The sequence below is a fragment of the Geobacillus sp. CCR genome (assembly GCF_052906625.1).
On sequence record NZ_JBREBQ010000007.1, the window covers coordinates 57,672 to 111,432 of the forward strand.

The 53,761-nt window shown below is 54.2% G+C and carries 55 protein-coding genes, 1 riboswitch and 3 other annotated features (1 of these 59 running past the window's edge); of the genes, 51 read left to right on the forward strand and 4 right to left on the reverse strand.

The features are described 5' to 3' along the window. From mutM to ACVBDQ_RS05550, 16 genes are all read left to right on the forward strand, one after another. Positions 1 to 806, forward strand: the 3' portion of a protein-coding gene (mutM, locus tag ACVBDQ_RS05475; RefSeq protein ID WP_025039134.1) for a DNA-formamidopyrimidine glycosylase. Its footprint begins 19 nt before the window's first position; 806 of the gene's 825 nt are visible here — the last part of the coding sequence; the start codon falls outside the window, past its left edge; its stop codon occupies positions 804 to 806. 27 nt (positions 807 to 833) lie between these two features. Then, positions 834 to 1,439, forward strand: coding sequence for a dephospho-CoA kinase (gene coaE, locus ACVBDQ_RS05480; protein ID WP_014196518.1), 606 nt, complete (start codon positions 834 to 836; stop codon positions 1,437 to 1,439). Between the two features lie 116 nt (positions 1,440 to 1,555). Then, on the forward strand, positions 1,556 to 2,584 hold the full coding sequence (locus tag ACVBDQ_RS05485) for a glyceraldehyde-3-phosphate dehydrogenase (protein WP_021322135.1): 1,029 nt from the start codon (positions 1,556 to 1,558) through the stop codon (positions 2,582 to 2,584). A gap of 314 nt (positions 2,585 to 2,898) precedes the next feature. Next, complete coding sequence (gene speD / locus ACVBDQ_RS05490) at positions 2,899 to 3,273, forward strand: adenosylmethionine decarboxylase (RefSeq protein WP_011232199.1); 375 nt, start codon at positions 2,899 to 2,901, stop codon at positions 3,271 to 3,273. 123 nt (positions 3,274 to 3,396) lie between these two features. Continuing rightward, positions 3,397 to 3,795, forward strand: a complete 399-nt coding sequence (locus tag ACVBDQ_RS05495; RefSeq protein WP_014196515.1) for a hypothetical protein — start codon at positions 3,397 to 3,399, stop codon at positions 3,793 to 3,795. A gap of 67 nt (positions 3,796 to 3,862) precedes the next feature. Continuing rightward, the gene (gene nrdR, locus ACVBDQ_RS05500) at positions 3,863 to 4,324 is read left to right on the forward strand and encodes a transcriptional regulator NrdR (RefSeq protein WP_013144522.1); all 462 of its coding nucleotides are present in this window, start codon (positions 3,863 to 3,865) and stop codon (positions 4,322 to 4,324) included. Positions 4,325 to 4,428: 104 nt separating this feature from the next. Then, the gene (locus tag ACVBDQ_RS05505; RefSeq protein ID WP_025039135.1) at positions 4,429 to 5,814 is read left to right on the forward strand and encodes a replication initiation and membrane attachment family protein; all 1,386 of its coding nucleotides are present in this window, start codon (positions 4,429 to 4,431) and stop codon (positions 5,812 to 5,814) included. Positions 5,815 to 5,825: 11 nt separating this feature from the next. Then, positions 5,826 to 6,767 (forward strand): primosomal protein DnaI, encoded by a 942-nt coding sequence (gene dnaI, locus ACVBDQ_RS05510; RefSeq protein ID WP_013144524.1) that lies wholly within the window; start codon positions 5,826 to 5,828, stop codon positions 6,765 to 6,767. A gap of 333 nt (positions 6,768 to 7,100) precedes the next feature. After that, positions 7,101 to 7,976 (forward strand): putative sporulation protein YtxC, encoded by an 876-nt coding sequence (ytxC, locus tag ACVBDQ_RS05515; RefSeq protein ID WP_014196512.1) that lies wholly within the window; start codon positions 7,101 to 7,103, stop codon positions 7,974 to 7,976. A gap of 45 nt (positions 7,977 to 8,021) precedes the next feature. Continuing rightward, positions 8,022 to 8,252, forward strand: a binding site (T-box leader). Between the two features lie 59 nt (positions 8,253 to 8,311). After that, positions 8,312 to 10,270 carry a threonine--tRNA ligase gene (thrS, locus tag ACVBDQ_RS05520; RefSeq protein ID WP_033025971.1) on the forward strand — a complete coding sequence of 653 codons (1,959 nt, stop codon included), beginning with the start codon at positions 8,312 to 8,314 and terminating at the stop codon, positions 10,268 to 10,270. A 226-nt stretch (positions 10,271 to 10,496) separates the two neighbouring features. Next, positions 10,497 to 10,630: a sequence feature (ribosomal protein L20 leader region), on the forward strand. Then, positions 10,625 to 11,209: a translation initiation factor IF-3 gene (gene infC, locus ACVBDQ_RS05525; RefSeq protein WP_075261478.1), complete on the forward strand. Its 585-nt coding sequence runs from the start codon at positions 10,625 to 10,627 to the stop codon at positions 11,207 to 11,209. It overlaps the preceding feature by 6 nt. Positions 11,210 to 11,222: 13 nt before the next feature. Then, the gene (gene rpmI / locus ACVBDQ_RS05530; RefSeq protein ID WP_011232191.1) at positions 11,223 to 11,423 is read left to right on the forward strand and encodes a 50S ribosomal protein L35; all 201 of its coding nucleotides are present in this window, start codon (positions 11,223 to 11,225) and stop codon (positions 11,421 to 11,423) included. A gap of 25 nt (positions 11,424 to 11,448) precedes the next feature. Then, on the forward strand, positions 11,449 to 11,808 hold the full coding sequence (gene rplT, locus ACVBDQ_RS05535; protein ID WP_011232190.1) for a 50S ribosomal protein L20: 360 nt from the start codon (positions 11,449 to 11,451) through the stop codon (positions 11,806 to 11,808). A gap of 57 nt (positions 11,809 to 11,865) precedes the next feature. After that, complete coding sequence (locus ACVBDQ_RS05540) at positions 11,866 to 12,117, forward strand: DUF1294 domain-containing protein (RefSeq protein ID WP_021322138.1); 252 nt, start codon at positions 11,866 to 11,868, stop codon at positions 12,115 to 12,117. A gap of 15 nt (positions 12,118 to 12,132) precedes the next feature. Beyond that, positions 12,133 to 12,618 (forward strand): dUTP diphosphatase, encoded by a 486-nt coding sequence (locus tag ACVBDQ_RS05545; protein ID WP_011232188.1) that lies wholly within the window; start codon positions 12,133 to 12,135, stop codon positions 12,616 to 12,618. A gap of 93 nt (positions 12,619 to 12,711) precedes the next feature. After that, positions 12,712 to 13,800, forward strand: coding sequence for a M42 family metallopeptidase (locus tag ACVBDQ_RS05550; protein WP_011232187.1), 1,089 nt, complete (start codon positions 12,712 to 12,714; stop codon positions 13,798 to 13,800). 28 nt (positions 13,801 to 13,828) lie between these two features. Here the strand turns inward: ACVBDQ_RS05550 and sspI are convergent, their stop codons facing one another. After that, positions 13,829 to 14,038, reverse strand: a complete 210-nt coding sequence (gene sspI / locus ACVBDQ_RS05555) for a small acid-soluble spore protein SspI (protein WP_013524294.1) — start codon at positions 14,036 to 14,038, stop codon at positions 13,829 to 13,831. A gap of 127 nt (positions 14,039 to 14,165) precedes the next feature. On the opposite strand from sspI, the gene ACVBDQ_RS05560 reads away from it, so the two are divergent. The 6 genes from ACVBDQ_RS05560 (at position 14,166) to pheT (ending at position 20,566) form a co-directional block, all read left to right on the forward strand. Beyond that, positions 14,166 to 14,909, forward strand: a complete 744-nt coding sequence (locus ACVBDQ_RS05560) for an HI0074 family nucleotidyltransferase substrate-binding subunit (protein WP_033025996.1) — start codon at positions 14,166 to 14,168, stop codon at positions 14,907 to 14,909. 128 nt (positions 14,910 to 15,037) lie between these two features. After that, the gene (gene msrA, locus ACVBDQ_RS05565; protein WP_013144533.1) at positions 15,038 to 15,562 is read left to right on the forward strand and encodes a peptide-methionine (S)-S-oxide reductase MsrA; all 525 of its coding nucleotides are present in this window, start codon (positions 15,038 to 15,040) and stop codon (positions 15,560 to 15,562) included. Next, entirely contained in the window at positions 15,559 to 16,314 is a 756-nt protein-coding gene (locus ACVBDQ_RS05570; RefSeq protein ID WP_138187801.1) for a TrmH family RNA methyltransferase, read from the forward strand. The genes msrA and ACVBDQ_RS05570 overlap by 4 nt, the downstream gene beginning before the upstream one ends. A gap of 40 nt (positions 16,315 to 16,354) precedes the next feature. Continuing rightward, positions 16,355 to 16,705 carry a hypothetical protein gene (locus ACVBDQ_RS05575; protein WP_033025969.1) on the forward strand — a complete coding sequence of 117 codons (351 nt, stop codon included), beginning with the start codon at positions 16,355 to 16,357 and terminating at the stop codon, positions 16,703 to 16,705. 55 nt (positions 16,706 to 16,760) lie between these two features. After that, positions 16,761 to 16,996 (forward strand) — a binding site (T-box leader). A gap of 99 nt (positions 16,997 to 17,095) precedes the next feature. Next, entirely contained in the window at positions 17,096 to 18,130 is a 1,035-nt protein-coding gene (gene pheS / locus ACVBDQ_RS05580) for a phenylalanine--tRNA ligase subunit alpha (protein ID WP_013144536.1), read from the forward strand. 21 nt (positions 18,131 to 18,151) lie between these two features. Next, entirely contained in the window at positions 18,152 to 20,566 is a 2,415-nt protein-coding gene (pheT, locus tag ACVBDQ_RS05585; protein ID WP_025039321.1) for a phenylalanine--tRNA ligase subunit beta, read from the forward strand. 303 nt (positions 20,567 to 20,869) lie between these two features. Here the strand turns inward: pheT and ACVBDQ_RS05590 are convergent, their stop codons facing one another. Then, on the reverse strand, positions 20,870 to 21,793 hold the full coding sequence (locus ACVBDQ_RS05590; RefSeq protein ID WP_025039322.1) for a helix-turn-helix transcriptional regulator: 924 nt from the start codon (positions 21,791 to 21,793) through the stop codon (positions 20,870 to 20,872). Between the two features lie 136 nt (positions 21,794 to 21,929). Between ACVBDQ_RS05590 and modA the strand changes: the two genes are divergently transcribed. The 3 genes from modA (at position 21,930) to crcB (ACVBDQ_RS05605) (ending at position 23,617) form a co-directional block, all read left to right on the forward strand. Further along, on the forward strand, positions 21,930 to 22,721 hold the full coding sequence (gene modA / locus ACVBDQ_RS05595) for a molybdate ABC transporter substrate-binding protein (RefSeq protein ID WP_033025967.1): 792 nt from the start codon (positions 21,930 to 21,932) through the stop codon (positions 22,719 to 22,721). A gap of 48 nt (positions 22,722 to 22,769) precedes the next feature. Beyond that, positions 22,770 to 22,832, forward strand: a riboswitch (Fluoride riboswitch). A gap of 45 nt (positions 22,833 to 22,877) precedes the next feature. Continuing rightward, positions 22,878 to 23,267: a fluoride efflux transporter CrcB gene (crcB, locus tag ACVBDQ_RS05600; RefSeq protein WP_011232177.1), complete on the forward strand. Its 390-nt coding sequence runs from the start codon at positions 22,878 to 22,880 to the stop codon at positions 23,265 to 23,267. Continuing rightward, the gene (crcB, locus tag ACVBDQ_RS05605) at positions 23,267 to 23,617 is read left to right on the forward strand and encodes a fluoride efflux transporter CrcB (RefSeq protein ID WP_047758139.1); all 351 of its coding nucleotides are present in this window, start codon (positions 23,267 to 23,269) and stop codon (positions 23,615 to 23,617) included. The genes crcB (ACVBDQ_RS05600) and crcB (ACVBDQ_RS05605) overlap by 1 nt, the downstream gene beginning before the upstream one ends. A gap of 311 nt (positions 23,618 to 23,928) precedes the next feature. Here the strand turns inward: crcB (ACVBDQ_RS05605) and ACVBDQ_RS05610 are convergent, their stop codons facing one another. Next, a complete protein-coding gene (locus ACVBDQ_RS05610) occupies positions 23,929 to 25,209 on the reverse strand; it encodes an alkaline phosphatase (RefSeq protein WP_446663072.1) in 1,281 nt (426 codons plus the stop codon). 277 nt (positions 25,210 to 25,486) lie between these two features. On the opposite strand from ACVBDQ_RS05610, the gene ACVBDQ_RS05615 reads away from it, so the two are divergent. From ACVBDQ_RS05615 to ACVBDQ_RS05625, 3 genes are all read left to right on the forward strand, one after another. After that, a complete protein-coding gene (locus ACVBDQ_RS05615) occupies positions 25,487 to 25,939 on the forward strand; it encodes a MarR family winged helix-turn-helix transcriptional regulator (RefSeq protein WP_011232174.1) in 453 nt (150 codons plus the stop codon). Next, positions 25,936 to 29,100 (forward strand): MMPL family transporter, encoded by a 3,165-nt coding sequence (locus ACVBDQ_RS05620; protein WP_446663073.1) that lies wholly within the window; start codon positions 25,936 to 25,938, stop codon positions 29,098 to 29,100. Before ACVBDQ_RS05615 ends, ACVBDQ_RS05620 begins: the two co-directional genes overlap by 4 nt. A gap of 245 nt (positions 29,101 to 29,345) precedes the next feature. Beyond that, a complete protein-coding gene (locus ACVBDQ_RS05625; protein WP_446663074.1) occupies positions 29,346 to 30,011 on the forward strand; it encodes a type 1 glutamine amidotransferase domain-containing protein in 666 nt (221 codons plus the stop codon). A gap of 620 nt (positions 30,012 to 30,631) precedes the next feature. Here ACVBDQ_RS05625 and rnhC read toward each other — a convergent pair. After that, on the reverse strand, positions 30,632 to 31,567 hold the full coding sequence (gene rnhC / locus ACVBDQ_RS05630; RefSeq protein ID WP_446663075.1) for a ribonuclease HIII: 936 nt from the start codon (positions 31,565 to 31,567) through the stop codon (positions 30,632 to 30,634). A 111-nt stretch (positions 31,568 to 31,678) separates the two neighbouring features. On the opposite strand from rnhC, the gene zapA reads away from it, so the two are divergent. The 23 genes from zapA (at position 31,679) to ACVBDQ_RS05745 (ending at position 53,653) form a co-directional block, all read left to right on the forward strand. Next, entirely contained in the window at positions 31,679 to 31,954 is a 276-nt protein-coding gene (gene zapA, locus ACVBDQ_RS05635; RefSeq protein ID WP_011232170.1) for a cell division protein ZapA, read from the forward strand. Further along, positions 31,947 to 32,486 carry a CvpA family protein gene (locus tag ACVBDQ_RS05640; RefSeq protein WP_011232169.1) on the forward strand — a complete coding sequence of 180 codons (540 nt, stop codon included), beginning with the start codon at positions 31,947 to 31,949 and terminating at the stop codon, positions 32,484 to 32,486. The genes zapA and ACVBDQ_RS05640 overlap by 8 nt, the downstream gene beginning before the upstream one ends. A 90-nt stretch (positions 32,487 to 32,576) precedes the next feature. Next, on the forward strand, positions 32,577 to 34,301 hold the full coding sequence (polX, locus tag ACVBDQ_RS05645; RefSeq protein WP_446663076.1) for a DNA polymerase/3'-5' exonuclease PolX: 1,725 nt from the start codon (positions 32,577 to 32,579) through the stop codon (positions 34,299 to 34,301). A 20-nt stretch (positions 34,302 to 34,321) separates the two neighbouring features. Beyond that, complete coding sequence (locus tag ACVBDQ_RS05650) at positions 34,322 to 36,676, forward strand: endonuclease MutS2 (protein WP_446663077.1); 2,355 nt, start codon at positions 34,322 to 34,324, stop codon at positions 36,674 to 36,676. 14 nt (positions 36,677 to 36,690) lie between these two features. After that, positions 36,691 to 37,098 carry a DUF350 domain-containing protein gene (locus ACVBDQ_RS05655; protein ID WP_015375560.1) on the forward strand — a complete coding sequence of 136 codons (408 nt, stop codon included), beginning with the start codon at positions 36,691 to 36,693 and terminating at the stop codon, positions 37,096 to 37,098. A 13-nt stretch (positions 37,099 to 37,111) separates the two neighbouring features. Then, complete coding sequence (locus ACVBDQ_RS05660) at positions 37,112 to 37,276, forward strand: hypothetical protein (protein ID WP_011232165.1); 165 nt, start codon at positions 37,112 to 37,114, stop codon at positions 37,274 to 37,276. 77 nt (positions 37,277 to 37,353) lie between these two features. Next, complete coding sequence (locus tag ACVBDQ_RS05665) at positions 37,354 to 39,054, forward strand: long-chain-fatty-acid--CoA ligase (protein ID WP_446663078.1); 1,701 nt, start codon at positions 37,354 to 37,356, stop codon at positions 39,052 to 39,054. A 59-nt stretch (positions 39,055 to 39,113) separates the two neighbouring features. After that, the gene (locus ACVBDQ_RS05670; protein ID WP_011232163.1) at positions 39,114 to 39,701 is read left to right on the forward strand and encodes a TetR/AcrR family transcriptional regulator; all 588 of its coding nucleotides are present in this window, start codon (positions 39,114 to 39,116) and stop codon (positions 39,699 to 39,701) included. 25 nt (positions 39,702 to 39,726) lie between these two features. Then, entirely contained in the window at positions 39,727 to 40,500 is a 774-nt protein-coding gene (locus ACVBDQ_RS05675; RefSeq protein WP_110107674.1) for an enoyl-CoA hydratase, read from the forward strand. 65 nt (positions 40,501 to 40,565) lie between these two features. Then, positions 40,566 to 41,342, forward strand: coding sequence for an electron transfer flavoprotein subunit beta/FixA family protein (locus ACVBDQ_RS05680; RefSeq protein ID WP_011232161.1), 777 nt, complete (start codon positions 40,566 to 40,568; stop codon positions 41,340 to 41,342). A gap of 65 nt (positions 41,343 to 41,407) precedes the next feature. Beyond that, entirely contained in the window at positions 41,408 to 42,385 is a 978-nt protein-coding gene (locus ACVBDQ_RS05685; RefSeq protein ID WP_011232160.1) for an electron transfer flavoprotein subunit alpha/FixB family protein, read from the forward strand. A gap of 151 nt (positions 42,386 to 42,536) precedes the next feature. Beyond that, positions 42,537 to 42,851 carry a thioredoxin gene (gene trxA / locus ACVBDQ_RS05690; RefSeq protein ID WP_014196485.1) on the forward strand — a complete coding sequence of 105 codons (315 nt, stop codon included), beginning with the start codon at positions 42,537 to 42,539 and terminating at the stop codon, positions 42,849 to 42,851. Between the two features lie 247 nt (positions 42,852 to 43,098). Next, complete coding sequence (locus tag ACVBDQ_RS05695; RefSeq protein ID WP_014196483.1) at positions 43,099 to 44,097, forward strand: sulfonate ABC transporter substrate-binding protein; 999 nt, start codon at positions 43,099 to 43,101, stop codon at positions 44,095 to 44,097. 150 nt (positions 44,098 to 44,247) lie between these two features. Continuing rightward, positions 44,248 to 45,033 carry an aliphatic sulfonate ABC transporter permease SsuC gene (ssuC, locus tag ACVBDQ_RS05700; RefSeq protein WP_014196482.1) on the forward strand — a complete coding sequence of 262 codons (786 nt, stop codon included), beginning with the start codon at positions 44,248 to 44,250 and terminating at the stop codon, positions 45,031 to 45,033. Between the two features lie 34 nt (positions 45,034 to 45,067). After that, on the forward strand, positions 45,068 to 45,850 hold the full coding sequence (locus ACVBDQ_RS05705) for an ATP-binding cassette domain-containing protein (protein ID WP_014196481.1): 783 nt from the start codon (positions 45,068 to 45,070) through the stop codon (positions 45,848 to 45,850). A 30-nt stretch (positions 45,851 to 45,880) separates the two neighbouring features. Next, complete coding sequence (locus ACVBDQ_RS05710) at positions 45,881 to 46,840, forward strand: aliphatic sulfonate ABC transporter substrate-binding protein (protein WP_223812691.1); 960 nt, start codon at positions 45,881 to 45,883, stop codon at positions 46,838 to 46,840. 157 nt (positions 46,841 to 46,997) lie between these two features. After that, on the forward strand, positions 46,998 to 47,540 hold the full coding sequence (gene ssuE / locus ACVBDQ_RS05715) for an NADPH-dependent FMN reductase (protein WP_014196479.1): 543 nt from the start codon (positions 46,998 to 47,000) through the stop codon (positions 47,538 to 47,540). Positions 47,541 to 47,552: 12 nt separating this feature from the next. Continuing rightward, positions 47,553 to 48,674: an FMNH2-dependent alkanesulfonate monooxygenase gene (ssuD, locus tag ACVBDQ_RS05720; RefSeq protein ID WP_014196478.1), complete on the forward strand. Its 1,122-nt coding sequence runs from the start codon at positions 47,553 to 47,555 to the stop codon at positions 48,672 to 48,674. Between the two features lie 142 nt (positions 48,675 to 48,816). Beyond that, positions 48,817 to 50,022, forward strand: coding sequence for a hypothetical protein (locus ACVBDQ_RS05725; RefSeq protein WP_014196476.1), 1,206 nt, complete (start codon positions 48,817 to 48,819; stop codon positions 50,020 to 50,022). 144 nt (positions 50,023 to 50,166) lie between these two features. Beyond that, entirely contained in the window at positions 50,167 to 50,289 is a 123-nt protein-coding gene (locus tag ACVBDQ_RS05730) for a hypothetical protein (RefSeq protein ID WP_014196475.1), read from the forward strand. A 40-nt stretch (positions 50,290 to 50,329) separates the two neighbouring features. Beyond that, positions 50,330 to 51,274, forward strand: coding sequence for an NAD-dependent epimerase/dehydratase family protein (locus ACVBDQ_RS05735; protein ID WP_020278121.1), 945 nt, complete (start codon positions 50,330 to 50,332; stop codon positions 51,272 to 51,274). Continuing rightward, entirely contained in the window at positions 51,264 to 52,196 is a 933-nt protein-coding gene (locus tag ACVBDQ_RS05740) for a lysylphosphatidylglycerol synthase transmembrane domain-containing protein (protein WP_021322163.1), read from the forward strand. The genes ACVBDQ_RS05735 and ACVBDQ_RS05740 overlap by 11 nt, the downstream gene beginning before the upstream one ends. Beyond that, on the forward strand, positions 52,193 to 53,653 hold the full coding sequence (locus tag ACVBDQ_RS05745) for an alkaline phosphatase family protein (protein ID WP_446663079.1): 1,461 nt from the start codon (positions 52,193 to 52,195) through the stop codon (positions 53,651 to 53,653). Before ACVBDQ_RS05740 ends, ACVBDQ_RS05745 begins: the two co-directional genes overlap by 4 nt. Positions 53,654 to 53,761 lie beyond the last annotated feature (108 nt).

Below are 53,761 nucleotides of genomic sequence, written 5' to 3' on the forward strand. Positions count from 1 at the left end.
TGGAAACGATCCGTCGTACGCTTTTGCCGCTTATTGTCGGAAAAACGATTGAGGATGTGCGCATCTTTTGGCCGAACATCATCCGACATCCGCGAGACCCCGAGGAGTTTGCGGCAAGAATGATCGGACAGACGGTGCGTGGTTTGGAACGGAGAGGGAAGTTTTTGAAATTCCTGCTCGACCGCGATGCACTCATTTCCCATTTGCGCATGGAAGGGCGCTACGCCGTTGCTTCTGCCCTCGAGCCGCTCGAACCGCATACGCACGTCGTGTTTTGCTTCACGGACGGCAGCGAACTCCGTTACCGCGACGTGCGCAAGTTCGGAACGATGCACGTTTATGCCAAAGAAGAAGCTGACCGTCGGCCGCCGCTTGCTGAGCTTGGGCCGGAGCCGCTTTCCCCGGCGTTTTCCCCAGCTGTATTGGCGGAGCGGGCGGTGAAAACGAAACGGTCGGTCAAAGCGTTGCTCCTTGATCAGACGGTCGTGGCTGGGTTTGGCAATATTTATGTCGACGAATCGCTGTTTCGCGCCGGCATTCTTCCCGGCCGGCCGGCCGCCTCTCTCTCCAGCAAAGAGATCGAGCGCCTGCATGAGGAAATGGTGGCGACGATCGGCGAGGCGGTCATGAAAGGGGGAAGCACGGTGCGCACGTATGTGAACACGCAAGGGGAAGCGGGTGCGTTTCAGCATAGCTTGTTCGTCTACGGACGCAAAGGAGAGCCATGCAAACGATGCGGCACGCCGATTGAAAAAACGGTCGTCGCCGGCCGCGGCACGCATTATTGCCCGCGCTGCCAGCGCTAGGCGGCGTGTAAAAAGGAGAGAGGTTCCATGACGTTGACGATCGGATTGACCGGCGGGATCGCCAGCGGCAAAAGCACGGTGAGCGCGATGATGCGCGAGCTCGGCCTTCCGGTCATTGATGCTGACGAAGCGGCGCGCGCCGTCGTCCGACCGGGGGAAGACGCCTACCGTCAGATTGTCGCCGCCTTCGGTCCGGGCATTTTGCAGACAAATGGAGAGATCGATCGGGCGAAACTCGGGGCGATCGTGTTCAACGACGAAGAAGAACGGAAAAAGCTAAACGCCATCGTTCACCCGGCGGTGCGTCAGAAAATGCTCGCGGAGAAAGAAGCGCTCGTCCGTTCCGGGGCGAAAACGGTCGTATTGGACATTCCGCTTTTATTTGAAAGCGGATTGACATCCTGGGTCGATAAAGTACTTGTCGTGTATGTTGACGATGACATCCAGCTTCGCCGGCTGATGGAGCGGAACGGGTTCACTGAGGAAGAAGCGCGCGCCCGCATTCGCGCTCAATGGCCGCTGGCGGAAAAAATGAAGCGGGCCGACGCGGTCATCAACAATAACGGAACGAGGGAAGAGACACGCCGTCAGCTGTTGGCTATTTTGAAACAATGGGACGCCTTGGAAAAATAGGCGTCTTTTTTGTTCGCTTTCAGTCATTTTGTTCTCCACATTTCCTAAAAATATGATATACTATTTATACGAATATAAGAAAATAGTATAACATATATGAGAGGAGAACAAAGTGAATGAAGGCGAAAGTGGCGATTAACGGTTTCGGACGAATCGGACGGATGGTGTTCCGGCGCGCCATCAATTCCTCTGACCTCGACATTGTGGCGGTGAACGCCAGCTATCCGCCGGAAACGTTAGCCCATTTAGTGAAATATGACTCAAACCACGGTAAATTTGACGGTGAGGTCATCGCCTTGGAAGACGGCCTGCTCGTCAACGGCAAAAAAGTGAGGCTGTTAAACTCGCGCGACCCGAAACAGCTGCCGTGGAAAGAGCTTGATATCGATATTGTGATTGAAGCGACCGGAAAATTCAACGACCGCGAAAAGGCGAGCCTTCACCTTGAGGCAGGGGCGAAGCGCGTCATTTTAACCGCCCCGGGCAAAAATGAAGATGTGACGATCGTTGTTGGCGTCAACGAGCATATGCTTGACATCGACCGCCATTTCATCATTTCGAACGCCTCGTGTACGACAAACTGTTTGGCTCCGGTCGTCAAAGTGCTCGATGAAGCGTTTGGGATTGAAAACGGCCTGATGACGACAGTTCACGCGTATACGAACGACCAAAAAAACATCGACAACCCGCATAAAGATTTGCGCCGCGCCCGCTCATGCGCGCAGTCGATCATCCCGACGACAACGGGAGCGGCGAAAGCGCTTGGCCTAGTGCTGCCGCATTTAAAAGGGAAGCTTCATGGCATGGCGCTCCGCGTCCCGACGCCGAACGTCTCGCTCGTCGACTTGGTCGTCGACTTGAAGCGCGATGTGACGGTTGATGAGGTGAACGAGGCGCTGATCCGCGCTGCCAACGGCCCATTGAAAGGCATCTTGGATTTCACGATGGAGCCGCTTGTCTCGATCGATTTCAATACGAATCCGCATTCTGCGATTATCGACGGCCTGTCGACGATGGTGATGGAAGGGCGAAAAGTGAAAGTGCTCGCTTGGTATGACAATGAATGGGGCTATTCGTGCCGCGTCGTTGATTTAGCCCATCTTGTCGCGGCCAAAATGAATGAGCGTCTCAGCGTCAATGCGTAACAGCGGTTCGATGTGAAGCGCGCCGCCTGCGCTATGGCTTTTGCGATCCGCACAAACGGATCGGGCCACGGTGCGGGCGTGGGCGCTTTTTCTCTTTTTTATGCAAAAAAATTAAAAAAGCCTGTTGCAAAAACCCCCTAAACAAAGTATACTATGTCTCGTGAACTTCTTAACGGCAAGGGTAATGTGACTACTTAAAGGGTTAGGACCTCTTAGGACTAACTTTCCCCCGTGGTAGTTATACATGCCATTTTGCAACTCACCTTCTGTTTTTTTATTTGTTTGAGAAAATTGGTTAAAGGGGGATTCTTTTCATGGACACGATGGGTCGTCACGTTATCTCGGAACTTTGGGGATGCGACTTTGACAAACTGAATGATATTGATTTTATTGAAAAAACGTTCGTTGACGCCGCGTTAAAGTCGGGAGCGGAGATTCGCGAAGTGGCGTTCCATAAATTCGCTCCGCAAGGCGTAAGCGGGGTCGTCATTATTTCGGAATCGCATTTGACGATTCACACCTTTCCCGAACACGGCTATGCGAGCATTGATGTGTATACATGCGGCCATTTAGACCCGACGATTGCCGCCGATTACATTGCCGAAATGCTGGGCGCGCAAACGCGGGAAACGATTGAACTTCCGCGCGGCATGCGCCCGATCGAAGTGAAAAAGGCGCAGGCGCTGTAATTGGATAATGATAAACCGAAAGGAGCGTAAGCGAAACGCTCCTTTTTTTGCGCCCTCGGCGGTACAACAGCGGCGAAAATCATGGTATGATGGAAGAAAAAGAATGACTAGGGAGACGTGGCAATGAGCATGTGGAAAACACTCAAATACGCCTTCACAAACCATTGTGAAACGCGGGAAAATCATGAAGATGAAGAGCTAAGAAGCCATTATTACAAAGCGACGAACCGCGCCGTCATCGATGCGGTCAAGGAGCTGCTCTCGTCGCTGCCCGGCGCCGAGCTCGTTTCTGTTTCCGAAGAGCGCGGCGAAATTTGTGCGCAAACAAAGCGCGGCAAAAAGTTGTTCATCGTCGCTACCGTCATTTCCGTGCGGCCGTTTGAAACGGCGGTCGACTTTTCCGCGACGACGGAGACGAAGCTATTGCCGTTTGATTTTGGGCATAGCCGGGCGGTCATTCTCGATTTGTATCGGAAGCTCGACGCCCGCCTGCCCTATATCGGTTCCGGACTGAACAGCTAACTATATCTTGTCTGCTTTCGTCCATTCCGGTATGATAGAAAATAAGAAGATCAACGGAGTGGATGTTATGCGATGTCCTTCATGCCATCATCAAGGCACGCGCGTGCTTGACTCGCGCCCGGTTGAAGAGGGTCGTTCGATCCGCCGCCGGCGGGAGTGCGAACAGTGCCATTATCGGTTTACGACGTTTGAGCGGATCGAGGAGCCGCCGCTGATTGTTGTGAAAAAAGAGGGAACGCGCGAAGAATTCAGCCGGGAGAAAATTTTGCGCGGCTTGATCAAAGCGTGCGAGAAGCGGCCGGTGGCGCTCGAGGAGCTTGAAAAAGTGACGCAGGAAATTGAGCGCGAACTGCGCAATCAAGGCGTCTCGGAAGTGAAAAGCGAAACGATCGGCGAAATGGTGATGGAGCGCCTGTCACACATCGATGAGGTCGCCTATGTCCGCTTCGCTTCCGTCTATCGGCAGTTTAAAGATATTAATGTGTTCATTGAAGAACTGAAAGAGCTGATCAAAAAAGGGCAACGGTAAAAAGGGCTTTGGCGTTAGGCGGCAAGCCCTTTTTTCAACGTCTTTTCGGCAGGAAAGGGGAGAGCCGGTTTGAAACGAATACGGCGGAATGGAAGGTCGGAGCGATGCAGCACCATTGGAAAGAGCTGATTGCTGTCGACCGTTATACCGTGCAAAGCCGTGGGGTGTTGCAAGAGGTGGACCGTAAAGTGCTGACGCTGCTTTACCAGCCGCTCATCGGCTGCCGGGCGTTGGCGCTTTATATGACGCTTTGGGGGGAGCTTGAGCTGCTTGACGGCCAGGAAGCGACCCATCATCGGCTTATGGCGCTCATGCAGTGCGGACTGCCGGACATTTACAGCGAACGGTTGAAACTCGAAGGAATCGGGCTGCTCGACACATACGTCCACGCTCCAGAGGCGGATGAACCGAAGCTGTTTCTTTATGAGCTGCGTCCGCCGCTGGCGCCAGACCAGTTTTTCCGCGACGAGATGTTGAGCGTTTTTTTGCACCGGCAAGTCGGCCGCCACTTGTTTATCCAGCTGAGCAACTTTTTTGCCCGTCCGTCCATTGATGAAACGAAATTCACCCAGGTGACGCGGTCGTTTTCCGACGTGTTTTCGGCCGTGCCCGCTGAACAAATCGTCGCCGGCCTCAGCGAAGAAGCCGGGCCCGAGCTGCTTGAAGGGAAGGATCACATCAGGCGGGATGAGGCGTCGTATGTGCTCGATGATGATGTATTCGACTTTGAGCTGTTTTTTGCCGGCCTGTCCAAGCAGCTTGTGCCGCGCCGGGCTGTGACAGCGAAAGTGAAGGAAGCGATTAAAAAGCTGGCGTTTTTATACGGCATTCCGCCGCTTGAGATGCAAAAACTGGTCCTTGGCGTCATCGATCCGGCCTATCATATCGATATTGACGCGTTGCGCCGGGCGGCGCGCGAATGGTATGAGCTCGAACATGGCGGTGTCGAGCCGCGCCTCGTCGAACGAGTGCAGCCGCTCGCCTACCGGACGATGGAAAACATCGAACCGCGCACAAAAGAGGAGCAACTAATGAAACAGCTGGAAACAATTTCCCCGCGCCAGCTGCTGAAAGAGATTTCAGGCGGCGCTGAGCCGTCGCTTGCTGATTTGCAGTTGATCGAAGACATTATGTTCCAGCAGCAGCTGCTCCCCGGAGTTGTCAACGTGCTCATTTATTATGTCATGCTCCGGACGAATATGAAGCTGTCGAAAAAATACGTAGAAAAAATCGCCAGCCATTGGGCGCGCAAAAAGGTGAAAACCGTGAAGGAAGCAATGGAACTGGCGAAAGAAGAGGCGAAAACATACCAAAACTGGGCGAACGAAAAGGAAAAAGGGACGCGGACGGTGCGCAAAGTCGTGCGCACGGAAATCGTCCCGGACTGGCTGAACATGGATTACAGCCAGCCGGATGATGATGATTTTGACGTCGAACAGGCGCGCAAAGAGCTTGAGGAACGGCTGAAAAAATACCGTGATGAATCATAGAGGGAAAAGCCATGGAACGAGTAAACCACCTGTTGCAGCGGTTGCTTGGCAATCAACGGTTTAAACAACGCTACGAACAAATGAAACGCTACATTTTGGAGCATCCGGACGTGCAGCCGTTTTTGCGGGCGCACGAACGGCAATTGTCGGCCGATGCGGTTGACCGCAGCTTGATGAAGCTGTATGAGTTCATCGAGCAGCACGGGAATTGCCGCCAATGTCCGGGCCTTGAGCGATGCAACAACATGCTGCCGGGGTACCATCCAAATTTGGTGGTCAACGGTGGAAGGATCGACGTTGAGTACGACCGCTGCCCCAAAAAAGTGCAGCATGACGAGCGAAAACGGCAAGAGTCGCTCATTCAAAGCATGTTCATGCCGCGCGAAATCTTGCGTGCTTCGCTCTCTGACGTCGATCTCAATGACGATGGGCGGATCAAAGCGATCCGATTTGCCGAGCGGTTTGTGGCGGAATACGAGCCAGGGAAAAAAATGAAAGGCTTGTATTTGCACGGATCGTTTGGGGTGGGCAAAACGTATTTGCTCGCCGCGATCGCCAACGAGCTGGCGAAGCGAAACGTTTCGTCGCTGATCGTCTACGTGCCCGAGCTGTTTCGTGAGATGAAACATTCGCTTCAAGACCAGACGATGAACGAAAAGCTTGATTATATCAAAAAAGTGCCGGTGCTGATGCTCGATGACCTTGGGGCGGAGGCGATGTCAAGCTGGGTGCGCGATGATGTATTTGGCCCGATCTTGCAATACCGGATGTTTGAAAACTTGCCGACGTTTTTCACGTCGAACTTTGATATGCAGCAGCTCGCCCATCATTTGACGTATTCGCAGCGCGGCGAAGAAGAGAAGGTGAAGGCGGCGCGCATTATGGAGCGAATCCGCTATTTGGCCTATCCGATTGAAATCACTGGACCGAACCGCCGTGAGCAAAATATATAAAGGCGATTTGAAACGTTGCCGTTTGCACAGGCATGTTGATTAACCCATAAAAACTAGTTGAGCAGGTTCTGTTTCTAGCTTTTCTGCCGTAGTCGGCAAGCGGTTCGTTTGCCGACTGGGGCTGACCCAAAAGGGTAATTTCCCTTAAACAAAACACAACATATTTGTTTTATGCCTGTATACGGTAATAAGAAAGGGTGTCCCGATCCTTTTGGGGCACCCTCTCCTCGAACAATGAACGCCGCTAAGCTTTGTGGTTTTTTAGTCTAAACAGCCCGTTGTCCCCATATATATAAACCAAGCATTCCTTTCGGGCTAAAGGGGGGACAGCGGGTGATCGAAATCCATTTTGACGAGGCAAGCGAGGCGGAAAAATTGGTTGGGCTGCTAGATCACCGGCAACCGGATGACGGTCCGCTGTTTCATGCCGCTTATGACGGGAACAAAACCGTGGCGGTTTACATACAGGGCGAGGAGAAGCGTGTGCTTGAGGAGCATATCATCCCAGCGATGACGGCGTTTATGCAGGAGGTGATGGAAGACCGGCTGCTGCTATCCATCATTGCCAATGTTTTTTATTTCCGCGACGTCGAAGAACAGCAGCAAATTTTGGCCCTCGCTCATTCGTTTTTGGACGGCGAGCGGAGCGATTACCGGAAAAGCGCGGCGTTTGCCGCCTCGCGCACCGTGATGTTGCGCGACGCTTTTGCCTCCTTTTTGCGCGACGGCTTGTCATTTTCGTTTTCTTCGTTCGTTACGTTCCGGTTAAAGCCGTATATGGAGCGCCTCCAACATTATGTCGAGCTGGCGATTGATGAATACAAGCTGGAGCAGGAGTATCAAAATTTTGTGCAAATGCTGCGCGACTGCCTGGCTGGCCGGACGCCGCAATGGCCGCGCCTGTATTTGGTGCACGATCCGCCGCACTTCGTATTTTACGACAGCGAGCGGCGGGAGCTGTCGGCGGCGGAAGTGAGACAGTTGATCGACCGCCATCTCGTCTTCAGCCAGCCGATGTATATTGATGCATCGGTGCTCGCTCCGCTTGTCTCGCTCGCTCCGGCGGAAATTGAGCTGTACACCGATCATCCGGATGACGGCATGGTGCAGACACTGCAAAACGTGTTTCAAGAACGGCTGATCGTCTGCCGCCGCGCCGATTTTTCCCGCTTGTTTGCCGCCAACGCTGGAAATGGGGGAGAAGCTTGATTTTTCCTGCTGTTTTCGCTATAATGTCGTCATGAATATGGATGAATACAAGCGATGACGAGGACATGGGTGCATTTTTACGGTTTCCAGAGAGGGAAGGCAGCGGCTGGAACCTTCCTAACACGAAAAATGCGCTTACCCCCTCAGAGCTGCGGCAGCGAACGCAACGCCCAGTAGTTGCCGCCGGTGGACGACCGTTATTCTTGTTGAGCCATGGCATGGCGAGGCGCTGCCATGGGAAGAAGGGTGGAACCACGATGAAAACTCGTCCCTTTAGGAGGGAGGAGTTTTTTTATTTTTCCATTTTCATCATCATGACAAAGGAGTGATTGCCGATGCCAGACGTCATTCGCATCACGTTCCCAGATGGGGCGGAAAAGGAGTTTCCGAAGGGGACGACGACGGAAGACATCGCTGCCTCGATCAGCCCGGGGCTGAAGAAAAAAGCGATCGCCGGCAAACTGAACGGCCGGTTCGTTGATTTGCGCACGCCGCTTCACGAAGATGGCGAGCTTGTCATCATTACCCAAGACATGCCGGAGGCGCTTGACATTTTGCGCCATAGCACCGCCCACTTAATGGCGCAGGCGATCAAGCGGATGTATGGCAACGTCAAGCTCGGCGTCGGTCCGGTCATTGAAAACGGCTTTTACTATGATATCGACATGGAGCATAAGCTGACGCCAGACGACCTCCCGAAAATCGAAGCGGAAATGCGCAAGATTGTCAAAGAAAATTTGGACATCGTCCGCAAAGAAGTGAGCCGCGAAGAAGCCATCCGGCTGTATGAAGAAATCGGCGATGAGTTGAAGCTCGAGTTGATCGCCGATATTCCGGAAGGCGAGCCGATTTCGATTTATGAGCAAGGCGAGTTTTTCGACCTTTGCCGCGGTGTGCACGTGCCGTCGACTGGAAAAATCAAAGAGTTCAAGCTGCTCAGCATCTCGGGGGCCTACTGGCGCGGCGACAGCAACAACAAAATGCTGCAGCGCATCTACGGCACGGCCTTTTTCAAAAAGGAAGACTTGGATCGTTATTTGCGCCTGCTTGAAGAAGCGAAAGAGCGCGACCACCGGAAGCTCGGCAAAGAGCTTGAGCTGTTTACGACATCGCAACAAGTCGGACAAGGCTTGCCGCTATGGCTGCCGAAAGGAGCGACGATCCGCCGCATTATCGAACGGTACATCGTCGACAAAGAAGTGGCGCTCGGATACGATCATGTCTACACACCGGTGCTCGGCAGCGTCGAGCTGTACAAGACATCGGGCCATTGGGACCATTACAAAGAAAACATGTTCCCGCCGATGGAGATGGACAACGAAGAACTTGTGCTTCGTCCGATGAACTGCCCGCACCATATGATGATTTACAAAAGCAAGCTGCACAGCTACCGCGAGCTGCCGATCCGCATCGCCGAGCTCGGCACGATGCACCGCTATGAAATGTCTGGAGCGCTTACCGGCCTGCAGCGCGTCCGCGGCATGACGCTCAACGACGCCCACATTTTCGTGCGCCCGGACCAAATCAAAGACGAGTTCAAGCGCGTCGTCAACTTGATTTTGGAAGTCTATAAGGATTTCGGCATTGAGGAATACTCGTTCCGCTTGTCTTACCGCGATCCGCATGACAAAGAAAAATATTATGATGACGATGAAATGTGGGAAAAAGCGCAACGCATGCTGCGGGAAGCCATGGACGAGCTCGGCCTCGATTACTACGAAGCGGAAGGGGAAGCGGCGTTTTACGGGCCGAAGCTCGATGTGCAAGTGCGCACGGCGCTTGGCAAAGACGAGACGCTCTCGACGGTGCAGCTTGACTTCCTGTTGCCCGAGCGCTTTGATTTGACATACATTGGCGAGGATGGGAAGCCGCATCGTCCGGTCGTCATCCATCGCGGCGTCGTCTCGACGATGGAGCGGTTTGTCGCGTTCCTCATCGAGGAGTATAAAGGCGCGTTTCCGACATGGCTCGCCCCGGTTCAAGTCAAAGTGATCCCCGTGTCGCCGGAGGCGCATCTCGATTACGCGTATGACGTGCAACGGACGCTGAAAGAACGCGGCTTCCGCGTCGAAGTCGACGAGCGCGACGAAAAAATCGGCTATAAAATCCGCGAAGCGCAAATGCAAAAAATCCCGTACATGCTCGTTGTCGGCGATAAAGAAGTGTCTGAGCGAGCGGTCAACGTCCGCCGCTATGGAGAAAAAGAAAGCCGGACGATGGGGCTTGACGAGTTTATGGCCTTGCTCGCTGACGATGTGCGGGAAAAACGGACAAGATTAGGGAAAGCGCAATAAACCGTTGACAGGCGACATAAACGTTCAAGCGCTACAAGGAAGCAACGGTGGCGATGGCCCATGTCATGGGCGGTTTTTCAAAGAAATGGCGGCGTGAACAAGATTTTCTCTTGCCAATTGAATGTTGATCCGCTATAATAAAGGACGTTGTGTTTATCAAGATCCGCTCCTTGACATGCCATCGCCAAGGTGGTATAGTGTATAAAGTGGAATGATTGCTTGTTTGTAACAAAAGCAGAAGCACCCCGCTTCTCACCTGACCGACGCCAAGACGGCTGTTGGCAGGTTGTTACGGTTCGTCAATGCGAGTGTAAGGACGTACTGCGCGGGTGCTTTGTGCATCTGCGCTTTTTTTTGGGCTGGAAGTGGGGCTCTGCTGGCAAACAAGCCAGTCGGAAAAAACCTTGGAGGTGGCTCATTATTAGCAAAGATTTTATTATCAACGAACAAATTCGTGCCCGTGAAGTGCGCTTGATCGACCAAAACGGCGAACAGCTTGGCATCAAGTCGAAGCAGGAGGCGCTTGAGATTGCGGCAAGACGCAACTTGGATCTTGTGCTTGTCGCGCCGAACGCCAAACCGCCCGTTTGCCGCATCATGGACTACGGCAAATTCCGCTTCGAGCAGCAGAAGAAAGAGAAAGAAGCGCGCAAAAAACAAAAAGTGATCAACGTCAAAGAGGTGCGCCTCAGCCCGACGATCGAGGAGCATGACTTCAACACGAAGCTGCGCAATGCGCGCAAGTTTTTGGAAAAAGGCGATAAAGTGAAGGCGACGATCCGCTTTAAAGGTCGGGCGATCACCCATAAAGAAATTGGGCAGCGCGTCCTTGACCGCTTCTCGGAAGCGTGCGCCGACATTGCCGTTGTCGAAACGGCGCCGAAAATGGACGGGCGCAACATGTTTTTAGTGCTCGCACCGAAAAACGACAACAAGTAAGGAGGAACCTGCGATGCCAAAAATGAAAACTCACCGCGGCTCGGCGAAACGGTTCAAAAAAACGGCCAGCGGCAAATTAAAACGCGGTCATGCCTATACGAGCCACTTGTTTGCCAATAAAACGAAAAAACAAAAGCGTCATCTCCGCAAAGCGACGCTTGTCTCGCCTGGCGATTTCAAACGCATCCGCCAAATGCTTGACAACTTGAAATAACGACCGACTATAGGAGGGAACGATTATGCCACGCGTAAAAGGTGGACCAGTGACGCGCAGACGTCGCAAAAAAGTGTTAAAACTCGCAAAAGGCTATTTCGGCGCGAAACACGCATTATATAGAGTCGCGAACCAACAAGTGATGAAATCGCTCATGTATGCGTATCGCGACCGCCGTCAACGGAAGCGCGACTTCCGCAAACTGTGGATTGTCCGCATCAACGCGGCGGCTCGCCAAAATGGCTTGTCCTACAGCCGTTTGATGCACGGCTTGAAGCTGGCCGGCGTGGAAGTGAACCGGAAAATGCTCGCCGACTTGGCGGTGAACGATCAAGCCGCGTTCGCCCAACTCGCCGACTTGGCGAAAGCGAATTTGAATAAATAACAACGATGGCCATCCTTGATCAGGGTGGCCATTTTCTTATCAAGGAAAGGGATCGATATGGTACAATACGGGATAGCGATCAACCTTCTCGCTTTTTTCGTGATGGGGGTCGACAAATACAAGGCGAAGCGCCGCCGCTTTCGCACCGCCGAGCGGACGCTTTGGCTGCTGGCGTGGTTGGGTGGAGCTCTGGGGGCAATGGCGGGCATGTACACGTTTCGTCATAAAACGCGCCATCGGACGTTTCGCTATGGTTTGCCGCTGTTGGCAACGGTGGAGCTGTTTCTCTATTGGCGAGGGATGAGGTAGAAAGGGGAGGAGAGAATGAATTGGCCTTTGCTTTACGATATGCAGCGCATGTTGGATCGGCGCATTGAAACGGAGCATGGCTTGATGGAGGAAGATTTGTTTGCTCGCAAGCAGCTCGCCTTTCTTGTGGAGCTGGGTGAACTCGCGAATGAGACGCGTTGCTTTAAATTTTGGAGCATCAAACCGCCCGCGCCAGCCGAGCGAGTGCTTGAGGAATATGTTGACGGCTTGCATTTTTTATTGTCGCTCGGGCTGGAGTGCGGCTTGTTTTATGAAGAAAACGAAGCTCCGTCGGCGGGACGGCCGCTTGTCGAGCAGTTTCTTGCCGTGTTTCGCGCCGCCGAGCGGTTCGGGGAGACGAGAGCGCGAGGGGAATATGATGCGCTGTTTGCGGAGTATTGGCGGCTTGGCGTGGCGCTCGGTTTTTCTTCCGACGACATCGAGGCGGCGTATCGGCGGAAAAATGAAGTGAACCACAAGCGGCAAAACGAGCGCTATTGATCTTTTTTTCGGGTGGCGAATGATTCATTTTGCCAATCGTCAGCCTTTTCAAGTATAATAAAAAAGTGGACAAAACCGGAAAGGGGTGCCAAGATGGCGAAGTTGGACGAAACGTTGACGATGCTGAAAGCGCTGACCGATGCGAAAGGCGTCCCGGGCAATGAGCGGGAAGCGCGCGATGTGATGAAGACATACATAGCTCCGTATGCGGATGAAGTGACAACGGATGGCCTCGGCAGCTTGATTGCCAAAAAAGAAGGGAAATCGGGCGGGCCGAAAGTGATGATCGCCGGCCATTTGGATGAAGTCGGCTTTATGGTGACGCAAATCGACGACAAAGGATTCATCCGCTTCCAAACGCTTGGCGGATGGTGGAGCCAAGTGATGCTCGCCCAGCGCGTGACGATCGTGACGAAAAAAGGCGACATCACCGGCGTCATCGGTTCGAAGCCGCCGCACATTCTGCCGCCGGAGGCGCGCAAAAAACCGGTGGAAATCAAAGATATGTTCATCGACATCGGCGCGACAAGCCGCGAGGAAGCGATGGAGTGGGGCGTCCGCCCGGGCGATATGATCGTGCCGTATTTTGAATTTACGGTATTGAACAATGAAAAAATGCTGCTCGCGAAAGCATGGGACAACCGGATCGGCTGTGCGGTCGCCATCGATGTGCTCAAGCAGCTGAAAGGCGTCGACCATCCAAACACGGTATACGGCGTCGGCACGGTGCAGGAAGAAGTCGGCTTGCGCGGCGCGCGCACGGCCGCCCAATTCATTCAGCCAGATATCGCGTTTGCTGTTGACGTCGGCATTGCCGGCGACACGCCGGGCGTGTCGGAAAAAGAAGCGATGGGCAAACTCGGCGCCGGCCCGCACATCGTCTTGTACGACGCAACGATGGTGTCGCACCGCGGCTTGCGCGAATTTGTCATCGAAGTGGCGGAAGAGCTCAACATTCCGTACCATTTTGATGCCATGCCAGGCGGCGGTACGGACGCGGGAGCGATTCACTTAACCGGCATCGGCGTTCCGTCGCTCACGATTGCCATCCCGACGCGCTACATCCACTCGCACGCCGCCATTTTGCACCGCGACGACTACGAAAACACGGTCAAGCTGCTTGTTGAGGTGATCAAACGGCTTGACGCCGACAAAGTGAAACAACTGACGTTTGACGAATAAAAACACCGGCCGATTCGGCCGGTGTTCGTCATTGTTTAACCGCCTGCTCGAGTGTTGTGAGCATCATGTCTTTTTGTTGCTCATTGGCATGCGTCCAAATGGCTTCAAAGAGGACACCGAGGCCGGGCAAATATTTTTCCTCGCCTCGTTGGATCGCATCTTCGATCGTATGTTCCAGCTGCTCTTTCGAGTTGTTGGCTACGTTGTGCATAATGGCTTCCCGCAAGTTCAAATCCATTTGTCTCACCTCGTTGGCCGTATTGTACACCGTTATCGTTTGCCAATGGCGGCGGATTTATACATGGAGCGGCTCTCGTATATGGTATAATAGAGGAAAAACTAGACCGAAATGAGTGATGGCGGCGATGGACGAGAAACCGCTCTATGGATTGGAACGAACGGTATTTCGCCAACTGCTCCATCTATTTTCCCGTTATGCTGATGTCATTGAAAAAGTCATTTTGTTCGGCTCAAGAGCACGAGGCGATTACAAGGAAGGATCGGATATCGATTTGGCGATCCAATTTCGAAAACCGGGAGGCCCGCTGTACCTCCTGCAATCGGACTTGGATGAACTTCCGATCATTTATCCGATCGATGTTGTTGATTACAATCAAATTCACAACGAACAGCTAAAAATGAATATTGACCAAGAAGGAAAGACGATTTTTCAAACGAACGAGCACGGGAAGGTGATGGTCACAATGAGCCGGCTGATGGATCGATTTTACGATTTCGAACGGGCGCTCTCCAAACTCCGGCAAAGTGCCGCAAGAGACGCCCAAACGGATGACCTTGTTGTTGATGCGACCATTCAACGCTTTGAATTCACGTACGAACTAGCATGGAAATGGATGAAACTTTATTTGGAGCATCAGGGATACGCTGAAGTGACGAGTCCGAGGAAAACGATTCGCGAGGCGTTTCGGGAAGGGTTGATTCAAGACGGAGAGACATGGCTTCGCATGCTCGAAGACCGCAACCGGACGTCCCATACGTATGATGAAGAAACTGCCATGGACATGTATGAACGCATTCGCACCCCCTATATCCCGCTGTTTGACCGCTTGCTTGACGAAATGAAACAACGGCTTGACTCGGCGACATGAGCGGCCGGCGTGCGGAACGGAACGCGCTTGGCTTTGTGAAGGAACTTGACTTTGGTCGTGAAAGATGACAACGGCACACATTTTGCTATAATCAAAGGAAGAAACTTGATGCATGAGGTGACGACACAATGGAGAAAGCGACATTCGCCGGCGGCTGCTTTTGGTGCATGGTGACGCCGTTTGAGGAGCTCGATGGCATTTACGGCATCGTCTCCGGCTATACAGGGGGACATGTGGAAAATCCGACATACGAGCAAGTGAAAACCGGCACGACCGGCCACTACGAAGCGGTGCAAATCACCTTCGACCCGGACGTCTTTCCGTATGAGCGGCTCTTGGAGCTGTATTGGTGCCAAATCGACCCGACCGATGACGGCGGCCAGTTTCACGACCGCGGGCCGCAATACCGGACGGCGATTTTTTACCATAACGAAAAACAGCGCCAGCTCGCCGAGCAGTCAAAGCGGGCGCTCGAGGAAAGCGGGCGCTTCTCGAAGCCGATTGTAACGAAAATTTTGCCGGCGACGACGTTTTACCCGGCGGAAGAGTATCATCAAAACTACCATAAGAAAAATCCGGAGCATTACAAACAAGATCGAGCCGCCTCGGGGCGCGATGAGTTTATCGCCAAACATTGGGGGACGAAACGGTGAAGCGGATCGAATCGCCGAAAAATGCGCGCGTCAAACAATGGAAAAAGCTGCTGACAAAAAAAGGGCGCGATGAGACCGGATTGTTTTTGCTTGAAGGGTTTCATCTTGTCGAAGAGGCCATAAAAAGCAACGCGCCCCTTGTCGAGCTGATCGTTGATGAGCGGACGGCTGTCCCGCCCGGCTGGAACGTCACAGGTGTTCCGGTTGTGATCGTGACCGAAGCGGTGATGAGGGCGATCAGCAGCACGGAGACGCCGCAAGGCATCGCCGCGGTGTGCCGAAAGTTGCCAGCCGAGCTTGAAGGCGTGAAGACCGCCTTGCTTATTGACGCCGTGCAAGATCCGGGCAATCTCGGCGCCATGATCCGCACCGCCGATGCCGCCGGGATCGATGCTGTCATCCTTGGCGAAGGGTGCGCCGATGTGTACAATCCGAAGGTCGTGCGGGCGACGCAAGGGTCGCTGTTTCATCTTCCGGTTGTCAAAGGCGATTTGGCGCAATGGATCGCGCGTTTCAAGGAGCAGGGCATTCCGGTGTACGGAACGGCCTTGGAGAACGCCGTCGATTACCGCACCGTTCCGCCATCATCTTCGTTTGCCTTGCTCGTCGGCAATGAAGGAAGCGGCGTCCGCCCCGACCTGCTGCGCCTAACGACAGAGAACGTGTACATCCCGATTTACGGCCAAGCCGAGTCGCTGAATGTCGCCGTTGCGGCCGGAATTTTGCTTTATTCTTTGCGGGCGGTGCGGTAAAATAGAATCGAAAATCAATCGGACAAGGGAGCGGAGACGGATGGATGGCGAACTGCGGGCATTGTTGAACGCGGTGCTTGAGCGTCTTGATGTTCAAGGAGCCTACATCGAACAAATGCGCATGGATATCGTCAAGCTGCAAGGAAGCGTGAAACAACTCGAAGACAAAGTCGATCGCCTTCAAAGTGATGTGGACGCCATGAAAAAAGACATGGACGCCATGAAAAAAGACATGGATGCCATGAAAAAGGACATGTTGGGGGTCAAAAAAGATGTCGCCGCGCTCAAGGAAGGGCAAGTGCGGCAGGAAAAAATTATGGAGCGCCTTGCCATCCGCTCGATTGAACAGGAAGCGGAAATCGATGAGCTGCGCAAAGAAATTTCGGCCTGACCTTGCCTTTGCCCACTCATTTGCGTATAATGAATAGCGACAATTTCCCATACGGACAACAACGATGACGGAGAAAAGTAGCTTGCTGTTCGCCATCCAGGGAGAAAACGCCATAGACTGGGAGCGTTTTTATGGCCGACGCAAGTGAAGTTCACCTCCTGAGTTGACACCGGGACCATCCCGACGAGGGATGTAAAGGTGTTCCGGCTTTCGGCCGTTATCGCAATGAAGTGAACAGCACGCTTATGCTGTTAACAAGGGTGGTACCGCGAGCAACAACTCGTCCCTTACCGGGGCGGGTTTTTTTTATCATCTTAAACCGAGAAGCCCCCCGCTTCTACGCGTGAGCGTAAGTGGGAGGGCGTTCAACTGAAATGAGGAGGGATTGATGTGAAAGAACGGCTGTACGAGCTGAAACGCCAGGCGCTCGAACAAATCGGCCAAGCCCGCGACTTAAGAATGCTGAACGACGTGCGCGTCGCCTATTTAGGCAAAAAAGGGCCGATCACCGAAGTGCTGCGCGGCATGGGGGCATTGCCGCCGGAAGAGCGCCCGAAAATCGGCGCGCTTGCCAATGAAGTAAGAGAGGCAATCCAACAGGCGCTGGAAGCGAAACAAGCGAAACTGGAACAGGAGGAAGTGGAGCGGAAGCTGGCTGCCGAGGCGATTGATGTGACGCTGCCGGGCCGGCCTGTGAGTCTTGGCAACCCGCATCCGCTGACGCGTGTCATTGAAGAAATTGAAGACTTGTTTATCGGCATGGGCTATACGGTCGCCGAAGGGCCGGAAGTGGAGACCGACTATTACAACTTTGAGGCGCTCAACTTGCCGAAAGGACATCCGGCCCGCGATATGCAAGATTCGTTTTACATCACGGAAGAGATTTTGCTTCGCACCCATACGTCGCCGATGCAGGCGCGGACGATGGAAAAGCACCGCGGGCGCGGCCCAGTGAAAATCATTTGCCCGGGCAAAGTGTATCGCCGCGACACCGATGATGCGACGCATTCGCACCAGTTTACGCAAATTGAAGGATTGGTTGTTGACCGGAACATCCGGATGAGCGATTTGAAAGGGACGCTGCGCGAATTTGCCCGCAAGCTGTTCGGGGAAGGGCGCGACATCCGCTTCCGGCCGAGCTTTTTCCCGTTCACGGAACCATCGGTCGAAGTCGATGTGTCCTGCTTCCGCTGCGAAGGGCGGGGCTGCGGCGTCTGCAAAGGCACCGGTTGGATCGAAATTTTAGGAGCCGGCATGGTGCATCCGAACGTGCTTGAGATGGCCGGTTTTGATTCGAAAACGTACACCGGCTTTGCGTTCGGCATGGGGCCGGAGCGGATCGCGATGCTGAAGTATGGCATTGATGACATCCGCCATTTCTATCAAAACGATCTACGTTTCTTGCGGCAATTTTTGCGTGTGTAACAGAAAAAGGAGGAGTTGGGAATGCTCGTTTCTTACCGTTGGCTAGGGGAATACGTCGATTTGACGGGCATCACCGCCAAAGAGCTCGCGGAGCGGATTACGAAAAGCGGCATTGAAGTCGAGCGGGTCGAAGCGCTTGACCGGGGAATGAAAGGAGTCGTCATCGGTCATGTGCTCGAGTGCGAGCCGCACCCGAACGCGGATAAACTGCGGAAATGCCTTGTCGACTTGGGAGAGGACGAACCCGTGCAAATCATTTGCGGCGCCCCGAACGTCGCCAAAGGGCAAAAAGTCGCCGTCGCCAAAGTCGGGGCGGTGCTGCCGGGCAATTTCAAAATCAAACGGGCGAAGCTGCGCGGGGAAGAATCGAACGGTATGATTTGTTCGCTCCAAGAGCTTGGCGTCGAAACGAAAGTCGTGCCGAAAGAATACGCGGACGGCATTTTCGTCTTTCCAAGCGACGCGCCGATCGGCGCCGATGCCATCGAGTGGCTCGGCTTGCATGACGAAGTGCTTGAACTGTCCTTGACGCCCAACCGCGCCGATTGTTTAAGCATGATCGGCGTCGCCTATGAAGTCGCCGCCATTCTCGGCCGCGATGTAAAACTGCCGGAAGCGGCGGTCAAGGAAAACAGCGAACATGTCCATGAATACATTTCCGTGCGCGTTGAGGCGCCGGAAGACAATCCGCTGTACGCCGGGCGGATTGTGAAAAACGTCCGGATCGGCCCGTCGCCTCTTTGGATGCAAGCGCGTTTGATGGCGGCCGGCATTCGCCCGCACAACAACGTCGTCGACATTACGAACTACATTTTGCTTGAGTACGGCCAGCCGCTTCATGCGTTTGACTACGACCGCCTCGGTTCGAAGGAGATTGTCGTCCGCCGTGCAAAAGCGGGCGAAACGATCATCACCCTTGATGATGTCGAGCGGAAGCTGACGGAAGAACATCTCGTCATCACCAACGGCCGCGAGCCGGTCGCCTTAGCCGGCGTGATGGGCGGGGCGAATTCGGAAGTGCGCGACGACACGACGACCGTGTTCATTGAAGCGGCGTACTTTACAAGCCCGGTCATCCGCCAAGCGGTGAAAGACCACGGGCTGCGCAGCGAGGCGAGCACCCGATTTGAAAAAGGGATCGATCCAGCGCGGACGAAAGAAGCGCTCGAGCGCGCCGCGGCGTTGATGTCGGAATACGCCGGCGGCGAGGTCGTCGGCGGCATCGTCGAAGCGAGCGTGTGGCGCCAAGACTCAGTGGTGGTGACGGTCACGCTCGAACGCATCAACGGCGTCCTCGGCACGGCAATGTCGAAAGAGGAAGTGGCCGCGATTCTTTCGAACTTGCAATTTCCGTTTACGGAAGACAACGGAACGTTCACGATCCACGTCCCGTCGCGTCGGCGCGACATTGCAATTGAAGAAGATATCATTGAAGAAGTCGCCCGTTTGTACGGCTACGACCGCCTGCCGGCGACGCTGCCGGTGGCCGAGGCGAAACCGGGCGGACTCACGCCGTACCAGGCGAAGCGCCGCCGCGTCCGCCGCTATTTGGAAGGAGCCGGCTTGTTCCAAGCGATCACGTATTCGTTGACGAGCCCGGACAAAGCGACGCGCTTTGCGCTTGAGACGGCCGAACCGATCCGCTTGGCGCTGCCGATGAGCGAAGAGCGGAGCGTTCTTCGACAAAGCTTGATTCCGCATCTGCTCGAAGCGGCGAGCTACAACCGCGCCCGCCAAGTCGAGAACGTCGCCTTGTACGAAATCGGCTCTGTTTACTTGTCCAAAGGAGAAGGCGTCCAACCAGCGGAAAACGAGCGGCTTGCCGGCGTTCTCACCGGCTTATGGCACGCCCATTTATGGCAAGGAGAGAAAAAGGCCGTTGATTTTTACGTTGCCAAAGGCATTTTGGACGGCTTGTTCGACTTGTTTGGACTCGCCGCCCGCATCGAGTACAAGCCGGCCAAGCGCGCCGATTTGCATCCGGGACGGACGGCGGAGATTGCGCTTGGCGGCAAGGTGATCGGCTTTGTCGGCCAGCTCCATCCGGCCGTGCAAAAAGAGTACGATTTAAAAGAAACGTACGTCTTCGAGCTCGCCTTGGCCGAGCTGTTGAACGCCGAAAGTGAAGCGATCCGCTACGAGCCGATTCCGCGATTCCCGTCCGTCGTGCGCGACATCGCCTTGGTCGTCGACGAAAACGTCGAAGCTGGCGCCCTCAAGCAAGCGATCGAAGAAGCCGGGAAACCGCTTGTCAAAGACGTCTCCCTCTTTGACGTCTACAAAGGCGACCGCCTGCCGGACGGGAAAAAATCGCTCGCCTTCTCGCTCCGCTACTACGATCCGGAGCGGACGCTCACGGATGAAGAAGTCGCCGCCGTCCACGAGCGGGTGCTCGCCGCGGTCGAGAAACAATTTGGCGCGGTGCTGCGCGGGTAAAACGAAAAGCTGTTCCAAAAAGCGACTCGCTTTTGGAACAGCTTTTTTTGGATGGATGGCATAGAATCGGAGCAAGGAAATAGGATTTGGAAGGTTCCGCTGAATCATCGCCTGATGTCCAAAACATGCATATAGATGCCATTTGAAGCTTTAAGATTCGTCGCTTTTCCTAAGCATTGGATCGACTGCCAAGACGTGATGGAGGCAAGCCTTGGCAGTCGAAAAAATGGACAAGCGGCTTTTCCGTTAAGGAGATGGTAAACGTTTTCGTTGCGTCGATACAGATGCGGTTGTGCTGCCCTGTCAGCCGCGTTCGGCGATGATTTGCCCGGTTTGCGACACATCGTATCCGCCAAGCGCTTCGAGTTCGGTGCGGAACAAATCGGAGCGAAGCACGTTCAAGACGGCGGCGATGAGCGGTTCGTTCTCCCGCGTCCGCAGCATGACGACATCATACTGCTCTTTCATCAGCGGAATGAACTCGACGCCGGCCATTCGCGCCACTTTTTCCGTGCCGATGCCGACATCAGCGAGACCCGCCGCCACCGCGGAGGCGACGCTCAAATGGCTTGTCTCCTCACGCTCATAGCCGCGAATAGCGGACGGTGACAGCCCATGCAGGCGCAGCTGTTCATCCAAGAGCACACGCACCCCCGCTCCTTTTTCCCGGTTGACGATCACGACGTCGCTCCTTCCTAAGTCGCTCCACGTTTGAATGCCGCGCGGATTGCCTTTTTGCACGTAAAACCCGATCGGCCTGCGCATCAAGTTCACCATGATGTACGCATGGCCTGTCAACAGCTTTTCAACATAGGGACGGTTGTACTCACCCGTTTGCCCGTCAAACAAATGCACGCTGACGATGTCACATTGCCCTTTGTATAGAGCGATCAATCCGTTGAGGCTGCTCGTATAGGTGCGAAGCGATTGATAAGGGCCGCCTTTCTCGAGATGGGCGCCAAGCAAATCGAGCGCCATATCTTGACCGCTGATGATGATGGGGCGAAAAGCGGTTTCGGTCGGCCGTGAAACGGCGGGGGAAACGGTGCTTGCCTCCCCTTTTTGCCCGGCGATGTACCGCTTGAGATCATCCGCGGTGATCCGCATTTGCCGCCCAACGCGAAAGGCGGGCAGCTTCCCTTTTTTCACTAAATCATACACCGTTAGTTTTGACACCTTTAATAAGGAAGCGATTTCTTCAATCGTGTATGACTGCGGCTCCGGCATCATGCAATCCTCCTTTCTTCCATTGTAGCGCAAAGAAAGGGAGGTGAAAAAATTTTTTCTTTCATAACTATTTATCATTATTTATAATTAGATATCATTACATATAAAAATCTAAATGGAGATAAGGGGGATGTAGATGCGAAAAATGGCATGGCTTGTCGCGGTGGTCTTGTTGTTCGGCTTGTATGGCTGCGACAGCGGTTCGAAAGAGGGGGCTGGGCAAACGAAATCGGCGGACAAAGTGGAGCTCACTATCTCCGCCGCGGCCAGTCTGCAAGAAGCGCTGGAAGAAGCGAAAACGGCGTTTGAACGAAAGCACCCGAACATCCGCATCCAATATAATTTTGGCGCGTCGGGCGCCTTGCAAAAACAAATTTCCGAAGGGGCGCCGGTCGATCTCTTTTTCTCCGCGGCTGCCGAGCCATTTGAGGAACTGAAAAAGGAAGGGCTGATCGATTCCAAACACGAAAAAACCGTGCTCGCCAACGAGCTGGTGCTCATCGTTCCGAAACAAGGAGAAGAGGCGATTCAGTCGCTCGATGACATCACCCGCGCCAAACGAGTGGCGATCGGCATCCCCGAGTCGGTGCCGGCCGGCATGTACGCCAAACAAACGTTGGAGAAGGCGGGGCTGTGGGAGCAGGTGAAAGCGAAGCTTGTTTACGCGAAAGACGTTCGTCAAGTGCTGACGTACGTGGAAACCGGAAACGTCGACGCCGGGTTTGTGTACCGGACGGACGCGCTCGTGTCGGACAAAGTCAAGATCGCCGCCTCCGTGCCAAGCGGCATGCACGACCCGATCGTCTATCCGCTTGGTGTTGTCAAGACGAGCAAACATCTCAAGGAGGCGCGGGAGTTGTATGATTATTTGACGAGCGAACAAGCGCTCCAAATATTCGAACAACACGGGTTCCGACCAAGCCGTTGAATCTGCTTCCCATTGGGAGGGGATATATGGTAAAATAAAGGCGATGCCAATCGAATAGGCGATGGAGTTCGCCATAACCGCCGGCTTCCGGCTGATGACTCCTGCTGCAAATTGAAGCGGCAGGAGTCTGTTCATTTTTGGAAGGAGGGGTCCTTATTGGTCTATCTCGCTGTCGGCATCGCCGGCATGATCGGCGCGCTTGTCCGCTATGGCCTCGGTTTGGTTGTTCCCGCCGCCGCCGTCGGCGGCTTTCCGCTCGGGACGCTTTTCATCAACTGGACAGGCTCGTTTTTGCTCAGCTGGTTCACCGTGATGTTCACCCGCCGCCCCGCGTGGCCGCCATGGCTGAAAACAGCCGTAACGACCGGGTTCGTCGGTTCGTATACGACGTTTTCGACGCTTAGCGTTGAATGTGTGGAATTGATGGAACAAGGGCGCTTTGGCATGGCGGCCGTTTATATCGCTGCCAGCCTGTTTGGCGGGTTGCTCGCCTCATGGGCTGGATATGCCGCCGCTCAACCGGAACGGAAGGAAGGGATTGGATAATGTACGCACCGCTGTTTGTGGCGATCGGCGGTTTTTTCGGCGCCATGGCCCGCTATCTCGTCAGCCGCTGGGCGGCTCGGCGTTCGCCGCGTTTTCCCATAGGGACGCTCATTGTCAACTTGCTTGGGTCCTTTTTGCTTGGCTGGCTCGCCGGAAGCGGCGCCGCCGATGCGACGAAGCTGCTTGTCGGCACGGGCTTTATGGGCGCGTTCACGACGTTTTCGACGTTGAAATGGGAAAGCGTGCAAATGATGCAGCAGCGCCAATGGGCGAAGGTGGTCGTTTATTTGGCGGCTACGTATTTGTGTGGCGTTTGGCTCGCGTGGCTTGGCTATCACGTGGGGCGGTGACCGCAGCGCCGAAAAACAAGCATTGTTTCTTAATTAGTTGATTGTGAAAAAGAACGTTCTTGGCTTGCTTTTAGAGGGCTGGTGATTGAATGAAAAATGTGAATCAACAACAGTGTTTTTCAATTTGATAAGCCTTGTAAAATCTGTTTTTCTCTTTGATCAAAAATGACCGATTTGCAGGAATGATTGTTTTTTCACCGCCCTTCTAGGCAATCAGTATGGATGAATGGATAGAAAAATCTTCCCCGCAAACGATTCGTTCGCGGGGAAACGGAGATCGATGAAGGACAACGACCGAAACACGGATGGCGTTATCTTTTGCTTTTTCCAAACAATAATTCTTCAAGAATATCATGAATGCGTGTATTCTCGTACACGCCGGTGAACCGCTCCGCCCCCGGGCCCATGGCGGTCAGCGGCACATCGGCGGCGGTGTGGCCCGTTGTCGTCCAGTCGAGGGCGAACGTTTGCGAAGAACCAGCGATGGCAAACGGGCCGTCTTCGCCGGAAATCGTCTTGCCGTCTCCCGACTCATCGGCGCCGCCCGGCGTTTCGATCGTCAAGCCGCCGCATTCATGGTCGGCGAGCACGAGGACGAGCGTATCCCGATGGCGCTTGGCGTACTGTTTCGCTACGGCGACCGCTTCGTCAAGCTGCTGGCCCGCTTTGATCATGAGCGATCCGTTGTTTTCATGGCTCATTTCATCAATGGCTTCTTCTTCGACAACGAGGAAAAAGCCCTTTTTATTTTGCGACAGCACGTTAAGCGCTTTTTTTGTCATATCGGGCAGCGGCACAACGGGATTGTACACATCTCCTTCTCCTTCGGGGCGCTGCTGGAACATTTCTTCGTTGGCAAACAGTCCAAGCAGCTTGCGGCCGGACGCTTGTTTCAGCTCATCGGCGGTGCGGACGTACGTGTAGCCGAGCTGCTTGGCGTGTTCAACCAAGTTTCCTTGCGTGCCTTTGCTTGCTTCTTCCGGATCTTCGGCTGGATGGTCGGGGTAATAGCCAGGATTTCCAGCAGGATACCAGTAATCTTCCCCGCCGCCCAAAATGACATCCACTTTCGTTTGTTCGATGTATTGCTTGGCGATGTCGCTTTGGGCAGAGCGATTGGCGGTGTGGGCGGCAAACGCAGCCGGCGTGGCGTCCGTCACTTGGGCGGTCGTGACAAGCCCTGTTGCCTTGCCGGCTTTTTTTGCTTGTTCCAAAATTGTTTCCACCGGTTTTCCTTGCAGATCAACAGAGATGGCGCCGTTGTACGTTTTCACGCCTGAGGCGATCGCGGTCGCCGCCGCAGCGGAGTCGGTGATGAATGACTTCGAGTCGGCGGAGTTCGTATGGACAAGCCCGCTGTATGGCATATCGTCCATCTCCAATTCTCCAGCGATCCCTTTTGTGGCAAGGCGAATGGCGTTGCGATGCGCTGTGCCCATGCCGTCGCCGACAAAAAGGACGACATTTTTCACTTCAGGCGGCTTCGATTGTTTCGCTGGGGCGGCCCATGCATCTTGTCCGGCTTGATGCAGCGCCAGTCCGGCGCTCAGCACGGCGATGAGCAAAGCCGTGCGGCGTTTCGATTGGAACATCGTTCTCCTCTCCCTCTTCAGATGATTTTGTCATCTTTATCGTACAAGCTGGATGTTAAGTGTTCGTGAATGCCATGTAATCGTTTTGAAAACATTTCCTTATTATTCGAATGGGGCGACAGAATGGGTTCTCTTTTGCCAACATTCCTCGTTGACTTTTTCTTTTTTCCTTGGTATCGTTACTAATAGTTCAACAGTTGAACTAAATGGACAAATGCCGCCGTGCAAGAGAGCATCTGGTTGATTGTGCAATCATGAAACAAACGGAGGTGAATCAATGCCGGGACGAAACATCGATGAGTGGATTGACCGCTATTTGTCCGTGTCGTTTCTCGTGATGAAACGCGGAGCGGCGCTTGTCAAAGGCAGTCTTTGCGAAGAGATGACGCACGATCAATATTATTTGCTTCGCTACATCCGCAGGCGGGGGGCGTGCACGTCAACGGAGCTCGCTGCGATGTTTGGCGTGAACAAAAGCGCGGTGACGGCGATGACAAATCGCCTCGTCGACAAAGGCTGGCTGCGCCGCGACCGTGACGAGAACGACCGGCGCGTCATCGTCTTATCGCTGACGGAGCAGGGGGAAGCATGGGTAGAGGAAATGGACCGCAGCGTCTATCGGCTCGTCGAAGAAGTGATCGCCCGCTTTCCAGAGGAGGAGATCGAAACGTTCATCCGTACGTATGAACGGTTGGCCCGCGTGCTGCAGGAGGTGGAAGAAGCGAAATGAGGGCGATGATCAAAGGAAGATGGTTTGTGCTTGCGGCGTGGATCATCATGGCGGCGGTGCTCATGATGACCGCGCCGAACATGGGCGAGCTTGTCAGGGAAAAAGGGCAGCTGAGCGTGCCGGACGGCTACTCGTCGTCATTGGCGGCAAAATTGATCAAAGAGGCAAACGTCCAGGAAAACAAACAAAATGAACGATCCGCGGTGCTTGTCTTTTACCAAAAAGGCGGGCTGACGGCGGGCGATAAAAAAGAGATTGAACGGGCGGTAAACGCGCTCGAAAAGAAAAAAGAGGAACTTCATGTCACGAACATCGTCTCGCCGTTTGCCAGCCGGGAGTTGGAAAAAGAACTCATCTCCAAAGATGGAACGACGATGCTCATTTCCGTCAGCATCGACCCGGCCGGGCGGACGGCGAAGCAATTGACCGACGCCCTGTATAAAGCGGTCGATGGCGTCAAGGTCGAGCATTATTTCACCGGCGGCTGGATGATCGATGAAGATGTCGTGACGAGCTCGCAGGAAGGCGTGAAGAAAACGGAAGGGATCACGGTCGTCTTTATTTTAATTGTGTTGCTCGCCGTGTTCCGCTCGCCGGTGGCGCCGCTCATTCCGCTGCTCGCGGTCGGGGCGACGTATGTCGTCTCGCAGTCGGTCGTTGCGTTTTTAGTAGATAAAGTGAATTTCCCGCTGTCGACGTTCACGCAAACGTTTTTAGTCGCGGTGTTGTTTGGCATTGGGACCGACTATTGCATTTTGTTGCTGAGCCGGTTTAAAGAAGAACTGGCGAAACGCGGCGATCGGGTGGAAGCGATCGTCGCCACGTACCGGACGGCTGGGAAAACGGTGGCCGCAAGCGGCATTGCCGTCATGATCGGCTTTGCGGCGATCGGTTTGTCGACGTTTAAGCTGTACCAATCGGCGGCGGCCGTCGCCGTTGGGGTAGCGGTGCTGCTTTTGGCGCTCGTGACGCTTGTGCCGTTTTTCATGGCCGTGCTTGGCGAGAAGCTGTTTTGGCCGGTGCGGGGGAAGCTCGAGCATGGGCAAAGCCGGCTTTGGCTCGCGGCTGGCCGATTTGCGTTCGCCCGTCCGCTTTTGGCGCTGGCGATTGTCGCCGTCGTGACCGTGCCGGTGTTGGCGACGTATGATGGCAAACTGTCGTTTGATTCCATGGAAGAGATCGGCGATCATTATCGTTCCGTCAAAGCGTTTGACATCATTGCCGATCATTTCAATCCGGGAGATGCCATGCCGACGCAGGTGGTATTGAAAAGCAAAGAGCCGCTTGATTCGGAAGAAGGGCTGGCGTTGATTGAGAAAATGAGCCGTGAGATCGAAAAAGTTGATGGCGTGGCGAGCGTCCGCTCGGCGACGCGTCCGACGGGAGAGCCGATTCAGGAGCTGTATGTCACCGAACAGGCGAAACAGCTGAAAAGCGGCCTTGGCGCCGGCAAAGAGGGCATTGAGAAAATCGGCTCCGGCCTTGAGGCGGCAAGCCAAAAGTTGTCCTCGTCCGCTCCGCAGCTGAAGCAGGCGTCATCCGGCGTCGGCCAGCTCATCTCCGGAACGGAGCGGCTTGAAGACGGCCTGCGCCAGCTGCAAACCGGTCTCAGTCAAATTGAACAAGGGGTGCGCCGGGGAGCAATGGGCGCCGGTGAGCTGAAAAACGGCTTAGTGACGCTTCGCGACAATGCAAAAAAGCTGCAGGAAGGCGCCACGCAGCTGCTTGACGGCTACAAGCAGGCGGAACAAGGACTGTCGGCGCTAAGCGGCCAGTACCGGCAAATCGAAGCGGGATTAAAAGCTGTCGCCGCTCAGCTTGCCGCCGTGCAGACGATGCTCGGGCAAGTCGAACAGTCGCATCCGGAACTCCGTCAAGATGGGCAATACCAACAAGCAAAAATGACGGTTGCCGCCTTGTCCGGCCAGACGAAACAAATGGCGGACGGCCTCACGCAATTGAACGGGGCGCTTGAGCAGGCGCGCGCCGGTTTGGCGAAAGCGAACGAATCGTTCGCCCAACTCGCGGCTGGTCAAGCGGCGGTCAACGGCGGCTTGGATCAAGTCATTGCCGGGCTTAGTGAGCTCGAAGCCGGATTGACGAAAGCGGCCGACGGCCAGAAACAGGCGGTTGACAAATTGCCGCAATTCTCCCGAGGGCTTGAGCAAGTGAACGGCGGCCAGCGCCAATTGCTTGAGCATTTCTCCGCGCTTGGCGGCCAGCTCGGCCAGCTTGTAAATGGCTTGGACCAAAGCGCGTCCGGCCTTCAAAAAGTGGCGGACGGCCTCGGAACGGCGGAAACGTATTTAGCCGATTTGTCATCGGCCCCGGAGAAAGAAATGGCCGGCTGGCACATGCCGAAAGAGGCGCGCGAAAGCAAAGACTTTGCGCAGGCGAAAGACGCGTATATGTCGAAAGACCGCCACATCGTGACGTTCGACGTCGTTTTAAAAGAAAATCCGTATTCAACATCGGCGCTCGGCCGCATCGATGACATTCGCGCCGCGGCCGAACGGGCAGTGAAAGGAACGAAGTGGGAAGACGCGACGATCGCTGTCGGCGGCGTCACCAGCACGTACGCCGATTTGCAGGCGATTTCGAACGCCGACTATCGGCATACCGCGGTGCTTATGCTCATTGGCATCGCCATCGTGTTGGCGGTGCTGCTCCGTTCGCTGATCATGCCGCTTTATTTGATCTTGTCGCTCGTGTTGACGTATTACACGTCGATGGCCGTCACCGAGCTCATTTTCGTCAACGGCCTTGGCTATGCCGGCTTGAACTGGGCGGTGTCGTTCTTCGCCTTTGTGCTGCTTTTGGCGCTCGGCATCGACTACAGCATCTTCCTGATGGATCGGTTCAACGAATACCGCGGCCGGCCGGTGAAGGAAGCGATGCTGTCGGCGATGGGCCATATGGGGACGGTCATCATCTCGGCCGCCGTCATTTTAGGCGGAACGTTCGCCGCGATGTATCCGTCCGGCGTCTTGTCGCTTTTGCAAATTGCGACGATTGTGCTGACAGGGCTCCTGCTTTACGCCCTCGTCGTCCTGCCGCTTTTCGTCCCGGTCATGGTCCGCACGTTCGGCCGCGCGAACTGGTGGCCGTTTCGGCAACCGGTGAGTGAAGCGGACGGACTGGAACAACAAAAAATTAGTTGAGAAGGCGGGCCATCGCCGCTTCCCGAGATCCAGGAAGCGGCGTTCTTTTTTAGGGAGAACGGAAAGGATGTCGTCCTTCTAATCGAGAGAATATATGTTCTATTCGTGTTGCTTGATCATCTTCCAGTGATTCATTCCCCTCAATCATGATTCTATTTCACGAGCATATTTTTTCCGTTTTTGCCCAATGTAAAGGTATGATGAGTGATAGAGAACATTCCAGAACCTAAAGGAGGAATGACGCCATGACGAAACGAGTGCTCATGGTGGTGACGAACCATACGACGATCACCGACGACCATAAAACCGGGCTTTGGCTTGAAGAGTTTGCCGTGCCGTATTTGGTGTTTAAAGAAAAAGGGTATGACGTGAAAGTGGCGAGCATTCAAGGCGGTGATGTGCCGCTTGACCCGCGCAGCATCAATGAAAAAGACCCGTCTTGGGCCGAGGCGGAAGCAGCGCTGAAACATACAGCGCGCTTAAGCAAAGACGATGCACACGGGTTTGACGCCATTTTCCTTCCCGGTGGACACGGGACGATGTTCGATTTTCCCGACAATGAAACGCTGCAATACGTCTTGCAGCAGTTTGCCGAAGGCGGCCGGATCATCGCCGCTGTCTGCCACGGTCCGTCAGGGCTGGTGAACGCCACATACAAAGACGGTACGCCGATTGTGAAAGGAAAAACGATCACGTCGTTTACAGACGAAGAAGAACGCGAAGTCGGGCTTGACGTCCATATACCGTTTTTGTTGGAGTCCACCTTGCGCCTGCGCGGGGCGAATTTCGTCCGCGGCGAGAAGTGGACCGATTTCTCGGTGCGCGACGGCAACTTGATCACTGGGCAAAACCCGCAATCAAGCCGAAGCACGGCGGAGAAAGTCGTCGCCGCGCTGGAAGAACTGGCGTGAGCGATATCAGCTGAACTTGTGACAAGACGCTGCTTTTTTGGCGCGTCTTGTTTTTTTGGCACGATTTTCTGGCCGTTGTCCGGAAATGAATCCCGGTCAGTCAAGAGTTTGTGGAGAACTCTTTTCGGTTCACCACGTATGTTGTCGACCACCAGTTAGCAAACCATTTTTATGTATTGATATCGTAAGCGTTTTTGGACTTTCATCTGTCATGGTAAGGTAGTGAAGCTGCAATCGATTTTTTACACCAAAACAAAATTCCGAAGAACTGACAGTGCTTAATGGGGCGGCATCCCGGACGACTGATGAAGATAAGGGATATTTTGACGTACCGTATCGGGATTACAATTCATTCACGTTCTGCTGGAATGGATTATTTTGTACGAGCAACGGAAAAATCGAAGGCCATCGATGGCGCGGCAGAATAGGCCGTCTAATGATCCCGGCTCACTAGGCTGGGTGGGGACAGCCTTTTGGTTGTTTGCGGATGAAAAGCCATTTTCTTCATAACGTAAAACGAAACATGTGGAAAGGATGGGAAACGGTGTCGTTCAGTTACTACGGGTCGACCTGTGCAACGGAGCCAACGCTGCCGTTTCCCATGGATGTGATTGAAACAATTACCGGTGCTTGGCGATGTCAAGCGCCTTTTTCGTATTGGCAAAATGAAGCTTGGCGCACGTCTCAAGTGCTTCAGCTCCTCGCTCGCGGATGATCCGGGCTGCGGCTTCGTCAACGATGGCGCCGGCGCCTTTCGGGAGCAAAAGGCCGACGGTGCGGGATAATCGCTCCATCTCTTCTAAAAACACATAGCGGGCGATGATCGAGGCGGCGGCGACAGCCACGTGCACGCTTTCTGCTTTTGGCAGGCAATGCACCCGATCGCTTACGATGCGCGTTTCATCAGCGAGGCAGCGGAAATACGAGCCGCGTTCTAAAAACTGATCGATGATGATCGCTTCTGGTTCGATGGGCGCGATGGCGTCAACAAGTTTCGCGAGCGTCCGGTTGTGAAGCAGCGCCTTCATTTTCGTCTGCGGCATTCCGCTTCGCTGCCAGCGGTTGTATTCGGCGTTATCAAGCACAGTGACGGCATACGGCGCCGTTTCCATGATGGCGGGGGCGATTTTGTGGATCGCCTCGTCCGTTAGTTGCTTCGAATCTTTCACGCCAAGCGCCGCGATTTTGGCGATATGCGACCGATCAACGTAGGCGGCGGCGACGACGATCGGGCCGAAATAGTCCCCGGTGCCGACTTCATCCGAACCGATGGCAGAAAGCTTCTCGAGCCTATGTTCCAATGGGGGCGAGGCGGTCTCTCTCTCCTGTCGTTTGCCTGGATCAGTCCCCCTCTTCACCATCCATTTCCCTGCTTCTTGCTCCGCCGCTTTCCCTTGAAACAGCACTTTGCCTGAGCGGTAGGCGGTGATGACGACATCCGGGCGCTTGACGGCAAACAACGCTCCGGCCGGAAGCCGGTCGGATAAGGCGTCTTGGTAGTGGGCGCGCAAGGCGTCAAGCAGCTGTTGATCGGCTTGAATCACATAGTTTGACAACGTTCGATCGCTCCTTTATCTTCTCTATCGTCGCTGTGTGTCGCATCTTTCCATTATACCAGCGTTCATGATATGATAAACAGTAGGATTTTGCGAAATGGGGGAGAAAGTTTGACAGGACAGCCAAAAACGCGGGTGAGCGTCCGCATCTATGGTCAAGACTACACGATCGTCGGCGCGGAAAGCCCAGCCCATATCCGGCTCGTGGCGGCGTTCGTTGACGATAAAATGCATGAATTCAGTGAGAAAAATCCGATGCTCGATGTGCCGAAACTGGCCGTTTTGACGGCCGTCAATATTGCCAGTGAGTATTTGAAGTTAAAGGAAGAATACAACCGGCTTCGTGAACAGCTGAAGAAGGAGAAGGATGGGGAACGCGATGATTGATGTCGTGCTGCTGTTTGTCCTGTTGCTGGGGGCGATGATCGGGCTGAAGCGCGGCTTTATTCTCCAATTCATTCATATGGCCGGGTTTTTCATTGCCTTTTTCGTTGCTTATCAGTATTATGAGCGGTTTGTACCGACATTGCGCCTTTGGATTCCATATCCGACGTTCGGCGATCCGGAGACGATGAAGCTGCTGTTTCAGAGCACCCATTTAGACGATGCCTATTATCGGGCGATTTCCTTTGCACTTTTATTTTTTGTGGTGAAAATCGTGCTTCAAATCGTCGGCTCGATGCTCGATTTCGTCGCCCAGCTGCCGCTGTTGCGCAGCGTCAACCGTCTGGCGGGGGCGGCGCTCGGATTTGCGGAAGTGTATTTGCTCGTCTTTTTGTTTTTGTATATCGGGGCGCTCGTGCCGATTGACAGCGTGCAGGAGCAGCTGCAGCATTCGCTCATGGCGACCGTGATTGTGAAACATACGCCGGTGTTGTCGGAGATGCTTGGCAACTGGTGGATTCATGGCCGCGTCTGATGACCTGCTTGAAGGACGACAAACGCTTTCACCGATTCATGACTATGTTTGCTGGAATGTGGCCGTGATGTTGGAAAGAGAGGGGACGGCATGGACATAAACAAAAAAGATGTCATCCGCCTGTTGGAAACGATTGCGTTATATTTGGAAATCAAAGGGGAGAATCCGTTTAAAGTGAACGCATTCCGCAAGGCGGCAAGCGCGTTGGAGGCGGATGAGAGGAGCCTCGCGGAAATTAGCGACTTTACCGCCATCCCTGGCATCGGCAAAAGCACAGCGGCGATCATCACCGAATTTATCAAGAGCGGCTCGTCGTCGGTGCTGAATGAACTAAAACGCGATGTTCCGGAGACGCTGCTCGCCTTGCTCAAACTGCCGGGGCTTGGCGGCAAAAAAATCGCCAAGCTGCATCAGGAGCTTGGCATTGTCGATATGGACGGATTGAAAGAAGCGTGCTTGGCTGGAAAAGTGCGCGCGCTTGCCGGTTTTGGCGCGAAAACGGAAGAAAAGCTGCTTGCGGCCATTGAAAAGGCAGGCAAACGCCCCGAGCGGCTGCCGCTCGCCCGGGTGCTCGCGATCGCGGCGGACATTGAACGCCAGCTCGCTTGTCTTGATGGCGTGATTCGCTTCTCGCGGGCCGGCAGCTTGCGGCGCTTGAACGAAACGGTGAAAGATTTGGATTATGTCATCGCTACCGATCGTCCGGCCGAGGTGCGCGACGGGCTGCTCGGCTTTGAGCGCATCCGCGAAGTGCTCGCCGCTGGGGAGACGAAAGTGTCGCTTCTTTTTCAGTATGATGATGAAATTGCGGCTGATTTCCGTCTCGTCGGCGAGGACGAGTTTGCGACCGCGCTTCATCATTTCACCGGATCGAAGGAGCATAACGTGCGCATGCGCCAGCTCGCCAAAGAGCGCGGCGAGAAAATCAGCGAATACGGCGTGGAAGACGAAGCGACAGGCGAAGTGAAAACGTTCCCGAATGAAGCGGCGTTTTACGCCCATTTCGGGCTGCCGCACATTCCACCGGAGCTGCGTGAAGATGGCACGGAAATCGAGCGGTTTTCCGCTGATCGGCCGCTTGTGCGCCTTGAAGACATTCAAGGCGATTTGCATATGCATTCGGCGTGGAGCGACGGGTCGTGTTCGCTTGCGGAGCTCGCTGAGGCGTGCCGCCGCCGCGGCTACCGGTATATCGCCATCACCGACCATTCGCACTATTTGAAAGTGGCCAACGGCTTGACCCCGGATCGATTGCGGCGCCAGCGCGAGGAAATCGAACGGCTGAACGCGCGCTATTCGGATTTTACGATTTTGGCCGGCATTGAGATGGATATTTTGCCGGACGGGACGCTCGATTACGACGATGACGTGCTCAAGGAGCTTGATTTTGTCATCGCCGCCATTCACTCTGCGTTCAAACAGCCGCGCGAGACGATCATGAAACGGTTGGAGGCGGCGCTTCGCCACCCGTACGTCGATGTCATTGCCCACCCGACCGGGCGGCTGATCGGCCAGCGCGACGGCTATGACGTCGATATCGAGCGGCTCATCGAGCTGGCGGCGGAGACGAACACGGTGCTTGAGTTAAACGCCAACCCAAACCGGCTCGACTTGTCGGCGGCCTACGTGAAAAAAGCCGAGGAAGCGGGGGCGTATATTGCCATTAACACGGACGCCCACCATTTGGACATGCTCGAGGATATGGCGATCGGCGTAGCGACGGCAAGAAAAGGTTGGATCCATAAGGAAACGGTCATCAACACATGGCCGCTTGAAAAGCTGCAACAGTTTTTGCACGACAAACGAAAGAAATGAATCAGCTGGGGGTCAGATACGTGCAACCAAAAGTGCTTCACACCTTGGAGTTTGATAAAGTGAAAGAGCAGTTGGCTGAGCATGCGTCCTCGCCGCTCGGTTTGGAAAAAATCGACGCTCTCATGCCGTCTTCTGACTTGGAGGAGGTGGCCGCTTGGCTTGACGAAACGGATGAAGCCGCCGCTGTTTTGCGGCTTGCTGGCTATGTGCCGCTTGACGGAGTAGTCGACATCCGTCCGCATCTCAAGCGGGCGGCGATCGGCGGCACGCTCAGCCCGCAAGAGCTGCTTGAAGTGGCGGCCACCTCGGCCGCAAGCCGGCAAATGAAGCGGCTGATCGCGGGTCTCTATGACGAGCATGGCGGACTTGAGCGGCTTTTCCGTTATGCGGACACATTGGCTGAAGCGCCGGAACTCGAGCATGACGTTCGCCGCTCGATCGATGACCATGGCGAAGTGCTGGATGCCGCAAGCGACCGCCTCCGCTCGCTGCGCGGGCAAATTCGGTCAGTGGAAGCGCGCATCCGCGAGAAACTCGAGAACATCATCCGCTCGCCGTCGGCGCAAAAGCGGCTGTCGGACGCCATCATTACGATCCGCAATGACCGATATGTCATCCCGGTGAAACAAGAGTATCGCGGCGCCTACGGCGGCATCGTCCACGACCAGTCAGCGTCCGGGGCGACGCTGTTTATTGAACCGCAGGCGGTCGTCGAGTTGAACAACGCGCTCCGCGAAGCGCGGGCGAAAGAAAAGCAAGAAATCGAACGCATTTTGCGCGAACTTTCGGCAAAAGTCGCTGAGCAGGCCGAGCCGCTTGCGCGGGCGGTTGAGTCGCTTGCGGCGCTTGATTTTGCGTTCGCCAAGGCGAAATACGCCCGCCGGCTGCAAGCCGCGAAGCCAGCGGTCAATAGCCGAGGCTATCTTCGTTTTTTGCAGGCACGCCATCCGCTGCTGGATCAAGAAAAGGCGGTGCCCAATGATATTGAATTGGGCGGCGACTATACGACGATCGTCATCACCGGGCCGAACACCGGCGGAAAAACGGTGACGTTAAAAACGATCGGCTTGTTGACGCTCATGGCGCAAGCGGGGCTGTTCATCCCGGCGGCCGACGGATCGGAAGCAGCGGTGTTCCGTTCCGTTTTCGCCGATATTGGCGACGAGCAGTCGATCGAACAAAGCTTGAGCACGTTCTCGTCCCATATGGTCAATATCGTTGACATTTTGCGCCATGTCGATGGTGAAAGCCTTGTGCTGTTTGACGAGCTTGGGGCTGGCACCGATCCGCAGGAAGGGGCGGCGCTCGCGATCGCCATCTTGGATGAAGTGCACGGGCGCGGGTCGCGGACGGTGGCGACGACGCATTATCCCGAATTGAAAGCGTACGGCTACAACCGCCCCGGTGTCGTGAATGCGAGCGTCGAGTTTGACACCGAAACGCTCCGCCCGACGTATAAACTGTTGATCGGCATCCCCGGCCGCAGCAACGCCTTTGATATTTCGCGCCGCCTTGGGCTTGATGAACGCATCATCGAGCGGGCGAAAGCGCAAGTGAGCGCGGAAAGCCATAACGTCGAAAACATGATCGCGTCGCTTGAACGGAGCAAAAAGCAAGCGGAGGAAGAGGAAGCGCGGGCGCGCGCGGCGCTGGAGGAGGCTGAGCGTCTGCGCGCCGAATGGGAACAAAAATGGGAAGAGCTCGAAGAAGAAAAAGCGGAGCGGCTGGCGGAAGCAACGCAAAAAGCAGCCGACATCATCCGCGCCGCGGAACGCGAAGCCGAGCGGATCATTCAAGAGCTGCGCCGCTTGCAAAAAGAAAAGCAGGCGGAAGTGAAAGAGCATGAGCTCGTCGAGGCGAAAAAGCGGCTCGCTGCCGCTATGCCGAAAGTGGAGAAGCGGAAAAAGGCGAAAAAGGCTGCTTCACGCCATGTGTTCCAGCCGGGTGATGAAGTGAAGGTGACGAGCCTCAACCAAAAAGGCTATTTGATCGAAAAAGTGTCGGACGACGAATGGCAAGTGCAGCTCGGCATTTTAAAAATGAAAATCCGTGAACGCGATTTGGAGTATATCGGCAGCGCGCCGGCGAAAGAAGTGACGCCGATTGCGACCGTGAAAGGCAAGGACGCCCATGTGAGCCTCGAGCTTGACTTGCGCGGCGAACGGTACGAAGACGCTCTCCTTCGGCTTGAGAAGTACTTGGATGATGCTGTGCTCGCCGGCTATGCGCGCGTTTCGATCATCCACGGCAAAGGGACGGGCGCGCTCCGCCAAGGAGTACAGCAGTTTTTAAAGCAGCATCGGGCGGTGAAAAGCTTCCGGTTCGGAGAGGCGAATGAAGGCGGCACCGGGGTGACGATCGTGGAACTGAAATGATGGGGGCGATGGCAATGGCGTCGTTTTGGGAGCACGACATGGTGAAAACGGCGGCCAATTTCAGCGTCGCCGTGTTGTGCATCGTCGTCTTTTTAGCCGTATTTGAATTGGTGACGAAGTACAAAAACTGGGAAGAGATTCGCAAAGGCAATGTGGCGGTGGCGATGGCAACCGGCGGGAAAATTTTCGGCATCGCCAACATTTTTCGCTATGCGCTCGCCCGCCATGAGTCGCTGCCGTCGATGATTGGCTGGGGGCTGTACGGGTTTTTGCTTCTGCTGGCCGCGTACTTTATTTACGAATTTTTGACGCCGAAATTCAATATTGATGACGAAATTGCCAATGACAACCGGGCCGTCGGCTTGATTTCTATGGTGATTTCCGTCGGCTTGTCGTTTGTCATCGGCGAAGGCATTCAGTAAAGGGGAACAACGAATGAACGCAGTAGTGAAATGGTTGTTGATTGCGGTCGGGCTGTTTTTGATCGCCGGCATCGTCTATATGGCCGTGCGCAACCGATCGGTCGATGTGCTGGCGAAAATCTTGTTTGTCATTTGCGCGTGCTTTTTCTTCGTTGGTTTGGTGTACTGGTTTTGGTGACGTCTCGCTCAGGCGAGGCGTTTTTTTGATGAAAAATTAGAAAAAGTAAAATAAAATAGAAGTAAGGGGGGATTGGGATGGAAAAACCGTGGCTCGCTCACTACCCGCCGGAGATTCCGCATACGCTCGACTATCCAAAGAAAACGCTTTCCGACTATTTGCGGGAGACGGCGGAACAATTCGGAGACCATGAGGCGATCGACTTTTTCGGAAAGACGATGACGTTTCGCGAGCTGTACGAGCAAGCATTGACATTCGCGCATTATTTGCGGACGATCGGATTGAAAAAAGGGGATCGGGTGGCGGTGATGCTGCCGAACTGCCCGCAGGCGGTCATCAGCTACTATGGGACGCTCCTAGCCGGCGGCATCGTCGTGCAGACGAATCCGCTTTACACCGAGTATGAGCTTGAATACCAGCTGAACGACAGCGGCGCCTCGGTGCTCGTGACGATGGATCTTCTGTATCCAAAGGCGGAAAAGGTGAAAGGGAGGACGCCAGTCAAACATTGGATTGTCACGAGAATGCAAGATTATTTGCCCACGGTGAAGAAATGGCTGTATCCGCTTGTGCAGCGGAAGCAAAACATGCCGATTGTCCGCATCGCGGAAAGCGAAACTGTTCATCTGTTCCGCACGATCATGAGCTGCAAAGAGACGGCGCCGATCGGGGAGGACATTGATCCGGTGGAAGATGTGGCGCTGCTGCAATATACAGGCGGCACGACGGGGCATCCGAAAGCGGCCATGTTGACGCATCGCAATTTGATCGCCAATACGCTCATGTGCGCTCATTGGGTGTATAAATGCGAAAAAGGAAAAGAAACGGTGCTCGGTGTGCTTCCGTTTTTCCACGTGTACGGCATGACGACGGTGATGAATTTGTCCGTGATGATGGCGAGCAAAATGGTGCTGCTCCCGCGCTTTGATGTCAAGCAAACATTAAAAGCAATCGAGCGCACCCGGCCGACGATGTTCCCAGGCGCGCCGACGATGTACATCGCTTTGTTGAACCATCCGGATTTGCCGAAATATGATTTATCCTCGATCAACGTCTGCATCAGCGGCTCCGCTCCGTTGCCGGTTGAGGTGCAGGAGCAGTTTGAACGGGTGACGGGCGGAAAATTGATTGAAGGCTATGGGTTGACCGAGGCGTCCCCTGTCACCCACAGCAACTTCCTTTGGGATGGGGAGCGGGTGAAAGGAAGCATCGGCGTTCCGTGGCCGGATACGGACGCGAAAATCATTTCCTTGGAAACGGGTGAGGAAGCAAAGCCGGGCGAGCGTGGAGAACTCGTCGTGCGCGGGCCGCAAGTGATGAAAGGCTATTGGAACCGTCCGGAGGAGACCGAGCAAGTGCTGCGCGACGGTTGGCTGTATACAGGTGACATCGGCTATATGGATGAGCGGGGGTATTTTTATATCGTCGACCGCAAGAAAGATGTCATTATCGCCGGCGGTTACAACATTTACCCGCGCGAAGTCGAAGAAGCGCTGTACGAGCACCCGAAAGTGCAGGAAGCGGCCGTGATCGGCGTTCCGGATCCGTACCGCGGCGAGACGGTGAAAGCGTTCGTCGTGTTAAAGCCGGGGGAGATGTGCAGCGAACAGGAGCTTGACGCGTTTATGCGCCAGCGCCTGGCTGCTTACAAAGTGCCGCGCATCTACGAGTTCCGCAGCGAATTGCCGAAGACGGCGGTCGGCAAAATTTTGCGCCGCGTGTTGGTGGAAGAGGAGAAAAAGAAGCTTGACAAATCGGCAGAATTGCCCGTAAAATGAAAATATGAATGATGGTTCATTCATTTGGCGGATGGAAAGTGAGAAAAGGAGAATCCATATTGCGGAGGGAAAAGCCGAAATTTAAGCAAATCATTGACGCTGCCGTCGTCGTCATCGCCGAGCACGGCTACCATCAAGCACAGGTGTCGAAAATCGCCAAGCAGGCCGGTGTCGCCGACGGCACGATCTACCTTTATTTTAAAAACAAAGAGGATATTTTAATTTCGCTTTTTCAGGAAAAGATGGGGGCGTTCATCGAGAAAATTGAACAAGAGACAGAAGGAATTTCAAGCCCCCTAGAGAAATTGTATGTATTGGTGAAAACTCATTTTTCCGCCCTCGCCGCTGATCCGCATATGGCGGTCGTGACGCAGCTTGAGCTGCGCCAGTCGAACAAAGAGCTGCGCCATCGCATCAATGAGGTGCTGAAAGGATATTTGCGGCTCATCGACCGCATCATCATGGAGGGGATGGAAAAAGGGGAGTTTCGCCAAGATTTAGACGTCCGGCTCACTCGGCAAATGATCTTTGGCACCCTGGATGAAACGGTGACGACGTGGGTGATGAACGAGCAAAAGTATGACTTGGCCGCCCTCGCCGATCCGGTGTACGAACTGCTCGTCAAAGGGTGCGCCGCCGGGCGTTAGGAAAGGCAGAAAGGGGAGAGGCTTCATGGAGCATTTTCGCATAGCGAAAGAGGAGTTCGTCGCCGTCGTGACGTTTTCGCGGCCGCCGGCGAACGCCCTTTCATCAGCGGTTTTGAAAGAGCTTTCAACCGTGTTGGACGAGCTCGAGACCGACCCGGACGTGCGCGTCGTGTTGCTTCATGGCGAAGGAAGATTTTTCTCAGCCGGCGCCGATATTAAAGAATTCACGTCCATCGCTTCCGCTGAGGAGGCATCCGGCTTGTCGCGCAACGGCCAACTCGTGATGGAGCGGATCGAACGCTTTTCCAAACCAGTCATTGCGGCGATTCACGGCGCCGCATTAGGCGGTGGGTTGGAGCTGGCTATGAGCTGCCACATTCGCGTGGTGGCGGAAAACGCCAAACTCGGCCTTCCGGAGCTGCAGCTTGGCATCATCCCTGGATTTGCTGGCACGCAGCGGCTTGTGCGCTACGTCGGCTTTGGCAAAGCGGCGGAAATGATGTGGACGAGCGAGCCGATCACCGGACTCGAAGCGGTTGAATGGGGGCTTGCCAACAAGGCGGTGCCGGAAGAGCGGCTTCTTGATGAAGCAAAAGCGTTGGCGAAAAAGATCGCCGCCAAAAGTCCGCTTTCCGTCCGTGCGACGATTGAACTGCTCAACGCCGCGAAGGAAAAATCGTTTGCCGAGGCAGTGCGCGAGGAAGCGGAATGGTTTGGCCGCGTGTTTGGATCCGAGGATGCAAAAGAAGGCGTGCAGGCGTTTTTGGAAAAACGGCCGCCTGTCTTTAAAGGGAAATGATCCCTGTAAATATCTGAATGTTGGAACATGAAACAATGTTCGACCAAACCGAGGAGGGGAACGACATGAACATTTTTGTGTTGATGAAACGCACCTTTGACACGGAAGAAAAAATCTCCATCGTCAATGGCAAGATCAACGAGGAAGGCGCTGAATTCATCATCAACCCGTACGACGAATACGCCATTGAAGAAGCCATTCAAGTCCGCGACAAACACGGCGGTGAAGTGACGGTCGTCACCGTCGGCAGCGAGGAAGCGGAAAAAGAGCTGCGCACGGCGCTCGCCATGGGCTGCGATAAAGCGGTGCTCATCAACATTGACGATGATGTCGAAGAACAAGACCAATATACGACGGCGAAAGTGCTCGCTGAATACTTAAAAGACAAAAACCCGGACTTGATTTTAGCCGGCAACGTCGCTATTGACGGCGGTTCCGGGCAAGTCGGCCCGCGCGTTGCGGAATTGCTCGGCATTCCGTATGTGACGACGATCACGAAGCTGGACATTGCCGACGGCGGCAAAGTGACCGTTGTGCGCGACGTCGAGGGGGATGAGGAAATCATCGAAACGTCGCTGCCGCTCCTTGTCACCGCTCAACAAGGGCTGAATGAACCGCGCTATCCGTCGTTGCCTGGGATCATGAAAGCGAAAAAGAAACCGCTTGAGGAGCTGGAGCTTGACGATTTGGACCTCGAGGAAGATGATGTTGAAGCGAAAACAAAAACGATCGAAGTGTTCTTGCCGCCGAAGCGCGAAGCGGGCAAAATTTTGCAAGGCGAGATCGCCGATCAAGTGAAGGAACTCGTTCAGCTGCTCCGCTCCGAAGCGAAAGTGGTATAAGCGGAAACCGCTGTCGGCGTTCGGATGAAGCACAACGGGGAATCAAAGGATAGGGGGACTGAAACATGGCACGTAAAGTATTGACCTTAGCAGAAGTGCGGGATGGATCGCTGCGGAACGTTTCGTTTGAAGCCATTGCAGCGGCCAAAACGATCGCCGAAGGCGGGGAAGTCGTCTCGGTGCTCGTCGGCGACCAAGTGCAGGCGCATGCGAACGAACTCATTTACCGCGGTGCGGACCGCGTCGTCGTCATCGAACATCCGAATTTGAAATTTTATACATCAGATGGCTATTCGCAAGCGTTAAAAGCCGTGATTGACAAAGAGCAGCCGGAAGGCATCGTCTTCGGCCATACGGCGCTCGGCAAAGACTTGTCGCCGAAATTGGCCATCAAGCTCGACGCCGGCCTCGTTTCCGACGTCGTCGCCGTCGAAGAGGCAGGCGGCAACATCGTCTTTACCCGTCCGATCTACTCCGGCAAAGCGTTTGAAAAGAAAATCGTGACAAGCGGCATCATCTTTGCGACGGTGCGTCCGAACAACATCGCGCCTCTTGAGCGCGACGAGTCGCGCACAGGCAGCGTGGAAGCGCTCGCCGTCGAGATTAAAGACTTGCGCGCAATTGTCAAAGAAGTCGTCCGCAAAACGGCGGAAGGCGTCGACTTGACCGAGGCGAAAGTGATCGTCGCCGGCGGCCGCGGCGTCAAAAGCGCCGAAGGCTTCAAGCCGCTCAAAGAGCTCGCCGAAGTGTTGGGCGGCGCGGTCGGCGCTTCGCGCGGGGCGTGCGATGCCGGCTATTGCGACTACTCGCTGCAAATCGGGCAAACGGGGAAAGTCGTCACGCCGGACCTTTACATCGCTTGCGGCATTTCAGGCGCCATCCAGCATTTAGCGGGGATGTCCAACTCGAAAGTCATCGTCGCCATTAACAAAGACCCGGAAGCCAACATCTTTAAAGTCGCGGACTACGGCATTGTCGGCGATTTGTTCGAAGTCGTTCCGCTCCTCACCGAAGAGTTCAAAAAACTGAAAGTGCATTCGTAATGAACAACACGGGCGGCTGCAGCCGTCCGTTTTTTGACGGATAAATTCCGCGGCAAAAGCGAATAGTAGAAACGAAGCAAAACATTCGCGCCGACATGCATTCCATGGTATACTTTGCTTGCAGCATTCAAGAAGATGGGAGGGAATCCATATGGCGATTGTCAACGCCACTGACCAAACGTTCGCCGCAGAAACGAAAGACGGCCTCACGCTCGTTGACTTTTGGGCGCCATGGTGCGGACCGTGCCGCATGATCGCTCCGGTGCTGGAAGAGCTTGACCGCGAAATGGGCGACAAAGTGAAAATCGTCAAAGTGAATGTCGATGAAAACCAGGAAACAGCGTCGAAGTTCGGCGTCATGAGCATCCCGACGCTGCTCGTGTTCAAAAACGGCGAACTTGTCGATAAAGCGATCGGCTATCAGCCGAAAGAGGCGCTTGCTCAGCTTGTCGGCAAACATGTGTAGTGATGGCATAGGAAAAATCCAGAGGCCTCTTCCTCTGGATTTTTATTTTTTGTTGAAAAATGGTTGACAGATGGCAGATAATTCTTTATATTTATAACCAACAATTCCTAGTGGTTAAGTTTGTTTTACACCTATTATTCATACTTTTCCTGTCTATTTAGTCATAATTAAGAAGGAGATCAAGAATGACGATCACGTACGTGTGTGAAAGCATTGCAAGAAATGAGCAAAGGAGGAAAAAGCGATCATGAAAAACAAAGTATTCTGGAAAACATTGGGCGGAATGTTAGCAGTCACTTTATGGCTGGCGATGGCATCTGGATGCGGAATACATAACGAGCCTGCGAACGCCAAATCATCGTCATCCTCTCCGCCATCTAGCAAAGTCATCCGCATCGGCTATCAAAAATACGGGACACTCAACATGTTAAAAGCGCGTGGTGACTTGGAAAAACGGCTGAAAAAATTAGGCTACACCGTACAATGGGCGTTATTTCCGGGAGGTCCTCAACTGTTGGAAGCGATGAATGCCGGAAGCCTCGATTTTGGCCATACCGGTGAAGCGCCGCCGGTATTTGCTCAAGCGGCTGGTACACCGCTCTTGTATGTAGCGACGTCACCTCCCAATCCTGTGTCCGAGGCCATTTTAGTCAAAAAGGACTCGTCCATTCAGACAGTGGCGGATTTGAAAGGGAAAAAGGTGGCGTTAAACAAAGGATCGAATGTCCATTATTTGCTTGTGCAGGTGCTCAAAAAAGCGGGATTGACACTTTCTGACATTCAGCCGGTCTATTTGCCACCAGCCGATGCTCGCGCTGCATTTGAGCAGGGGAGCGTTGATGCGTGGGCCATTTGGGACCCGTTTTACGCCGCCGCTGAAAAGGGAGGAAAGGCTCGAGTGCTCGCTGACGGCCAAGGATTGGTAGCGAACCGTGAGTTTTTCTTCGCTTCGCGTTCGTTTGCGCAAAATCATGCCGATGTCGTGCATGTCATCTTAGAGGAGCTGAAGAAAGTCGACCAGTGGGCAAACCGCGATCCGAAAGGAGTGGCAAAGTTTTTGGCGCCGGAACTCGGCATTGATGAAGCGGCGCTTGAAGTCGCATCCAAACGCCGGACATATGGCTTGGAACCGATCACAAACGAGGTCATCACCCAGCAGCAAACGATTGCAGATCAATTTCGCCAGCTAGGGTTGTTGCCAAAGAAAATCGATGTAAACGAAGCGGTTTGGCGTGAAGCCAAATGAAGCGGAGACGGAATGGGAAGGGAAAACGGGGGGTGATTCGTGACAAAAAGTCATCGGCTGGCTTCGTTCGCAGCGTCATCCGTCAACAAGGACGCAGGACGGCGGCAGCTTGGATGAGAAACCACACTAGGAATGCGGAGGGGGAACGCGATGAAATCGTCGAGATGGACAGAATGGACTTGGGGGAAGGCGGTGCCATGGGTGTTGCCTGTTGCTCTGCTTGTGGCATGGCAAGCGGCTGTAGAAGCTGGTTGGTTGTCTTCGCGGGTGCTGCCGGCACCGACCGATGTGATCGCTGCTGCTTGGAATCTCGCATCAAAAGGAGAGCTATGGCAGCATTTGTCCATTAGTTTCTGGCGAGCTCTGACTGGATTTGCGATCGGGGGATCAATCGGATTTCTGCTCGGCTTGCTCAACGGGGTGTTTCGTCCGGCGGAACGTTGGTTGGATACATCGATTCAGATGATTCGAAATATTCCGCATTTAGCGATGATTCCACTCGTCATTTTATGGTTTGGCATCGGGGAGGAGGCGAAAGTATTTCTTGTTGCGCTAGGTGTGCTGTTTCCGATGTATGTCAACACATTGCATGGCATCCGCAATGTCGATGCTGGTTTGCTTGAAATGGGGCGCGTCTATGGACTTGGACCATGGCAGCTTTTTTGGCGCATTTGGCTGCCGGGCGCGTTATCGTCGATTTTGGTCGGGCTGCGCTATGCGCTGGGCATTATGTGGTTGACGCTCATCGTCGCGGAAACGATCGCTGCTGACCGCGGCATCGGGTATTTGGCCATGAATGCACGTGAATTTATGCAAACAGATGTCGTTGTGTTCAGTATTTTGCTTTACGCGCTGTTTGGCAAGCTCGCAGACAGCATTGCCCGTTTTTTGGAAAAACGTTGGCTTCGCTGGAATGTCAACTATCAAAATCGGTAACTGACATAAACGGAGTGGGAAAGGAGAGCGAGAGATGGAAACAGGACGAGGAGCAGAGCTCGTATTTGCGCAAGTGGCCAAACAGTTTGGCGATCAACAAGTGTTGCGCCGCATTGATTTAACGGTCAAACCGGGGGAGTTTATCGCCATTATTGGTCGCAGCGGCTGCGGAAAAAGCACACTATTGCGCTTGGCTGCTGGATTGGAGACGCCGACTTCCGGCATGATTCAGCTGGATGGACAGTTGCTTCATGGGTTGAATACAGCAGCTCGCGTCATGTTTCAAGACGCTCGTCTGTTGCCATGGCGGCGCGTCATCGACAATGTCGGCCTCGGCTTGAAAGGTGACTGGAAAGAACAAGCAATCACAGTGCTCGAACAAGTCGGTTTGGCAGACCGCGCGAATGATTGGCCATCGGTGTTATCCGGCGGCCAGCGTCAACGGGTGGCGCTCGCCCGCGCATTGATCAGCCGTCCACAGTTGTTATTGCTTGATGAACCGCTCGGTGCGCTTGACGCGTTAACGAGAATTGAAATGCAGCGGCTGATCGAACGATTATGGAGGGAACAACGCTTTACGGCTTTGTTGGTCACGCATGATGTTGATGAAGCAGTGATGTTGGCGGACCGCGTCGTGCTCATTGAGGACGGGGAATGCGCGCTTGATTTGCCTGTGCGCTTGCCGCGGCCGCGTCAGCGCGGCGATGCGGCGTTTGCTGATTTGGTCGATACGATTTTGCGCCGCATTTTAAGCGCAGAATCTGATGAGAAAGTCATCGCCGCGTCTTCGATGAGTGAAAAAAGGAGGGCGCTATAGACAGTGAAAAGAAGGCTCCTTTTGTTTTCGGTGTTGAGTGCATTCCTGTTGTTGGCAGCTTGCGGCCAAGAACGTTCTGCTTCCTTGTCTTCTCCTAAACAGTCGGCATCGACGGATTCTTGGCCGAAAGAATTGCACGTTGGCTTTCAAAAATCATCATTTTCTCTCTTTTTGAAAGAGAAGGGGTACTTGGAAAAACAATTGCAAAAGCATGGCGTTCAAGTAAAATGGTTTGAATTCCAATCCGGTCCCCCCCTTCTTGAAGCGTTGAATGCAGGACAGATTGACATCGGCTATGTCGGAGGAGCGCCCGCTGTGTTGGCGCAGGCCAATCCGGATTCACAGTTGGTGTATCTTGCCTATGAACCGGAAGTCGCGCGGGCGATCATCGTGCCGAAAACATCGTCGATTCATACGGTGGCGGATTTGAAGGGCAAAAAAGTGGCTTTCGGCAAAGGGTCAAGCGCCCATTATACGTTATTGACGGCGTTGGAGACAGCTGGATTGACACTCAACGACATTACCCCCGTGTATTTGCAACCGTCTGAAGCGCGAACTGCGTTTGAGCGAGGTGATGTTGACGCTTGGGTCATTTGGGATCCGTTCTTGGCTGATGCCGAAGTGAACGGCGGGGCGCGCATTTTGATTGATGCGAAAGGACTTCCAAAACAATATGGATTTATCGTGGGGCGGAATGAGTATGTGAAACAGTATGCCAATGTAGCTCAGACTGTCATTGCACAGCTGAACAAAGTCCATCAAGAAATTCACTCTTCTCCAGATGAAGCCGCCAAACTATTGGCCAAAGAAACGAAAATTGGCGAAGAAATTTGGAAACGGACGTTGAGCCGAAGAGGATATGGTGTGTTTCCGCTGACGAAGGAGGTGATCGACGCCCAGCAGCGCATTGCAGATCGTTTTTATGAAGCCGGGTTGATCTCAAAACGGGTCAAAGCGAAAGATGCTGTGGTCGTCATAAAGGAACAATAAAGTAATCCAGTAACATTAACAGTTCATGAATACAAGCCGTTCTACTGAACATGACGGGGCGTTGTAAAAGCCGGATCCCCTTGAACAACGCCCGCCAAAGGGGCAAAAGGGATGTCAAGGACGACGGGGGCAAAAAAAGAATGTGGGAGGGAAACAAATGACAACGGTGGCCATTATTTCTGGAAGCCCGTCGCACACCTCGAAAACGAATCGGGTGGCTGAATGGGTGAGCGAGCAATTGCAACAGCTCGGCCACACGGTGCATTTCATCCGATTGCGCGATTTGCCGGCTGAAGATCTGCTTTATGCTCATTCATCGAGTGAGCCGATCGCCGAAACACATGATTGGATCCGCCAGTCGAGAGCGGTCATTGCGTTAAGTCCAGTGTATAAAGGGAGTTACACCGGCATTTTAAAAGCGTATTTGGATTTGCTTCCGGAAAAGGCGTTTGCAGGGAAGCTGGTTGTGCCGATTGTCACGGGGGGAACCATTGCTCATCTGTTGGCTCTCGAATACGCGCTCAAACCGATTTTCTCCATTTTGGGCGCGCGGGAAATCTTGCATGGCGTCTTTATTTTGGATTGGACGTTGGGGCATGATGACGAAGGTCGCCTTGTGCTTTCTGACGATTTGTTGTCGCGGATGGAAGAGGTCTTTCAATCCATTTCCTGTGCAACCGAAAAAACCGTGATTGGATAAGGAGGAAAAAAGATGGAGTTGCTTTGGTTTATCCCTTCTCATGGCGACGGCCGATATTTAGGGACGACAAAAGGTGGTCGCTCCCCAGAATACAGCTATTTCAAACAAGTCGCCCAAGCAGCCGACCGCTTAGGATATACGGGCGTGCTCATTCCAACCGGCAAATCGTGCGAAGATCCTTGGCTGCTCGCTTCGGCATTGGCGGCTGAAACCGACCGTTTGCGCTTTCTTGTCGCTGTCCGTCCCGGATTGATGACGCCGACGTTGGCTGCCCGCATGGCTTCCACATTCGATCGGATTTCCGATAGCCGGCTGCTCGTGAATGTCGTCGCCGGTGGCGATCCCGTTGAGCTGGCAGGGGATGGGTTGTTTTTGTCCCATGACGAAAGATATGAGGCAACGGACGAGTTTTTGACGATTTGGCGTCGATTGCTTGCAGGAGAAGAAGTGACGTTGAGTGGAAAACATGTGTCGGTCAAGGGAGCCAAACTGCTATTTCCAGCGGTGCAAAAGCCGTATCCGCCCATCTTTTTTGGCGGATCGTCGGATGCCGGCCAACGGGTTGCGGCGCGCCATGCGGATGTGTATTTAACCTGGGGCGAGCCTCCTGAACAGGTGAAAGACAAAATCGAACGGGTAAGGGAGCTTGCTCGTCAAGAAGGCAGAAAAATCGAATTTGGCGTTCGTCTCCATATTATCGTTCGTGAGACGGAAAAAGAAGCATGGGAAGCGGCAGAGCGATTGATTCGCTATGTCGATGACCGGACGATTGAAGAGGCGCAACGGGTATTTGCTCGTTACGATTCGGTGGGACAGCAACGGATGCGACAGCTGCACGGCGGAAAGCGGGATTCGTTGGAGATCAGTCCAAATCTATGGGCTGGGGTAGGATTGGTGCGCGGGGGTGCGGGCACGGCTCTCGTCGGCGATCCGGAAACCGTGGCCGAGCGTCTTCGCGAGTATGAGCAGCTGGGCATCCGCTACTTCATTTTGTCCGGCTACCCGCATCTGGAAGAGGCGTATCGAGTGGCGGAGCTGTTATTCCCGTTGTTGCACTTGAACACTCCTTCCTCTTCCTCCATTCAGGGAGAGGTTGTGGGCCACGAATTTTTCCCTAATGTGATTAAAGTTTGATTGATTGCGAAAGAGAGGACCGGCAACGAGGGAGTCCTCTCTTTTTCATCATGTGTTGACATTGAAATTCATTTTCTCTTATAATCTTATTGTATTGATATTGATTATCATTTTTTTGGATGTGTGAACGGGGGGATACATAATGTCATTGAAATGGAAGTGGCTCGCCGTGTTTGCCGCCGCGGCGTTGGCGCTTGGCGCGTGCGGCCAGAGCAAACAGACGGCGGGAACAGAAAAAGAAAGCAGCAACCAAACGGCTGTGGAAAAACAAGAAAAGCCGAAAGAGGAAGAGAAGACGGAGAACGAGAAGGAAGAAGCGGAAGTCGATTATGCGGGAGCGTTCAGCGAAGCGCTCGCGGAGCTTGAGAAGGCGAAGCAAGGCGGGGCGGTCGACTTCGGCAAAGTGGAGAGCATCTACAAAGAAAAGCTGCAGCCGCTTGTACAAAAACGTGACGCGGAATTTGAAGATACGCTTGACCAACATATTACCAACGCACTGGCCGCCGGCAAAGACGGGTCGCTTGAGCCGTTGGTTGTCAAGCAAATTTTTGACAAGCTGATGCAAAAAGTGTTTTACACGACGATCAAGCATGAGTTTACCGAAGCAGAAGAACATTGGGCCAATAAGGAAGAAGTAAAGGAAGAGCTTAAGGAAGCCAAAACCTTTTACGCGATTTTGCAGTCGACCGTGGAAAAGCGCGATGCGGCTTACGGAACGAAGTTGGTTGACGCGATCAACGGGGCGTTTGCCCAAATGGAGCAAGCGGTCCAAAACGATGATGCGCTCTCATTTGCCCTCGGCAAGCAAGTCGTGGACAAAACATTGATGAAAACATTCTATTTAGCGAGCGGAGCGCTGCCGCACGGCTATGCGGCGAAGGCGGCGGCTGCGGCCAAGGAAAACGCCGAAGAAGCCAAAGTGGAGCAGGCGGAAGGCTGGGCGTTTTATCAGTCCGTCTATCCGTATATGAAACGGCATGCCGCGGAGGAGGCGGACTACATTTTGAAACAGTTTGACCTGCAAACCGATGTCAAAACGCTCGATCCGAAAGCGGTGAACCATGCGTTCGTGCGCGGATGGGCGAAAGTGGCGCTTCACGAATATGAAGAAAGCAAAGAAAATTGGGGGCAAGACAAGTCGGTGATCACCGCCTTAGAAGGCGCGCTCTTTATTAACATGATCGAACAGGATATCAAAACGCTGCTTGGCGACAAAGCATACACCGACTTGAACGAACAGGCGACACGCTACCTAGAGGCGGCAAAGGCAAAAAACAAAGCTGAGGGTGACAAATGGCTGCCGCAAATTGAAGCCGCCCTGCAACAAGTGATTGAAAAAGCGAAATAACCTAGCAAACAAGGGGATGACCCAAAAGGGTAATTTTCCTTAACAAAGCACAACATATTGTTTCTTAATGATTGTTTTATACCTATAAAAGGGTGTCCCGATCCTTTTGGGACACCCTCTTGTATGACGAAGGAGGCAGCGGATTTGATGTCGGCAGAGTGCTCGATGGTGGATGTCAGGCAGCTTGTGTGCCTTCAGGGCAGCCGTCTGTCCGGAAACGTTTGGTTTTTTTCATGGCGCCGCGACTTTTCCGAGCGGCTGTGGTAAGATGCTGATGGATAGTCCATTTTGTAATGGGGTGAAACCGTTGAAAATTGTTGTCACTGGAGGAGCCGGATTTATTGGCAGTCATTTGGCCGCTCGTCTGCATGAACAAGGTCATGAAGTGGCAGCGATCGATTGTTTTCATCCGTACTATCCTGTTGAGCGGAAGGAGCGGCAGTTTCACGCGCTCACCGGCGGCCGGGTGCCGCTTGTCCGCTTGGATTTGCTTGATGGGGAGCGAACGAAAAGGTGGCTGGCCGAGTTTCGCCCCGATGTCGTCTACCATTTGGCGGCGCTGCCGGGCGTGCCGTATTCGTTGGCGCATCCGCTCGCTTACATCGATTATGACATTAAGGCGACGGTGAACGTTTTGGCGGCGGCGGGGGAAGCGGGGGTGGCGCATGTGCTGTTTGCCTCATCGTCATCGGTGTACGGCGACCGCGGCAATGTCCCACTCCGGGAAGAGATGGCTGACGGCCGCGTCGTTTCGCCGTATGCGGCGGCGAAATACGGAGCGGAATCGTTTTGTCATGCCTATGCCCATTTGTATGGCTACCAAATGACGATTTTTCGCTATTTCACCGTTTACGGGCCGTGGGGTCGTCCGGATATGGCGATCGGCACGTTTTTGCGCCGATTGCTGGCGGGCGAGGAGATTGTCGTATATGGCAAAGGAACGGCGCGTGATTATACGTACATCGATGATATTGTGGAGGGCATGATCGCAGCACTTCACCGCAGCGGTGGGCGAAGCGAAGTGTTCAACTTGGGCGCCGGGGCGCCCGTCACCATGGAGCAGCTGCTCGCTGAGTTGCGGAAGCACTTTCCCGATCTGAAAATCGTGCACGCGCCGGAGCGGAAAGGCGATGTGAAAGCGACATGGGCGGACATCACGAAGGCGGAGCGGGCGTTTGGTTACAAGCCGAAGGTGGCGTTTGCCGAAGGGCTCGCCCGCACGGTGGCGTGGGCGCGCGAATATGAGCGGTAAACCGGCGGCTAAAGCGGCGTTGCAAGCAGCTGGGCTCGCGCTTCTTTTCTTTTCCGCTTGGTTGACATACCGCTGCTTTGACGGCCGGCAGATGCTCCATCATCTATCCAGGCTAGTCAGCCGCCCGATCGAGATGGCTGCCGCTGCTTTCGTATATGGCTTGTCGTTTTGGCTGCGGGCGTGGGCGTGGAAGCGATATGTCGGAAAGCCAATCGCCTTCTCTGTTTATTGGCGTGCCGTGCTGCTTAGTTTGTTTGTTAACCATCTAGCCCCAGTGAAAATCGGTGATGCTGTGCGTATGGCTTTGCTTGCCCGCCAGCCCGGTGTTTCAGCCAGCGAGGCCATTGAATCGGTGGCGGTGATGCGGCTCCTTGATATGGCGGTGCTTGGTGGATTGACTGTCATCGGGATGTATGCGTATATGCATTACATTCCCCACATTTCTCTCTTGGCAGCGGCCGTTGCGGCCGGGTTCGTGCTGACCGTGATCGTGTTTCGCCGTCCGCTCCGCCTCGATCGGTTATGGCGGCGATGGCGGAGCGTATTTCACGGCTGGAGCGGCGCGGCGATGGTCGGGGCGGTGACGGCGAGCTGGCTGTGCGAGGCGGCAGTCATAGGTGTGATCGCCAAAGCGGTCGGTATACCGCTTTCTTTTGGACAGGCGGTGTGGGCAAACAGCGCGACCGTTTCCGGACAAATTGCCCAAATCGCTCCCGGTGGACTCGGAACGTATGAGGCGGTGATGGGGTTTGCCTTAACTACGGTTGGTGCACCGTGGGATGTGGCGTATATGGCCGCGGTGTTGACACATGCCTTTAAATTTCTGTTTTCTTACGCCGCTGGTGCCGCGGTATTGTGGTTTTGGCGGTCCGACTGGCAGGCGGTGCGGAGCGTATGGAGAAAGGAAAGGGAGAGGCGATGAAAGAAGCATCACGATTCGAAAAAATCGCGGCGCGCTGCTGGAATTTGCTGAATGAAGGAAAGCCGTTCACGCCGATTTTTGTCGTGGGAACGATGAGCATCTACCATGCCGCTGATCTTATGGGCGGCCATGCATGGACATGGCTGATTGGCCTGACGGCGGTGCTGCCGTTGTTTGTTGTCTATTATGTGTACGATTATCCACTGTTTTTGCGCAATTATTTATGGATCCCTTATGTCGTGTTTCTCATCGTTTGGTCGTTCGCTGATGCGTCGTTGTTGTTGTTGGCGTCGGGGCTTTACTTTTTCTTTACCGTCTTTTTTTGGGGGACGCTGTATTACCATTTGCGCATCGGCACGTCGTGGTGGAATTTCACCCGCTTTTGGAAGCTGGTGCTGAAAAACAGCGATTCGACCAGCGGCAACGCCCAAGAGCAGCTGCCAAAATGTTTTCTTCTTTTGTCCGTATGGGAATACGCTTCGCAGCAGATCGATCAAGGAGCGGCTTTGGCGCCGCTGTGCGGGGCGCTTTGGCTGTTTGCCGCTGGGGTGTGGCTGTTTTCATGGATTTTGCATCGGAATTTGTTCGACTGGCAGCCGGAGATCATTCCGACTTATACGAACAATGTGCCGAGTCCCACCGCGCCGGTCAGTGACAAAGTGTATGTCATCGTGATTGATGGGATGCGCAAAGACCGGTTTGAAGCGGCCAACGCCCCGTTTTTAAAGCGGCTGCGCGCGCAAGGGACGGAATTTGCGCAAATGGAAACCGTCTATCCGGCGCGCACGGTCGTCTGCTTCACCTCGATGCTGACGGGGACGTATCCGTTTGAGCACGGCATTCGCTCGAATATGGTATGGAAGCTCGGAGCGAAAGTGGAAACGATCTTCGACTCGCTCCGCAAAGTAGGGAAAACAGGCCGCTTGCTTGGCATCGCTCATTTGGTCGATTCGTTCGGCGACGATGTCGAAACGGTGACGGCTGTCATGCCGAACGACCTCGCCGACCGTTATATCATCGAGCGGGCGAAACGCATTGTGGAAGAGCAGCACCCGGACTTGCTTGTCGTGCAATTGATCGCCACCGACCAGACCGGCCATAGCCGCGGTGTGCTGTATGACGAGTATATCGAAAAAATTGAAGAAGCCGACGCGTTGATCGCGGAGTTTGTCGGCTGGCTTGAGGAACGGGGCGAGCTCGAGCGCGCGACATTGATTGTCTGCGCCGACCATGGCCAAGCGGATGGCATCGGCGGCCACGGCCACCTCGATGAAGGGGAGCGGTATGTGCCGTTTTTTCTATACGGCCCGGCGATTGAGGCAGGAAAACGAGTCGATGAGAAAAAAAGCCTCGTTTCGCTGGCGCCGACGATCGCCTATTTGCTCGGCGCGCCGTATCCGAGCCATAGCCGTGGTCCGGTTTTGATCGAGGCGATGAGAAAGGAGCATTCCCGTTAGGAGCTTTTCCGGGGACTTGATCAAAAAAAGCCCTCTTGGTATGATGCAGGGGTGTCAAACACATCACTCACCATACCAAGGAGGACTTCAGATGAATTGTACACAAAA

Coding starts and splice junctions, on each gene's coding strand:
- coaE (WP_014196518.1), top strand. CDS start 834: ATGACGTTGACGATCGGATTGACCGGCGGGATCGCCAGCGGCAAAAGC.
- ACVBDQ_RS05485 (WP_021322135.1), top strand. CDS start 1,556: ATGAAGGCGAAAGTGGCGATTAACGGTTTCGGACGAATCGGACGGATG.
- speD (WP_011232199.1), top strand. CDS start 2,899: ATGGACACGATGGGTCGTCACGTTATCTCGGAACTTTGGGGATGCGAC.
- ACVBDQ_RS05495 (WP_014196515.1), top strand. CDS start 3,397: ATGAGCATGTGGAAAACACTCAAATACGCCTTCACAAACCATTGTGAA.
- nrdR (WP_013144522.1), top strand. CDS start 3,863: ATGCGATGTCCTTCATGCCATCATCAAGGCACGCGCGTGCTTGACTCG.
- ACVBDQ_RS05505 (WP_025039135.1), top strand. CDS start 4,429: ATGCAGCACCATTGGAAAGAGCTGATTGCTGTCGACCGTTATACCGTG.
- dnaI (WP_013144524.1), top strand. CDS start 5,826: ATGGAACGAGTAAACCACCTGTTGCAGCGGTTGCTTGGCAATCAACGG.
- thrS (WP_033025971.1), top strand. CDS start 8,312: ATGCCAGACGTCATTCGCATCACGTTCCCAGATGGGGCGGAAAAGGAG.
- rpmI (WP_011232191.1), top strand. CDS start 11,223: ATGCCAAAAATGAAAACTCACCGCGGCTCGGCGAAACGGTTCAAAAAA.
- rplT (WP_011232190.1), top strand. CDS start 11,449: ATGCCACGCGTAAAAGGTGGACCAGTGACGCGCAGACGTCGCAAAAAA.
- ACVBDQ_RS05540 (WP_021322138.1), top strand. CDS start 11,866: ATGGTACAATACGGGATAGCGATCAACCTTCTCGCTTTTTTCGTGATG.
- ACVBDQ_RS05545 (WP_011232188.1), top strand. CDS start 12,133: ATGAATTGGCCTTTGCTTTACGATATGCAGCGCATGTTGGATCGGCGC.
- ACVBDQ_RS05550 (WP_011232187.1), top strand. CDS start 12,712: ATGGCGAAGTTGGACGAAACGTTGACGATGCTGAAAGCGCTGACCGAT.
- sspI (WP_013524294.1), bottom strand. CDS start 14,038: ATGGATTTGAACTTGCGGGAAGCCATTATGCACAACGTAGCCAACAAC.
- ACVBDQ_RS05560 (WP_033025996.1), top strand. CDS start 14,166: ATGGACGAGAAACCGCTCTATGGATTGGAACGAACGGTATTTCGCCAA.
- msrA (WP_013144533.1), top strand. CDS start 15,038: ATGGAGAAAGCGACATTCGCCGGCGGCTGCTTTTGGTGCATGGTGACG.
- ACVBDQ_RS05575 (WP_033025969.1), top strand. CDS start 16,355: ATGGATGGCGAACTGCGGGCATTGTTGAACGCGGTGCTTGAGCGTCTT.
- pheT (WP_025039321.1), top strand. CDS start 18,152: ATGCTCGTTTCTTACCGTTGGCTAGGGGAATACGTCGATTTGACGGGC.
- ACVBDQ_RS05590 (WP_025039322.1), bottom strand. CDS start 21,793: ATGCCGGAGCCGCAGTCATACACGATTGAAGAAATCGCTTCCTTATTA.
- modA (WP_033025967.1), top strand. CDS start 21,930: ATGCGAAAAATGGCATGGCTTGTCGCGGTGGTCTTGTTGTTCGGCTTG.
- crcB (WP_047758139.1), top strand. CDS start 23,267: ATGTACGCACCGCTGTTTGTGGCGATCGGCGGTTTTTTCGGCGCCATG.
- ACVBDQ_RS05610 (WP_446663072.1), bottom strand. CDS start 25,209: ATGTTCCAATCGAAACGCCGCACGGCTTTGCTCATCGCCGTGCTGAGC.
- ACVBDQ_RS05615 (WP_011232174.1), top strand. CDS start 25,487: ATGCCGGGACGAAACATCGATGAGTGGATTGACCGCTATTTGTCCGTG.
- ACVBDQ_RS05620 (WP_446663073.1), top strand. CDS start 25,936: ATGAGGGCGATGATCAAAGGAAGATGGTTTGTGCTTGCGGCGTGGATC.
- ACVBDQ_RS05625 (WP_446663074.1), top strand. CDS start 29,346: ATGACGAAACGAGTGCTCATGGTGGTGACGAACCATACGACGATCACC.
- ACVBDQ_RS05640 (WP_011232169.1), top strand. CDS start 31,947: ATGATTGATGTCGTGCTGCTGTTTGTCCTGTTGCTGGGGGCGATGATC.
- polX (WP_446663076.1), top strand. CDS start 32,577: ATGGACATAAACAAAAAAGATGTCATCCGCCTGTTGGAAACGATTGCG.
- ACVBDQ_RS05655 (WP_015375560.1), top strand. CDS start 36,691: ATGGCGTCGTTTTGGGAGCACGACATGGTGAAAACGGCGGCCAATTTC.
- ACVBDQ_RS05660 (WP_011232165.1), top strand. CDS start 37,112: ATGAACGCAGTAGTGAAATGGTTGTTGATTGCGGTCGGGCTGTTTTTG.
- ACVBDQ_RS05665 (WP_446663078.1), top strand. CDS start 37,354: ATGGAAAAACCGTGGCTCGCTCACTACCCGCCGGAGATTCCGCATACG.
- ACVBDQ_RS05675 (WP_110107674.1), top strand. CDS start 39,727: ATGGAGCATTTTCGCATAGCGAAAGAGGAGTTCGTCGCCGTCGTGACG.
- ACVBDQ_RS05680 (WP_011232161.1), top strand. CDS start 40,566: ATGAACATTTTTGTGTTGATGAAACGCACCTTTGACACGGAAGAAAAA.
- ACVBDQ_RS05685 (WP_011232160.1), top strand. CDS start 41,408: ATGGCACGTAAAGTATTGACCTTAGCAGAAGTGCGGGATGGATCGCTG.
- trxA (WP_014196485.1), top strand. CDS start 42,537: ATGGCGATTGTCAACGCCACTGACCAAACGTTCGCCGCAGAAACGAAA.
- ACVBDQ_RS05695 (WP_014196483.1), top strand. CDS start 43,099: ATGAAAAACAAAGTATTCTGGAAAACATTGGGCGGAATGTTAGCAGTC.
- ssuC (WP_014196482.1), top strand. CDS start 44,248: ATGAAATCGTCGAGATGGACAGAATGGACTTGGGGGAAGGCGGTGCCA.
- ACVBDQ_RS05705 (WP_014196481.1), top strand. CDS start 45,068: ATGGAAACAGGACGAGGAGCAGAGCTCGTATTTGCGCAAGTGGCCAAA.
- ssuE (WP_014196479.1), top strand. CDS start 46,998: ATGACAACGGTGGCCATTATTTCTGGAAGCCCGTCGCACACCTCGAAA.
- ssuD (WP_014196478.1), top strand. CDS start 47,553: ATGGAGTTGCTTTGGTTTATCCCTTCTCATGGCGACGGCCGATATTTA.
- ACVBDQ_RS05725 (WP_014196476.1), top strand. CDS start 48,817: ATGTCATTGAAATGGAAGTGGCTCGCCGTGTTTGCCGCCGCGGCGTTG.
- ACVBDQ_RS05740 (WP_021322163.1), top strand. CDS start 51,264: ATGAGCGGTAAACCGGCGGCTAAAGCGGCGTTGCAAGCAGCTGGGCTC.
- ACVBDQ_RS05745 (WP_446663079.1), top strand. CDS start 52,193: ATGAAAGAAGCATCACGATTCGAAAAAATCGCGGCGCGCTGCTGGAAT.